Raw genomic sequence first — 55090 nt, forward strand, 5'->3', positions numbered from 1 at the left:
GGTACCGGAACGCCCAGACTTCCTCCGGCACCGCCCAGCGGGTGCGCACCTCGGCGCACGCCCGCCGCAAGACGTCCTCGTGGATACGCTGGAAGAAGTACTCTTCGCCACCCGTCATGCGTCAAGTGTGCGTCGCCGCACGCCAGTTGTGGAGGCGATTTCTAGAAATGTTCTCTAGTTATCGCTGCCAGGGGACTTCGGGGTCCCGGAAGTAGGCGATCTCCTGCGCGTCCAGCCGGGGGCCCTGCGCCGCCAGCCGCTCCCGGTACGCCTCCCAGCCGAGCGCCCCCGCCGGGGACCAGCCGAGCTCCGCCAAGCCCAGGACCCGCGGGAACGCCATCAGCTCCCAGTCGCCGCGGTTGGCGATCGTCTCCGTCCACAGCGGGGCCTCGACGCCCAGCACCGCGGACTCGGGCACGCCGGAAAGGTAGGCCCCCGGGTCCCAGGAGTAGGCGCGCCGCACCGGGACGTAGCCCGCCCAGGCCAGGCCCGGCTTCGTCGCCGTGTCGTATTTCATGTCCAGATACAGCCGGTCGGCCGGCGAGAGGATCACCGGGTGCCCGGCCTTCGCGGCCGCCGCGACGGCCGCCGTCTCCGCCGCCGCCGTCCTGTCGTGGCCCCAGTACTGGAGCACCGCCTCCGGCGCCGGCCGCGCCGACGCCAGCTGGTGCCAGGCGACCACCGTCTTCCCGTGCCGGCCCACCACCGCCTGCGCCCGGTCCATGAAGGCCGCGTAGTCCGCGGCCGGGGTGGAGTGCGCCTCGTCGCCGCCGATGTGCAGGTAGCGGCCGGGCGTCAGCTCCGCCAGCTCGCCGAGCACCTCGTCGATGAACTCGTACGTCCGCTCCTTGCCGACGCACAGCGAGCTGAAGCCGACCTTGATGCCGGTGTAGCGCGCGGGCGCCTTCCCGTCGCAGTTCAGCTCCGCGTAGGAGGCGAGGGCCGCGTTCGTGTGGCCGGGCATGTCGATCTCCGGGACCACGTCCACGTACCGGGCCGCCGCGTAGGCGACGAGCTCCCGGTACTGGTCCTTGGTCCAGTGGCCGCCCGGGCCGCCGCCGACCTCGCTGCCGCCGCCGTACTGGGCCAGTCGCGGCCAGGAGTCCACCGCGAGGCGCCAGCCCTGGTCGTCGGTCAGGTGCAGGTGCAGCGCGTTGACCTTGTACCGGGCGAGCTGGTCCACGTACCTCTCGACCTGCTCCACCGTGAAGAAGTGCCGCGCGATGTCGACCATCACCCCCCGGTACGCGAAGCGCGGCCGGTCGGTGACCATCCCGCCCGGGACCGTTCCCGGACCGGCCACCGGCAGCAGCTGCCGCAGGGTCTGGCCCGCGTGGAACAGCCCGGCCGGGGTCCGCGCGATGAGGGTGACGCCGGCCGGGCCGGACTCCAGCCGGTACCCCTCGTCCCCCGTGCCCTCGGCCTCCTCGTCGATCCGGAGCCGGATCCCGTCCCCGTCCGCCCCGTCGACCACCGGCAGCGGCAGGCCGCTCGGGCCGCGCAGCTGTTCCGCGAGGAGCTCGCCGACCCGCCGGACCTCCCCGTCGGGTCCCGGGCCGGTACGGATGACCGTGCCCGCCCCGAAGGCGTAGCCGGGGCCTTCGGCGCGTGCGGAGGCCGGCGCCGGCAGGAGCCGTTCGAAGGCGGCCGGGGCGGCGGGGGGCGCGTCGCCGGGTCTGGCGTCGTCGCCCCGGGCGGCGGTGCAGGAGACGACCGCACCCAGCACGAGGAGGGCGCCGAGCACCTGTCGCAGGACTCTCATCTCAATCTCCTTGCCTGGAACGGGCCGAGGCCAGTCAAGCGCCCCTCGACAGGCCGACCGGACCGCCTCGGCCGGTGCGAGAATCACCGAATGGCGGAAATCATCCAGAAGGACGGAACCTGGACGTTCGACGGCGACGCGGTACGCATCGTGCCCGGCCGCGACAAGGAGGTCGGTCTGCTGCGGCAGACCCTGGGCGAGGTGGTGGTGCCGCTGCACGCGCTCGCGGGGGTCTCCTACGAACCGGGCCGCAAGGCGGGCCGGCTGCGCCTGAGGCTGCGCGACGGCGCCGACCCGCTGCTCCAGGTGACCGGCGGCCGGCTGCCGGAGTCCTCCGACCCGTACCGGCTGAAGGTGGAGACGTCCCTGGCCGGGGTCGCCGAGTACTTCGTGGACGAGGTGCGCAACGCGCTGCTGCTGGACCAGGTGGACCCGGGCCCGTCGGACGCGTACCTCCTGCCGGGTCCGGCGGTCCCGATCTCGGTGGGCGCGGGCGACGGGACGGTGGCCTTCGACGGGGACCGGCTGGCCCTGGACTGGACCTGGACGGCGGAGGAGTCCAAGGCCTCCGGCGGGCCGCGCGAGTTCCGGCTCGCCGACCTGCGGGCGGTGGAGTGGTCCCCCTCGAAGGGCCTGGACAACGGCTGGCTGCGCTTCACCCTGGCGGGCGCCCCGCCGGCCCCGGCACCCAAGTACGACCCCTACGCCGTGGAGTTGTACGGCTTCAAGAAGGACCCGCTGATGGCGCTGGTCGCGGCGGCCGTGGCCGTACGGATGCCCCACCCGGCGGCACGGCGGGAGGCTCCGGCCGACGCGGCCGCACGGCCCGCGGAGCTCGCGCCCCCGGCCGCACCCGCCTCCGGCGCCCCGGGAGAGGACCACGACGTCCTGCTGCGGCGGCTGCGCGAGCTGGGTGAGCTGCACCAGGCGGGGGTCCTGACGGCCGAGGAGTTCGCGGCGGCCAAGCAGGTCGTTTTGTCCAGATTCTGACCGGATCCCACCATTCCGCTGGTACATACCAAGGTGATCCTGCCCGCATTCGGGCAGAATCTTTGCGTTCGACGCCGGGAACCGTCAGTATCTACGGGTGCTCGACCGCCGCCCGTCGCATGACGACCTCGTCGAACACCTGGTGCGCAGCACCTCGCTCCAGCGGGGCGAGGCGGCCCGGGTGGTGCTCGACGTGCTCGCGTACTTCGACGAGACGACCGAGGACTTCGTCCGCCGGCGCCACCGCGAACTGCAGTCCGCAGGCTCCGTGAACGCGGAGATCTTCGAGCGGATCGCGGCGGAACTGCCGCAACGCGCCGTGGCGCCGCCGGAGCTCTCGCTCCGGCAGCTGCGCCGCATCGTCTACGGCTGAGAGCCACCGGAACTTCAGGAGGGGTAACACTTTTATGTGCGGAATCGTCGGTTACATCGGTAAGCGTGACGTGGCACCGCTGCTGCTGGAGGGTCTGCAGCGACTCGAGTACCGCGGATACGACTCCGCGGGCATCGTCGTGAACAGCCCGAAGGCCGCCGCCCTCAAGGTGGTCAAGGCCAAGGGCCGCGTCCGCGACCTGGAGTCCCGCGTCCCCAAGCGCTTCGCCGGCACCACCGGCATCGCCCACACCCGCTGGGCCACGCACGGCGCCCCGAGCGACATCAACTCGCACCCGCACCTCGACGCCGAGAACAAGGTCGCGGTCGTCCACAACGGCATCGTCGACAACGCCTCCGAGCTGCGCGCCAAGCTCGAGGCCGACGGCGTGGTCTTCGTGTCCGAGACCGACACCGAGGTCATCGTCCACCTGATCGCCCGCTCCGAGGCCGACACCCTGGAGGGCAAGGTCCGCGAGGCGGTCCAGGTGATCGAGGGCACCTACGGCATCGCCGTCATGCACGCCGACTTCGCCGACCGCATCGTCGTCGCCCGCAACGGCTCCCCCGTCGTGCTCGGCATCGGCGAGAAGGAGATGTTCGTCGCCTCGGACGTCGCCGCGCTCGTCGCCCACACCCGCCAGGTCGTCACCCTCGACGACGGCGAGATGGCCACCCTCAAGGCCGACGACTTCCGCACCTACACGACCAGCGGCGCCACGACCACCGCCACCCCGGAGACCGTGGAGTGGGAGGCCGCCTCGTACGACATGGGCGGCCACGACACCTACATGCACAAGGAGATCTCCGAGCAGCCCGACGCGGTCGACCGCGTGCTGCGCGGCCGGATCGACGACCGCTTCAACACGGTCCACCTGGGCGGCCTGAACCTGGACCCGCGCGAGGCGCGCGGCATCCGCCGCGTGAAGATCCTGGGCTGCGGCACCTCGTACCACGCGGGCATGATCGGCGCCGGCCTCATCGAGGGCATGGCCCGCATCCCCGCCGACGCCGAGCCGGCCTCCGAGTTCCGCTACCGCAACCCGGTCGTGGACCCCGACACCCTCTACATCGCGGTCTCGCAGTCCGGTGAGACGTACGACGTGCTCGCGGCGGTGCAGGAGCTCAAGCGCAAGGGCGCCCGCGTCCTCGGCGTGGTCAACGTGGTCGGCTCCGCGATCGCCCGCGAGGCCGACGGCGGCGTGTACGTGCACGCCGGCCCCGAGGTCTGCGTCGTCTCCACCAAGTGCTTCACCAACACGGTCGTGGCCTTCGCGCTGCTGGCCGTGCACCTCGGCCGCATCCGCGACCTGTCGGTCACCGACGGGAAGCGGATCATCGAGGGCCTGCGCCGGCTGCCCGCCCAGATCGAGGAGATCCTCAAGGGCGAGGAGGACATCAAGAAGCTCGCGGCCGAGTACGCCGAGGCCAAGTCGATGATGTTCATCGGCCGCGTGCGGGGCTACCCGGTGGCGCTGGAGGCCTCCCTCAAGCTGAAGGAGATCTCCTACATCCACGCCGAGGCCTACCCGGCCTCCGAGCTCAAGCACGGTCCGCTCGCGCTCATCGAGCCCTCGCTGCCGACGGTCGCGATCGTCCCGGACGACGACCTGCTGGAGAAGAACCGCGCGGCGCTGGAGGAGATCAAGGCCCGCAGCGGCCGGATCCTCGCGGTCGCCCACCGCGAGCAGGAGAAGGCCGACCACACCATCGTGGTCCCGAAGAACGAGGACGAGCTGGACCCGATCCTGATGGGCATCCCGCTCCAGCTGTTCGCGTACCACACGGCCCTGGCCATGGGCCGGGACATCGACAAGCCGCGCAACCTGGCGAAGTCGGTCACCGTCGAGTAGTCACCGCCTGTACGAAGACCCCCGTGCGCGCCCTGCGCACGGGGGTCTTCGTGTGTGGTGCGGTACTCCGCCGCTCCGCTGCCGCGGTGCTCAGCCCGCGGCGACCGCGCCGCGGCGGGCCCTGCCGACCGCCATCGGCCAGTGCGCCAGGGCCGCGGTGGCCCCGTACCAGGCCAGCAGGCCGGCCACGGCGGCGACCCAGCCGCCGGCCTTGGCGAGAGCGCCGCTGCCCGCGAACGCGCCTATCGCCAGCAGGAGGAGGGACAGGGTCAGCAGGCCGTAGACGCCCTGGCTGAACAGACCGCTCGCCGCGGCGACCGTGAGGGTCAGCGCGAGCATCGCGAAGAGGACAAGAAACGTTCCGGCTGCTTCGTCGGAGACCGAAGCCCCCGCGCCCTTGGCCCACGTGAACCAGAAGATGCCGAGGCCCGCGAACGCGGTGCCGTTGAACCCGTTCCCGCCGCGGTACTCGAGGAGCCCGAGGAGGAACAGGGCCGCACCGCCGACGTACATGGCGAGCGATACGGAATTGGCGGCGGACACTCCGTCGATGACACCGGTGTGGCCGATACCGAATGCGAGAAGGGTGAGACCCAGGGCGATGTTCCCCAGGGTCGAAGTCGAGGCCGTGCTTCCCGCAGAGACACCATTGTCCACGGCGGGCTCCCTTCGATCTGCAGTTGTTTGCTGCGTCCCAGCAGCACTTATCTACCCTTTACACGGGTGCACAACCGCACAATCGCCTAACAAGCGGTCACGGAATGACAACAACCGGTCGCTGTGCGCGTTTGGCGAGCCGGCCGGCCACGGATCCGAAGATCCGGCCGACGATGCCGTGGGTGGATCCGACGACGATGGCGTCGGCCGAATACTCCCGGCCGACCTCCTCCAGCTCATGGCAGATGTCACCACCGCGCTCGACGAGGATCCACGGCACTTCGGCCAGATAGTCCGCGCAGGCGAGTTCCAGCCCGAGCACCTCGGTGCGGTGGTCCGGGACGTCCACGAAGACGGGCGGCTCGCAGCCGGCCCACACGGTGGTGGGCAGCCGGTTGGCGACATGGACGATGATCAGACCGGATCCGGAGCGACGGGCCATGCCGATCGCGTAGGCGAGCGCGCGCTCGCTGGACGTGGATCCGTCGAATCCCACAACGACCCCGTGCCGGAAGGCCGGATCGCAGGGCAGGCGTGTATGTTCCACCGCGCGCAGATCGGCGGCCGACGCGGGGTCGGCGAGGCGTTTGCGCTTGCGGTCCGCGGGTTCGGAGAATTCGTGACCGGCCATGGGTGTCTCGGCGAAGAGGTCCTTGGAGGAAGCAACAGGGGCGAAATCGGCGACGCTGGGTGACGGAGCTCTGTCCGGGAAGCATCTTCCCAAGCCCATACCCACCAGGGTACGGCGACACTCCTGTCCTGCACAGGGCTTGCCGCCCTTGGAGAGCGTCCCAGGGAGCATGCCGGAGCGAGCGCCCCTTGGCAATGGCCGCTGGCCCCTACAGCCAGTGACGATCGGCCCGGGCGCCACCCGTGCGCGCAGTGACCGAGCCCCGCCGCGCGGCGTTGGGCATGAGTCCGACCGTCCAGGAAGAGCCCGCAGGGAGCACGCCGTGCCCGGCCATCCGGTTCACCCCGTCCAGCCCGCTCAGCCGACGCAGTCCGTCCACTACGCCGACACCGTTCCGCACTTCGCCCCTTCCCCCCGAACTCCCCTTCACTCGTCCGTGCCATCCGCGAGACGCCACCAGGACGATCCCGCGGGTGACGTGATCCGGTGGGCCGCGTTCAGCTGCCTGCTCGTCCCCGTGGTCCTCGTCGTCTACGGGACCTCCTTCGGCGGGGCCGCCGTCGCGACCCTCGGCCTGCTCGCGGTCACGGCCGCGTGCCGGGTGCTGCTGCGCTACTCGGAGCGGACGGAGCGGGCTGCCGCGGCCCGGGTGCGGGCGGAGGCGCGGCTTCCGTCCGGCCACCGCGGCCGGCACTCCCGCGGCGGGCCCGGGAACCGGCGCGGCTGTGGGGGCTCCGACCCGATCTCCCCGCACGACTGACTTGTTCGCACACCCACACCCGCACGTTTTCAGCCAACTTCCCGGCAGGGTCCCCTCCTTGCCGGAATGTCCCCCCAACCCCCCTACCACCAGCGACGACAGAGCTCGGGGGGCGCCGCGACCCTATGGGTACTGGCCACAGGCGGACGGGACGCTTCCCACCCAGGTAGCGGAGTGGAACGCTTCCTGATCGAATGCTTTTCGCCAAGTTGAGAAGTCGACATAGCGCTGCGTGCTGAACTTGTCACGCCGACACCACGGGACGCAGTAGATTCGATCATGTTTTTACGGCGGGGGATCCACGTGCAAGGCCGAGGGGAAACGTGCAGGTGCGACCAGACCAAGGAGTCGCGACACCCAAGGGGGGCTTAGCGCCATGAGCCAGGATTCCACCGCCGCCGTCATTGCGGACGCCGGCCGGAAGCTCGCGGGGCGTCGCCGCAGGGAGATCGTCGCGGTGCTGCTCTTCAGCGGCGGACCGATCTTCGAGAGCTCCATTCCACTTTCCGTGTTCGGCATTGACCGGCAGGACGCGGGAGTTCCACGCTACCGACTACTCGTGTGCGCCGGAGAGGACGGTCCGCTCAGGACCACCGGCGGACTCGAACTGACCGCGCCGTACGGGTTGGAGGCGATCGCCCGGGCAGGGACGGTCGTCGTGCCCGCCTGGCGCTCCATCACATCACCGCCGCCTCCGGAGGCGCTCGACGCACTGCGTCTGGCGCACGAGGAGGGGGCCCGGATCGTCGGACTGTGCACGGGAGCCTTCGTGCTCGCCGCCGCCGGTCTGCTGGACGGCCGGCCCGCGACGACGCACTGGATGTACGCGCCGACGCTGGCCAAGCGGTACCCGTCCGTCCACGTCGATCCGCGCGAGCTGTTCGTCGACGACGGCGACGTGCTCACGTCCGCGGGCACCGCGGCCGGAATCGACCTGTGCCTGCACATCGTGCGCACCGACCACGGCAGCGAGGCGGCCGGGGCCCTGGCCCGCAGGCTCGTCGTGCCGCCGCGCCGCACCGGCGGCCAGGAACGCTATCTCGACCGGTCGCTGCCGGAGGAGATCGGCGCCGACCCACTGGCCGAGGTCGTCGCCTGGGCGCTGGAACACCTCCACGAGCAGTTCGACGTGGAGACCCTGGCGGCCCGTGCGTACATGAGCCGGCGCACCTTCGACCGGCGGTTCCGCTCGCTGACCGGCAGCGCGCCGCTGCAGTGGCTGATCACCCAGCGGGTGCTCCAGGCGCAGCGGCTGCTGGAGACCTCCGACTACTCGGTCGACGAGGTCGCCGGGCGCTGCGGGTTCCGCTCGCCGGTCGCCCTGCGCGGGCACTTCCGGCGGCAGCTGGGGTCCTCCCCGGCCGCCTACCGGTCCGCCTACCGGGCACGCCGTCCCCAGGGCGACGTGGCACAGGTCTCCGAGATCTCGGGGTCCCCGGTACCGCACCAGCGCACTCCGCAGCCCCAGCGGGCGGCGGCGGCCCTGGCCGCGGCCGGCCCGTCGGTGACCGAGCTGTACTCACCCGGGCGGGTGCTGCGGGAACACGCGTAACCCTCACAACGGGTACGACACGGAAGGTCCTCCATCGGTCACCATCGATGGGGGACCTTCCGCTTATGGGGTCCGCTCCCGGGGCTACCGCATAAGGTGGGACACATGAACGATCGCATGGTGTGGATCGACTGCGAGATGACCGGGCTCTCGTTGACGGACGACGCACTTATCGAGGTGGCCGCGCTGGTCACCGACTCGGAGCTCAACGTGCTCGGCGAAGGCGTGGACATCGTGATCCGCCCGCCGGACGCCGCCCTGGAGACCATGCCCGACGTGGTGCGCGAGATGCACACCTCCTCCGGCCTGCTCGACGAGCTGGCCGGCGGGACCACCCTCGCGGACGCCGAGGCCCAGGTCCTGGCGTACGTACGGGAACACGTGAAGGAGCCGCGCAAGGCCCCGCTCTGCGGGAACACGGTCGGCACCGACCGCGGCTTCCTGCTGCGCGACATGCCCGCGCTGGAGAGCCACCTGCACTACCGGATCGTGGACGTGTCCTCGATCAAGGAGCTGGCGCGCCGCTGGTACCCGCGGGCGTACTTCAACAGCCCGCCGAAGAACGGCAACCACCGGGCGCTCGCGGACATCAAGGAGTCCATCGCCGAGCTGCGCTACTACCGGGAGGCGGTCTTCGTTCCGCAGCCCGGCCCCGACTCGGACACGGCGCGGACCATCGCCGCCAAGCACGTGGTGCCCGCCGAGTAGCACCGCCGGAGAGGGGTCGGGGAAAAGGTGGGAGCGAGCACCCTCCCGGACCCTGTACCCTTTTCTTCGGCCGGTCGGTTTTCCGACCGGACATGGTGGGTGTAGCTCAGTTGGTAGAGCACCTGGTTGTGGTCCAGGTGGCCGCGGGTTCAAGTCCCGTCACTCACCCTGCGGGAAGCCCCCGGTACGCGAAAGCGGACCGGGGGCTTCTGCGTTTGCGCCCGCTGCGCTCCTACGAGGACTCGCGGACCACCAGCCGGTTCTGCAGGACGACGGTCTCCTCGCCCGGCTCCGCCCCGGCCCCCTGGCGGATCCGCTCCAGCAGCACCCGCGCCATGGTCCGGCCCATCTCCTCGATCGGCTGCCGGACGCTGGTCAGCGGCGGGTCCATGTGCCGGGCCACCACCGAGTCGTCGAAGCCGACCAGCGCCACGTCCTGCGGGATCCGACGGCCGGCGGCGCGCAGCTCCAGCCGGGCACCCGCCGCCATGACGTCCGAGGCGGCGAAGACCGCGTCGAGGGCGGGCCGGCGCTCCAGGAGCTCGCGCGCGGCCCGGCGGCCGCCCTCCTCGGTGAAGTCGCCGACCGCGATCAGCTGCTCGTCGACGGGGTGCCCGGCGGTGGCCAGGGCCTGCCGGTAGCCGTCGAGGCGGCACTGGGCTCCGTACACGTCCAGCGGTCCGGTGATGGTGGCGATCGCGCGGCGGCCCCGGCCGAGGAGGTGGCGTACGGCCTCGGCCGCGCCCGCCAGGTTGTCGGAGTCCACGCAGGGCAGGGTCTCCGCTGCGGAGCGGCGGCCGCTGATCACCGTCGGGATGCCCAGCTCGGCGAGCAGCTCGGGCAGCGGGTCCCCGGCGTGGACGGAGACGAGGAGCACCCCGTCGACGCGGTGCCCGGACAGGTACTGGGACAGGCGGCGGCGCTCGCGGTCGCTGCCCGCCAGGGTGAGGACGAGCTGGACGTCGGTCTCGGCGAGGGCGGCGCCGACCCCGCGCACCACGTCGGAGAAGTACGGCTCGGCGAAGAACCGGGCCTCGGGCTCGGGGATCACGAGGGCGATGGCGTCGGTGCGGTTGGCGGCCAGCGCCCGGGCCGCCCGGTTCGGTACGTACCCCAGCTCGGCGACGGCCGCCTCGACGGCGGCCCTGGTGTGCTCGCTGACCTTGGAGGACCCGTTGATCACCCGGGAGACCGTGCCGCGCCCGACTCCTGCGCGCGCCGCGACCTCTTCCAGGGTCGGCCGTCCCCCGCCGCGCCCTTGACCGTTCATGGCTTCCTCCCGGTTGCGAATCTACCTCTTGACGACGATGGGAGCGCTCCCACACTGTGGCACACGACACCCGGCACGTTCCGTCCTTCAGGGAGGACCCAGATGCGAGCCCGAAGAAGCCTTGTCACCACGGCCGGTCTGCTCGGCGCCACGGCCCTGCTGCTCGCGGGGTGCGCGGAGGATCCGGCCGGGTCCCCCGGGAAGGGCGCCCCCTCGGGCGGAAAGGCGCAGACCACGCTCACCGTCGGGGTCTTCGGGGCGTTCGGCCTCCAGGAGGCCGGGCTCTACGAGGAGTACACGGCGCAGAATCCCGGGATCCGGATCGAGCAGACCTCCATCGAGCGGAACGAGAACTACTACCCCCAGCTCCTCACCCACCTGGGCACCGGCAGCGGGCTGGCCGACATCCAGGCCGTCGAGGTCAACAACATCGCCGAGATCACCGCGACCCAGGCCGACAAGCTGGTCGACCTCGGCAAGGTGCCCGGGGTGGACAAGGCCGCGTACCTGCCGTGGAAGTGGGCCCAGGGCACGGCGAGCGCGGCGAAGGGCGGGGCCACGGTCGGCCTCGGCACCGACATCGGGCCGCAGGGGATCTGCTACCGCAAGGACCTCTTCGAGGCGGCCGGGCTGCCGACCGACCGGGCGGCGGTCGGGGCGCTGTGGGCGGGCGACTGGAACAAGTACCTGGAGGCGGGCAAGGCCTACAAGGCGAAGGCGGGCGGGGGGAAGGCCTTCGTGGACTCCGCGTCGGGCGTGATGGCGGCGGTGACCGGGAGCAGCGAGCAGCGGTTCTACGACGCGCAGGGCAAGGTCGTCTACAAGACCAACCCGGCGGTGCGCGGGGCCTTCGATCTGGCGGCCTCCTTCGCCACGGAGGGGATGAGCGCCAAGCTCCAGCAGTTCACCCCGGCTTGGGACCAGGGCTTCTCCAACGGCTCGTTCGCGACGGTCTCCTGCCCGGCCTGGATGCTCGGCTACATCCAGGACAAGGCGGGTCCGGCGGGCAAGGACAAGTGGGACGTGGCGCAGGCGCCGAAGCCGAGCAACTGGGGCGGCTCTTTCCTGGTGGTGCCGAAGGCGGGCAAGCACGCCGAGGAGGCCGCGAAGCTGGCCGCATGGCTGACGGCGCCGGCGCAGCAGGCGAAGCTCTTCGAGAAGCGGGGCAGTTTCCCGAGCGCGAGCGCCGCGTACGGGCTGCCGTCGGTCTCGGGCGCGAAGCACGACTACTTCGGCGGGGCCCCGATCGGGGAGATCTTCGCGCGGGCGGCGGAGGGCGTGCCGGTGGCGGCGGTCGGCCCGAAGGACCTGGTGATCGCGCAGAACCTGGCGGACATCGGAATGCTCCAGGTCGACCAGAAGGGCCGCTCGCCACAGGAGGGCTGGGAGGCGGCGGTGAAGGCCATCGACAACGCCCTGGACCGGTGAACCGGCCGATGCCGAACCCCGCCCCCGCCACCCGGCCAATCACCCGCCCCGGCCCGGCAAGCCGGATGGCGGCCCCACCCGGACCGGCCGGCCGGACGGTGGCCCCACCAGGACCGGTCGCCCCGACGATGGCCCGGCCCGGACCGGCCAGCCGGACGGTGGCCCGACCCGGACCCGCGAGCCGGATGGCGTCCCGGCCCGGACCCGCGAGCCGGATGGTGGCCCCACCCGGACCGGCCAGACGGACGGTGGCCCGACCCGGACTGGCCAGCCGGACAGTCGCCCGACCTCGCCCTGCCAGCCGGATGGCGGCCCGACCCGGAGCCGCGTGCCGGATGGCGGCCCGACCGGGACCCGCCAGCCGGACGGTGGCCCCACCCGGACCGGCCGGCCGGCCGGTGGCTCGGCCCGGAGCCGAGAGCCAGATCGTGGGCCGACCCGGACCGGACGGACGGACGGTGGCCCCACCCGGGCCCGCGAGCTGGACAAGGGCTCGACCTGCACCCGCGAGCTGGACGGCGGCTCGGACCGGACCGGCCAGCCGGACGGTGGCTCGGCCCGGAGCCGCGAGCCGGGCGGTGGCTCGGACCGGAGCGGTGAGTGGGGCGGCGGACCGGCGGGGGGCTGTGGGTGGGTCGTCGGCTCGGGCGGGCTCGGTGTGCCGTTCGGTCGGGGGGCCGAAGGCGGCACGGCCGGGGGGCGGTGCGCCGTGAGCGACGAGACCGTTCTGTTGTCCCCCTCCGGCTCCCGCCCCGCGGAGGGGGGCGGCCCGCGCCAGGTGTGGCGTTCGCGCCGCTACCGGTGGGACCTGCGCTGGAGCCCGTACGCCTTCGTGGCGCCCTTCTTCCTCTTCTTCGCCGCCTTCGGGCTGTTCCCGCTCCTTTACACGGGCTGGGCGGCGCTGCACCAGGTGGAACTGACCGATCCGGACAGCATGACGTGGGTGGGGCTGAAGAACTTCTCCCGGCTGTGGGGCGACGAGTTCTTCTGGAACGCGCTGCGCAACACCGTCACCATCGGGCTGCTGTCCACGGTGCCGCAGCTGGCGATCGCGCTGGGCCTGGCCCACCTGCTGAACTACAAGGTGCGCGGCTCCGCCTTCTTCCGGGTCGCGGTGCTCACCCCGTACGCGACCTCGGTGGCGGCCGCCACGCTCGTCTTCGTGCTGCTCTTCGGCCGGGACTACGGGATGGTCAACTGGGCCCTGTCGGCGGTCGGTTTCGACGCGGTGGACTGGCAGAACGGCACCTTCGCCTCCCAGCTGGCGGTCTCCACGATCGTGATCTGGCGGTGGACGGGCTACAACGCGCTGATCTACCTGGCGGCCATGCAGGCGGTGCCGGGCGAGCTGTACGAGTCGGCGGCGCTGGACGGGGCCTCCCGGTGGCAGCAGTTCCGGCACGTCACCGTGCCCTCGCTCCGGCCGACGATCTTCTTCACGTGCGTGGTGTCGACGATCGGGGCGACGCAGCTGTTCGGCGAGCCGCTGCTGTTCAACGGCGGGGCGGGCGCGACGGGCGGCTCGGAGCACCAGTTCCAGACGCTGGGGCTGTACCTGTACGAGCAGGGCTGGGTGAACCTGCACCTGGGGCGGGCCTCGGCGATCGCCTGGGCGATGTTCCTGATCCTGCTGGTCATCGCGGGCGCGGCGCGGCTGCTGCGCGGACGGGAGGCCTCCCGATGAGATCGCTGCGCGCGGGCCGGCTCACGTACGTGGTGCTCGCCCTGTTCACCGCGGGCTCGCTCTTCCCGCTGCTGTGGACGGCCGTCGCGGCCTCCCGGAGCAGTACCCGCCTGGCGCAGACGCCGCCGCCCTTCTGGTTCGGCGGGAACCTGGGGCGCAACCTCCGGGTGGCCTGGACCGACGCCAATATGGGGACGGCCCTGCTGAACACCGTGGTCGTGGCGGGCACGGTCGCGGCCGGGACGGTTCTCTTCTCCACCCTGGCGGGCTTCGCCTTCGCCAGACTCCGCTTCCGGGGCCGCCGGCTGCTGATGTCGCTGGTGATCGGCACGATGCTGATCCCGCCGCAGCTGAGCGTGGTCCCGCTGTACATGCTGATCGCGGAGCTGTCGTGGACCGACCGGCTCCAGGCGGTGATCCTGCCGACGCTGGTCTCCGCCTTCGGGGTGTTCTTCATGCGCCAGTACCTGGCGCAGTCCCTGCCGGTGGAGCTGGTGGAGGCGGCGCGCACGGACGGGGCGAGTTCGCTGCGGATCGTGTGGCACGTGGTGTTCCCGGCGGCCCGGCCGGCGATGGCGGTGCTGGCCATGCTGACCTTCGTCATGGCCTGGAACGACTTCTTCTGGCCGATCGTCGCGCTGACCCAGAACGGCAGCCCGACGGTGCAGGTGGCCCTGACCGGGCTGGGCCGGGGCTACATCCCCGACCAGTCGGTGATCATGGCGGGCGCGCTGCTGGGCACGCTCCCGCTGCTGCTGGTGTTCCTCGTCTTCGGCCGCCAGATCGTCGGCGGCATCATGCAGGGAGCGGTAAAGGGATGACGAACGCACCGACGAACGCACCGGCGGACGCGCGGGGACCGCGGTTCCCGGACGGGTTCCTGTGGGGCACGGCCACGGCGGCCTTCCAGATCGAGGGTGCGGCCGCGCTGCGCGAGCCCTCCATCTGGGACACCTTCTGCAGTACTCCGGGCAAGGTGTACGGCGGGCACACCGGCGAGGTCGCCGTGGACCACCACCGGCTGTGGCGGGACGACGTCCGGCTCATGGCCGAACTGGGGCTCGGTGCCTACCGGTTCTCGGTGTCCTGGCCCCGGGTGCTGGCCGGCGGGATCTGCTTCTACGACGCCCTCGTCGACGAGCTGCTCGCCCACGGGATCAAGCCCTGCGTGACCCTGTACCACTGGGACCTGCCGCAGGAGCTCGAAAGTGCGGGGGGCTGGCCGGAGCGGGAGACGGCCTACGCCTTCGCCCAGTACACCTCCCAGGTCTCGGCGGCCCTGGCCGACCGGGTGGAGCTGTGGACCACCCTCAACGAGCCTTGGTGCAGCGCCTTCCTCGGGTACGGCTCCGGGGTCCACGCCCCCGGCCGCACCTCCCCCTCCGACGCGCTGCGCGCCGCGCACCACCTGAACCTGGCGCACGGGCTGGCCGCCGCCGTGCTGCCCTCCTCGGCGAGGACCGGCATCGCGCTCAACCTCGGCGCGGTGCGCCCGCTGACCGGCTCGGCGGCCGACCTGGACGCCGGGCGCCGCATCGACGCGCTGGCCAATCGGATCTTCACCGGCCCGCTGCTGCACGGGGCCTACCCGCAGGACCTCCTCGCGGACACCGCCTCCGTGACGGACTGGTCGTTCGTCCGGCCCGGCGACGAGGCGCTGATCCACCAGCCGCTGGGCTTCCTCGGCGTCAACTACTACACGCCGACGGTGGTCTCGGCGGCCGCCGACGGCCCGCGCGACGACGGGCACGGCGGCGGGCAGCACTCCCCCTGGCCGGGGGCCGAGGACGTGGCCTTCCACCAACCCCCGGGCGAGCAGACCGACATGGGCTGGTCGGTCGACGCGACGGGCCTCTACGACCTACTGCAGCGCTGTGCCCGCGAGGCACCGGGCCTCCCGCTGCTGGTCACCGAGAACGGGGCGGCATACGCCCCGGACCTGCACGACCCTGCGCGCATCGGCTACCTGGAGGCCCATCTGACCGAGGTCCACCGCGCCCTGGTGGACGGCGCCCCGGTCGGGGGCTACTTCCTCTGGTCGCTGATGGACAACTTCGAATGGTCCTACGGCTACAGCAAGCGCTTCGGCATCGTCCATGTCGACTACGAGACCCAGGCCCGCACCCCTCGCTCCAGCGCGCGCTGGTACGCCCGACTGGCCCGGACGGGGGCGATGCCGACGCGCTAGGCGGGGTGCGGTCAGCGGAAGGCGGGCGTGGAGCGGGCCGCCCAGTCGGCGAAGGGCCGGGCGGGCCGGCCGAGTATCCGTTCCACGGCCGGGCTCGGCACGAGTTCGGCGGGCAGGGGTGCGCCGAGGATCGCGAGGGTGCCCTGGACGACCGGTTCGGGCATGAAGGCCGACATCTGGGCGGCGGCTTCCTCGCGGGTCTGCTCGACGAACCGCACGGGCTCGCCGAGAGCCGCGCCGATCGCCTCGGCCCGCTCCCGCGGGGTGGTCAGGGCCGGGCCGGTGAGCTCGTGGATCCGGCCGGCGTGGCCGCCCCCGCGCAGGACGGCGGCCGCGACCTCGGCGACGTCCGCCGGGTCGACGGTCGGCAGCCCGACCTCGCCGAAGGGCGCCTCGGCGGTGCGCCGCGTACGGATCGACTCGGCCCAGGCGAAGGAGTTGGAGTTCAGGCCGCCGGAACGCAGGACCGTCCATTCCAGCCCCGACCGGCTGACGGCCTCCTCGAATCCGGCGGCGTGCCGGTAGACCCCGGGACGGGTCGCGACGCCTTGGCTGGAGAGCAGGACGACCCGCCCGAACCCGCTCTCCCGGGCGCGGTCGACAATGCCCTGCGGGTCCTCGCCGGCGACGAGCAGGAACAGCGCGTCGGCGCCTTCGAGCGCGGGCCGCAGCTGCTCCGGCTCGGCAAGGTCGGCCTGTATGTGCCGGACCCCCTCGGGCACCTCCGCGGGCTTCCTGGACACGGCGGTCACCTGCTCCCCCGCCTCCGCCAGGATCCGTACGAGCTCACGTCCGACATTGCCCGTCGCACCGGTCACCACGATCACAGCTTCCCCCTACGAGTCGATTGCGCGAGTTAGTTAGTTGGCTGACTCACTTCTGACCATAGCCGCCCCCCACTCCCCCGTCTACAGTTAGTCAGGTGACTGACTCAAAGAAGGCCCGGCGGACGTCCGGCAAGCGGGAAAGACTGGCGGCCGCGGCGGCCCAGGTGCTCCACGAACAGGGCATCGCCCAGACCACGCTCGCGGACATCGCGCAGGCGGCCGACGTCCCGGTGGGCAACGTCTACTACTACTTCAAGACCAAGGACCAGCTCGTCGAGGCCGCGATCGACGCCCACGCCCAGAGCCTCCAGGGTCTGATCGGAACGCTCGACCAGCTCCCCTCCCCCCAGGACCGGCTGAAGGCACTCGTGGGCGGCTGGGCCGAGCAGCGTGACCTCACGGCCCGGTACGGCTGCCCCACCGGCACCCTCGCCTCGGAACTCGACAAGCGCGCCGACGGACTCGACCGGTCCATCGCCCAGGTCATGCTGGTCCTGCTCGACTGGACCGAGCAGCAGTTCCGCGCCATGGGCCGCACCGACGCACGCGAGCTCGCGGTCGCCCTGATCGCCGCCTACCAGGGCATCTCCCTGCTCACCAACACCTTCCGCGACCCGGACCTGATGACCGCCGAGGCCCGCCGCCTGGAGCGCTGGATCGACTCCCTCACCTAGCGGCGCCGAAAGCGTCGGCGTGGTCCGTCACCCAGGTCTCGAAGGTGCGGGCCGGGTGGCCGGTGAGGTGCTCGACCGCATCGGTGAGATCGACCGGAAAGCCGTCCGAGGAAGCCCAGTAGTCGAGCAGGGCGTCGGCATAGGGGCCGGGTATGTAGCCGTCGACCTCGGACTTCCACTGCCCGGCGGTGACGGCCTCGAAAGGTATGGGCCGGCCGAGGATCCGGCCCAGTATCGCGAGCTGGGCCGCGAAGGTGAGCGCCTGCGGCCCGGTCAGGGTGTAGGCGCGGCCGCCGAGGGCCGGGTCGGTGAGGACGGCGAAGGCGGCTTCCGCGAGATCGGCCTCGTGGACGGGGTCGCAGTAGGCGCCGGGGTAGGGCAGGTGGACCGGCCGGCCGGACTTCAGCGACCAGGCCCAGCCGAGGGCGTTGCTCGCGAAGGACCCGGGGCGCAGCAGGGTGGTGCGCAGCGGGGAGGCCGTCAGGGCCTGTTCGACGGCGAGATGGGACGCGGACAACGGGCTGTCGGCGGCTCCGGGGGCGAGCACCGAGGAGGAGGACAGGAGCACGACGTGCTCGACTCCGGCGGTGACGGCCTCCTTGACGAAGGCATCGATCCCGGCGGCCTCGGCATACAGGAAGACGGAGCGGACACCCTCGAGGGCGCCGGGAAAGGTCCCCGGGTCGGTCAGGTCGCAATGGACGGTATCGGCGCGGTCCGGCTCGCGGGAGGCGAGGCGGTGCGGGATGCCGCGGGAGGCGAGGAGGGCGGAGAGTCCGCGGGCGACCGCGCCGCGGCCGCCGGTGACGAGGATCGACATGGTGGATTCCTTCTCTCTGGTTTCGGCTCTCTGGTTTCGGCTCTCTGGTTCCGACCGACTTGGCGATACGATGAATCCGTGACACAGATTCTGCGTGACACATCCTCTGCGTCACACAGTTAAATTTGGAGCATGGAGAAGCCGATGTCAACCGATTCCCCTCGTACGGGTGATGAGTGGAGCCGCGCGGAGCTGCTCGCGCGCATCGTCACCGAAAGCCAGCGGCACTACGCCGACTACTCCCTCTTCAACCAGGCCATGGCCGACCACGTCGGCCTGCACCCCACCGACATGCAGTGCGTCGCCCTCCTCGACATGGAGCCCGGCCCCGTCAGCACCGGCGACATCGCCCGCCTCACCGGCCTGACCTCCGGCTCCGCCACCCGCCTCGTCGACCGCATGGTCAAGGCGGGCATCGTCGAGCGGCACGCAGACCCCCACGACCGCCGCCGCTCCCTCGTCTCCCTCTCACCCGAGGCCCGCAAGCGGATCGGCGCCGCCTGGGACACCCCGGGCCGGGCCTTCGGCGCCGTGCTGGAGAGCTACTCGGATTCCGAACTCGCCGTCATCGCCGACTACCTGCACCGCGCCGCCGAGGTCGGCCGGGCCCAGGCCAAGCGGCTGACCTCGGGCGAAACCGGCTGACGGGGGCTTCCGAAGGGGCCGTTCCGGCATTAGCGTCCCGGCCAAGGGCAACCCAGCGCGCCGGAGAAACGGGAGGGTCGGCGTGCCGATGGAGGTTGTCCGTGACCCAGCCCCTCTCCGCGCCCGCCGGCTTCCGCGGGGTCTTCGCACTCGGCGGCAGCGCCCTCCCCCTCTACGCGTTCCTCGCGCGCCTGCCCGCCGCGCTCTGCCCCATCGGAACGCTCCTGCTCATCAACGAACGCGACGGCATCGGTGACGCCGGCGCCGTCGCCGCCGCCCTCTGGCTCGGCCAGGCCCTCGGCGGCCCCGTCATCGGCCGCCTCGCCGACCGCCGCGGCCACCGCCCCGTACTGCTCGTCGCCTGCGCCGCGAACGCCGCCGTCCTCGCCGCCCTCGTCGCGGCCGTCCTCGGCGGCCTGCCGCTCGCGCCCCGCATGGCCCTCGCCGTCGCGGCCGGCCTCACCATCCCGCAGGTCGGGCCGCTGGCGAGGGCACGCTGGGCGCGGCTGGCCGGCGCGGACAAGCAGCTGCTGGGCTCGGCCCTGTCCTTCGACACCACCCTGGACGAAGTCGGGTTCATGGTCGGCCCCGCGCTGGCCGGGATCCTGGCCGTGACCGTCCACCCCGCCTCGGCGCTCGTGCTCGCGGCCGGGCTGATCCTGGTGTTCGGCTCGCTCTTCGCGGTGCATCCGACCGCTCCCGGCCCCGCCTCCCCGACCCCGGGCGCGCGTGCCGGCGTACGGCTGTGGTCGCCCGGGCTGGTGCTGCTCTTCGCGATGGCCGTGCTCCAGGGGGCCGCGTGGAGCGGGGCCAACACCGGCGTCAACGCGCTCGCGGAGTCGCTCGGCCGGCCGGGCGCGGCCGGGCTCGTGTGGGCGGCCATGGCCGTGACCAGCTCGATCGCCGGATTCGTGACGGTGGCCCGGCCCGGCTCGGCGGACCTGACCGTACGGCTGCGGTGGACGATCGCCGTCCAGGCGGTGCTCACGCTGCCGCTGCTCGCCGTGTCGGGGCTGACCGGCGCCGCCTTCGCCGTCGCCGGCACCGGACTGGCGGTGGCCCCGCACCTGATCGCGCTGTTCGGTCTGGTGGAACGGACCGGTCCGGCCGAGCGTATGGGCGAGGCCATGACCGTGGTCGGCAGCGGCCTGATCCTCGGTCAGGCGGTGGCGGCGGCCGTCGCCGGGCCCCTCGCCGCGGCGTACGGCTACCGGGCCGCCTTCATCGTGGCCTGCGCGGCCGCTGCCGCCTCCGCCGTCCTGGCGATGGCGGCCGCCGCCACTACGAGGACTTCAGCGCACCCAGCGCCTTCCCCATCTCCTCGGCCGTCATCACCGGACCGACCTCGATCTCGGCGTTGAAGTCCTGGAACAGGTCCCACGACAACGACGGCATCGTCGCGCTGTCCTGCAGGTCGAAGACGATCCAGCAGGACCGCACGCCCTCGTGCAGGCCGAAGTAGGCCGCCTCCGGCTTGACCTTCTCCAGGAGCTTCTTCACCGCCTGGGGCAGGGCCCCGCTCTTGATGCCCTCGTTCGAGGCGGCCGTGTCCAAGTGGGCCCTGAGCATGACTCTCATGCGCGGCTCCTTCCGTCAGGGCCACCCTGGGCGGGGCCGCCGGACCCGGCAACATCTCGGCCGCCGCCCGAGCGGCGGCCGTACGGGGCACCCCTCCCGTACGGGCTCCTACGCCCCCTGGACGTGGAAGTTGAACTCCGAGTGCCCCAGGGCGCCCATCAGCCGGAGCCACACGGGGAGCATCATCTCGGTACCCCGGGCGGTCTCGATGCCCCCGAGGTCGAGGATGCTCCCCTCCGGCCACCCGAAGGAGTGGAGCAGCTCCCGTACGGCCTTCTTCGCGTCCGCGTCCTCGCCCGACAGGAAGACGTGGTGCTCACCGGCGACCCGGCTCGGATCGACCATGATCTGGCAGTTCATCGTGTTCAGCGTCTTGACCACCCGCAGGCCCGGGAAGGTGCGCTGGATCAGCTCGCCCAGGCTGTCGGTGTCCACCGGGTCCAGGCTCGGCGGGAAGCCCCGCGAGAAGTCCAGGGGGTTCGCGATGTCGATCAGGACCTTGCCGTCCAGGTGGGCCGCCTCCGCCTCCGTCAGGGCGGCGATGCTGACCTGCCCGCCGGTCGCGTTGACCAGGGTGTCCCCGTCCCGCGCGGCCTCGGCGAAGGACGCGAGCCGCACCTGCGGCTGCCCCGCCTGCCAGTCGGCGTACTCGGCGCGTCCCGCGGTCGCCTCGGGATCACGGGTGCCGATGACCACCTCGTGCCCCAGGGAGGCGAGCCGGGCCGCCACCGTGCGGCCGACGATGCCGGTGCCGAGTATTGCGTAGCGCATGTCGTAAGTCCTTAACAGATGTGGGATCAGCCAAGAATCCCCACATCGTAGAAGAACTGATACCTCGTCGGGTCGTCCGGGAGGAACCAGTGGAAGCCCTCTTCGAAGAAGACGGCCACGACGTTGATCGCGATCACCAGCCCCAGGAACCACAGCACGAGCAGCCCCGCGGTCCGCAGCGGACCAGGCTGCTCGGCCGGTAGCGTGCGCGCCGCCGTCGAGTGGGCGAAGGCCAGGACGATGCCGACGGCGACCACCGAGGCCTGGAAGAGGACCCACGCCCACACGTACAGGTGCAGGCCGAAGACCTCGCTCCCGTAGCCCTTGTCGCCGGGCAGGACGTGCAGCATCGTCTGCCGCCAGGAGGCGAACGAGCCCGCGATCACGGCGACGAGCGACAGTCCCCAGCCCATCATGTAGTCGCGGCCGGTCACCACACCGTGCGACAGCGCCGTCCGGACGATGGACGCGGCGCCCATCGCCGCCAGCAGCATGAACATCCGCTGCACGATGCAGAGCGGGCACGGGTACTCCCAGAGCCCGAACTGGTAGAAGAGGCCGCCGCAGACCACGCCCGTCCAGCCGGCGGCGAAGAAGCAGGCGAACCAGTACTGGGCCCGTCCGAGCAGCCCGCCCGTCGGCGCCGCCTCCGGGAGGAGGTCGTGCATCGTGGCCACCGTCAGTAGCTCAGGTTCAGGGCGAGGCTGCTGGTGATGTGGTGGGCCATCAGCAGGATCACGGCGAGCAGCATGATCCACCACGCTCCGAGCACGACCATCCGGGACGACTCCCGGTACAGGGCGATGAGCGTGGCGAGGAGCCCGCCGAAGATGAGGGTGTCCATGCCGCGGACCGTACCGATCCACGGTCACGGGGCCCGCGAGGCGCGCCCCCGGCCCCGCCCCCGTTACGTCAGTTGCTGCGCCGCTTGCGCCGGGCGCGCCGGGTCCGGACCCCGCCCGAGCCGCCGCGGGTGCGGCCGTCCACGCCGATCCAGACCCGCACCTCGGTGCCGCCGAGCACCGAGCGCCCCAGCCGTACGTCGCCGCCGGTCGACTCCGCGACCCGGCGCACGATGTCCAGGCCGAGGCCCGTGGACCCGTCGCGGGCGCCGTCGTTGCCGCGGCGCAGGGCGGCGTCCGGGTCGGCGATGCCGGGGCCCGCGTCCGAGACGAGCACGATGACGGCGTCCGAGGCGTCGTGGACGTCCACCGCGAAGGGGGTGCCCTCGGGGGTGTGCCGGAAGACGTTGCCGAGCATGGCGTCGAGCGCGGCGGCCAGTTCGGGCCGCGCGACGGGGATCCGTACCGTGCGGTCCACCCCCGCGAGCCGTACCTCGCGGCCCTCGTCCTCCGCCAGCGCCGACCAGAAGGCCATCCGGTCGCGGATCACCTCGGAGGCATCGCACCCGGCGTTCACGCCCGGGCCGGACAGGCCGGTCGTGGGACGCTGTTCGCGGGCCGTACGGATGATCGTGTCGACCTCCCGTTCCAACTGCTCCACGGCCGCCCGGGTCTGCTCGGCGGCCGGGCCGTCGCCGAGCGAGGCCGTGTTGAGCCGCAGCACCGTCAGCGGCGTCCGCAGCCGGTGCGACAGGTCGGCGGCCAGCTCCCGCTCGTTGGCGAGGAGTTCCACGACCTGGTCCGCCATCGCGTTGAACGCGACGGCCGCCGAGCGGAGTTCCTTCGGCCCGGCCTCGGGGACCCGGGCCCCCAGCCGGCCCTCGCCCAGCTGGTGCGCGGCGTCCGCGAGCCGCTCGGCCGGCCGGACGAGCCGGGCGCCGAGCCGGTCGGCGACCGCCACCGAGCCCACGATCAGCGCCAGTCCGACGCCCGCGAGGATCAGCCAGGCGGTCGTGACGCCGTTGCTGACCTCGCTCTCCGGTACGTAGATCTCCACGACGGCGATGTCCCCGGAGCCGAGGGCGATCGGCTGGAGCAGTGCCGAGCCGCCCCCGGCGACCGAGGCGGTCGTTGCCCGTCCGATCCGCCGGGTCTCGGCGACGGCGCGCTCGCCCGCCCTGCCCTCGCCGATGTCCACCGGCGCGCTGCCGGCGATCGCGGGCACGTGGACGGCCATCCGCCGGGCCGCGCCCATCTGCGTGGACTCGACGGCCTTGCGCAGCTGCACCGGGTCGGTGGTGATCGACAGGGTCGGCCCGATGGTGGCGGCCTGCCGCTCGGCGTTGGAGAACGCCCGGTCGCTGGCCATCTCCTTGACGACGAGCCCGAGCGGCACCGCGAACGCCACGACCACCATGACGGTGACCGCCAGGCACACCTTGACCAGCGCCCACCTCATCTCCTGTGGCTCGCTTCTCCGCCCGCGCGGCGCACCACTGCGGCTATCGCCGTCGTCTGCGGCCCGGTGGCCGCGCGTGCGCCGCTCACTGGGGCGGCTCCAGCTTGACGCCCACACCCCGCAGCGTGTGCAGGTAGCGGGGCCGGGCGGCGGTCTCGCCGAGCTTGCGGCGCAGCCAGGACAGGTGGACGTCGATGGTCTGGTCGTCCCCGTACGACTGCTGCCACACCTCGGCGAGCAGCTCGCGCCGGGCCACGACCACCCCGGGCCGACCGGCGAGGAAGGCGAGCAGGTCGAACTCCCGGCGCGTGAGGTCCAGTACGGTCCCGTCCAGCTCGGCCTGGCGGCGCAGCGGGTCGATGGCCAGCCCGCCGACGCGCAGGACGCGCGAGGGCGGCTCGGCCGCGGCCGCCTGCGAGCGGCGCAGGACCGCGGCCATCCGGGCGGAGAGGTGCTCGACGGAGAAGGGTTTGGTCAGGTAGTCGTCGGCGCCGTCGTTGAGCAGCCGGACGATCTCCGCCTCGTCGTCGCGCGCGGTCGCGATGATCACGGGTACGTCGGTGATGCCGCGCAGCATCTTCAGCGCCTCCGACCCGTCGAGGTCGGGCAGCCCGAGGTCGAGGATGACCACGTCGAAGCGGTGGTGGGCGACCTCGCGCAGCGCCTCCAGGGCGGTGCCGACGCTGCGCACGGTGTGCGAGGCCTCGGTCAGGTGCCGGATGAGGGCGGAACGTACGAACTGGTCGTCCTCGACCACGAGCACACTTGCCATGGCCCGCACGGTAGCCCATTCGGGGGAGCCGGGGAGGGGCCGAGCGGCTCTTGTGGCAGGTGGTGCAGTATGTCCCTCGATGCTGCGAGGACTTGTACATGCCATGGCCTGGACGCTGGCGACCGGGGCGGCGGTGACGCTGTCCTGGTGGGGCGTGCACACCGTTATGTCGGGCACCGCCTACGATCCGCCGCTCGCGGTTCCGCTGGCGGGGCAGCCGTTGTCCTCCTCGACCCACCACGCCCAGCTCGCCGAGCCGCCGTCCCCCGCGCCGTCCGCCTCTCCGAGTCCTTCCGCCTCGCCGTCAGCGGGGCCCTCGTCCGCCAAGCCCTCGCCGAAGGCCTCGCCCGCGCCCCGCGCCGGCCAGAAGACGGACGCCGCGGACCAGGGAAACGTGAAGGCCTACCCCGTCTCCGGCGGGCGGGTCGTCTTCTCGCTCGGGGCGTCCTCGGCCGAGCTGGTCTCGGCGACCCCGGCGGCCGGCTGGCGGATGCAGGTGTGGAAGCAGGAGTACTGGATCCGGGTCACCTTCACCAAGGACGGCCGCGAGGTGTCGGCGTTCTGCACCTGGCACGACCACCCGCCGGCGGTGGAGATCGTCGACCCCTGAGCGGGGGTCCTCGCTAGGCGGGGACCGTGCCGACCAGCACGAACTCGTTGTACGGGAAGACCTTGCCCAGCGGGCGCGGGAAGGGGAAGGAGTAGGTGCGCCGCACCGTGACCCCGGCCTTGCCCGCGTGGCTGCGCAGCTCCTCGAAGCCGACCCACCGGACGTGGGTGGCGTCGGAGCGGTAGCCCAGCTCCTGGGGGGTGATCAGGACGAGGGAGCCGCCCGGCTTCACCAGCGGAAGGTACTGGTCCAGCAGCGAGGCCGCGGTCTCCTCGTCGACGTGCTCCAGCACGTGCGCGACCAGCATGCTGTCGAAGGACCCGGGCTGGCAGTCGGGGGCGGCGGCCAGCTCGTCGGGGGTGTAGGCGGTCAGCCCGCGCTCCCGGCAGGTCCGGACGGAGTGCGGGTTGTGGTCGACGCCGACGCTGTCCGGGCCGCAGTTCAGCAGGTTCCGCCCCAGGCCGCAGCCGATGTCGAGGACCCGGCCCAGCTTCAGCCGCTGCAGGTTCCACCGGTACGGCGCCTGCGTCGGCAGCAGCCGCTTGATCCCGGACTGCTCGAGGCGGGCGAGCCGCTTCGTGTAGTCGGAGGTGGCGGTGCTGGGCGTTTCGGGCGTGGCGGGGGAATCAGACATCGTCGGCCGTCTCTTGATGCGTTATGGAAGGCAGCCCTCCGGGGCAGTCACAGGCTACGCATGGCGGGCGCCCTCCGGGAGACCTCTCTCGGCCTTTATCCGATCCTCCTTCTCCGCAATCCGGAGAAGTCCCGCGACCCCGTTCGCCCGCGTCAGCGGAAGACCGAGGGCGGCGGCTGCGGCGAGGCCACCGCCGATGCGTCCGCGACCGGCGCCGCGCCGCCCGTGAAGTCCGCCAGGGCCCGGCCGTGCTCGACCCGGCCCGGGTGCGGGTCGCTCGCCACGCGCCGGGTGAACTCGGCCACCGGCAGCTCGCGGTCCGCGGCCACCAGCACCGCGTTGCCGAACCGTTTCCCCCGCCACACCACGGGATCCGCCGCCAGCGCCAGCTCCGCGAACCGGGACGCGGCCGTAGCGACCTGCCCCCGCAGGTGCGCGAGCGGCGGACCGTCCGCGAGGTTGGCCACGTACCACCCGGCGGGCGCGAGGGCTCGGCGTACGTCGTCCAGGAACTCGGTGCTCGTCAGGTGGGCGGGGGTGCGCGCCCCGCTGAACACGTCCGCGATCACCAGGTCCGCCCAGCCGTCCGGCACCTTGGCCAGGCCGGCCCGCGCGTCCACGGCCCGGACCCGGACCCGCGCCTGGGGGTCCAGCGGCAGGTGTTCCCGTACGAAGGCCACCAGCGCGGCGTCGATCTCCACGATCTGCTGGGTGGAGCGGGGGCGGGTGGCGGCCGTGTAGCGGGCGAGGGTGAAGGCCCCGCCGCCGAGGTGGACCACGTTCAGCGGCTGCCGGGCGGGGGCGACGAGGTCGATCAGGTGGCCGATCCGGCGCTGGTACGCGAAGTCCAGGTACCGGGGGTCGGCCAGGTCCACGTGCGACTGCGGGGCCCCGTCGATCAGGAGGGTCCAGGCGTCGGCGCGCTCCCGGTCGGGCTCCAGCTCGGCCCGGCCGCCCGCCACCTGCCCGACTACCGGCTCGGCGGCGCCGCGTCCGCGCTGCTGCTGCCTGCTGCCCTTGCCTCTGTCCTTGCCTGCCACGACCCCATGGTCGCAGGTCAGCGGCTGTCGCAGGTCAGCGGCAGTTGTCGGCGGCCTCGATCAGCCGGGCCGCCTCGCCGAGCGCCGCCCGCAGCACCTCGGGATCGGTGACGGGCCCGACCGCCTCGGGCGGGAGCAGCCAGCCCGTGGCGCCGGCGGCCGGCGAAACGGCGTCGCCGAACCGCATGCCGCGCCCGTTGGTCTGCGTACACGCGCTGCCCGGCAGGTCCCAGGCGTCGGCGGTGCCGGGCGGGACGAGGAAGCCGAGGGTGTCGCCGGAACCGTCGTGCAGGACCGGGCCGACCCCGCCGGCCTGGCTGGCGGCCCGGCGGATGATGTCCACCGCCTCCAGCCCCTGCCGCGCGGGCACGGTGACGAGGTCCAGATCCGGCTCGGGGACCAGGACCGGGGCCAGGGCCGCGCCCGGCGCGGGCGCGGTGTTCGTTCCAGTGCTCTCCATGCCGCCCTCCACCAAGGGAACCCCTCCTCGATCCGTATCCGCATGGGTTCAACGCACGGGAACGTCAACGGGTGCGGCGGCAAGACGCTGCAAAGGATGGCAGTTCATGGCGGATGGCGGGTGAGATATCCCTTTTGTAGCCAAACACCGCATGAACGACCCCTCGCTGGCGGTACGTTCATGCGCGCCGGGCCCACCGCACTTCACATGTCACAGCACCGGCACTGCGTTCCTTGCCAGAGAGGCCACGTCCATGGCGGCGTCCCCCCACTCACCCAACTCCACGTTCCGGCGGCTGCGCGGGCAGCACTCCCCGGCCGAGTTCGCGGCGCTGGTACGCCGGGCGGCGAAGGAGATCGGCGAAACGGTTTCCTGCGACGCCCGCTACATCGGCCGGGTCGAGTCCGGCGAGATCCGCTGCCCCAACTACGCCTACGAGCGGGTCTTCCTCCACATGTTCCCCGGCCGCACTCTGGCCGACCTGGGGTTCTCACCGCGCGAGGCCGTCCGCGGCCGCTCGGCCCAGCTCACCGGGCGTTCCGGTTCCGCTTCCGCTTCCAGCTGCAAGGAGAGCGACGTGCTGCGTCGCGCGTTCATGGCGGGCGGCTCCGCGACCGTGGCGGCCGCGACGCTCAGCCTCACCCTGCTCGGCGACACCCGCCGGCTGCCCTCCCGCGCCGGCGAGTCCGAGGCCGCGGCCGTCGAGGACGCCGTACGCCAGATCCGGCTGCTCGACGACCGGCACGGGGCCGACGCCCTCTACCGCAGGGCCGCCGAGCCCCTGCGCACCGCCTACGCGCTGCTCGACGCGGGGGCCACCCGGCAGTCCACCGAGGACCGGCTGCACGCGGGCGCCGGCGAACTGGCCGTCTCGGTCGGCTGGCTGGCCCACGACTCCGGGCGCTTCGACGACGCCCGCTCGCACTACGCGGAGGCCCTCGCCACGGCCCGGGTGTCCGGAAACGCGGGCCTGGAGGCGCACGCGTTCAGCAACATGGCGTTCCTGGCGCGGGACTGCGGCCGCTCGCGCGAGGCCGTACGGGCGGCCCAGGCGGGCCGCCTCGCCGCGCGCTCCCTGGGTTCCCCGCGGCTGCTCTCCCTCCTCGCACTCCGGGAGGCGGGGGGCTGGGCGGGCCTCGCCGACCGCAAGTCCTGCGAGGAGGCGCTGACGCGGGCCCACACGGAGTTCTCCCGGGGGGAGGCGGGGGCGGACCCGGAGTGGATGTCCTTCTTCGGCGAGGCCGAGCTGGAGTCCCTGGAGGCCAGGTGCTGGGCCGCCCTCGGCGAGCACGCGCGGGCGGCCCGGCACGCCCGTCGGGCCGCCGACCTGCAGGATCCGCACTTCGCCCGGAACGTGGCGCTGTACACCGCCGAGCTGGCCGGCGACCTGGCCCGGGCGGGGGCGCCCGACGAGGCCGCGTGGGCCGGGGGGCGCGTGCTGGAGCTGCTGACCGAGGTCCAGTCCACGCGGATCCGCTCCATGCTGTCGGACACGGCCCGCGCCCTCGTCCCCCACCAGCGGTCCCCCCGGGTGGCCACGTTCCTGACCCACCACGCCACGGCCTGACGCCGGGAGGGAGGCGCACCGCGCCGCGCGGCGGTTACGCGTCCAGGTGGCCCGTGTCGTTCCAGCGCTCCAGCGCGGGGGCCCCGTACGCCCAGCCCAGTACCGACAGGGAGGTCGGGTCCAGGCGGATCCGGGCCCCGAACGAGGCCTCGAAGCCGAGCCAGCGGGCGGCCAGCGTCCGCAGGATGTGCCCGTGGGCGAAGACCAGGACGTCCCGCTCCGCCGAGCGGGCCCACGCGACGACCTCGTCCGCGCGCGCGGACACGTCGGCGACGGACTCACCGCCCGGCACCCCGTCGCGCCAGATCAGCCAGCCGGGCCGGATCGCCTGGATCTCGGCCGGGGTCATGCCCTCGTAGTCGCCGTAGTCCCACTCCATCAGCGCGTGCCAGGGGTCCGCCTGCGCCCCGAAGCCGGCCAGGTCACAGCTCTCGCTCGCGCGCACCAGCGGGCTGGTGCGGACCTCCAGGCCGGGCAGGCCCTTCCACGGGTCGCGGGCCAGCCGCTCGCCGAGCAGCTTCGCACCCCGCTTGCCCTCCTCCAGCAGGGGCACGTCCGTGCGCCCGGTGTGCTTGCCGAGCTGGGACCACGCCGTCTGGCCGTGGCGGGCCAGCAGGATGCGGGGGGCCATGTAGTTTCTCCCGGTCCATCGATAATCGTGCGGTTTTGCGGTGGTTGAGTCGCCCGTCCATCATCCATCACGTGAACTCCGGGCCACCCCGCGACCGCTTTCCGGTGTAAGACCACGATTGTCAGTGGCGGATGGGACACTTCCGCCCGTGAGCTCCTACCCGCCCAGCAGCCCCGCGCCGCCGACGACACTGCGGCAGCGGCTCGCCGGCCTGCGCGGCCCCGCCGTGCCGCCCCGCCCGCTCGACGCCCGGGCGCTGGCGGCCCTCGCCGCCAACCCCGGCTGCGGCAGACGCGCCCTGCTCGACGGCGCCGGCGTGGACAAGACCGCCCTCGCCTCGGCCCTCGGCTCCCCCGCCTCCTTCGGGCAGTCGCAGTTCGCCATCGTCCGCGGGAACTCCTTCGAGGCCAAGGTCAAGGGCGACGGCGGAGCCGAGCTGCTGCGGCTGGTCCACCATCACCTCGGCGCCGCCGCCGAGCCCCCCGGCTCCGGCGCCCGGGTCCCCGACCTGGCCGCCGCCGGGCCCGAGGGCCGCGCCGCCCGCACCGCGCTCGCCCTGCGCGAGGCCACCTCCGCGGGGGCCTGGACACTGCTCGACCACCCGATGCTGGCCCTGGAGGTGGCCGGCTCGCCCGCCTACCTGGAGCCGGACGCCGTCGTCGTGCACCCCGACGGCCGCTGGACCGTCGTGGAGATCAAGTCGTTCCCGATGATCGACGGGGGCGCCGATGCCGCCAAGGTGGGCGCCGCCGCCCGCCAGGCCGCCGTGTACGTGCTGGCCCTGGAGAAGACCGCCGAGAAGCTGGCGGGCGCCCGGGTCGGGCAGACCGTGCTGCTGGTCTGCCCCAAGGACTTCTCCAACCTGCCCACCGCCTCGCCCGTCGACATCCGCCGCGAGCGCTCGGTGACCCGGCGTCAGCTGGACCGGCTGACCCGGGTCGAGGAGCTGGCCGCGGCGCTGCCGGAGGGCCTCAGCTTCGACCCGGCGCGGACCGCCGAGGAGCTGACCGAGGCGGTCGCCGCCGTGGAGGCCTCCTACGCCCCCGAGTGCCTGGCCGCCTGCGAGCTGGCCTTCCACTGCCGGGAGCGGGCCCGCGCCGCCGACGACGTGACGGCGCTGGGCCGTTCCGTACGGGGCGAACTGGGCGCGCTGACCACCGTCGAGGCGGCCCTCGCGGCGGCCGCCGGGGCCGGCTGCGCCGAGGACCCGACCGCCGCCGCACTGCACCGGGCGGCCCGGCTGCGCGCCGAAGCGCTGGAGATCGCCGCCGCCCGCCCGCCGCACCACGTCCCGGAGACCCCCGAATGCCCCTGCTGAGCACCCTGGCCCGGCTGGAGGCCGTCCGCACGGGCCGCGCCCAGCCGCTCGCGACCGTGCGGCACCGCCACCTGAGCGAGAACCCGATGGTCTTCGTGCCGCTGACAACGGCCGGTGAGGCGGGGGCTCCGCTGGGCGCGATGGTCGGGACGGACCCGAACGAGCCGCGGGTGTTCGTGATACCCCAGCCGCGCGACCGGGACCTGCGCTGGGCGTTCCTCGCGGACCTGGCGGTCCACGTACTGGCCCACATCGAGGCGTACGGGGACGTGGTGGAGCCGGCCGAGCGCAGCGAGACCGATCCGGAGACGGGCAAGAGGGTCAAGGTCGAGACCGAGCTGTGCGTGGACGCGCCACAGCTGATCGTGCCCAGCCGGGCGGGCATCGAGTACGTACGGCTGCTGGGCCGGTCGATGCGGTTCCGGCGGACGGCCGAGGAGGATCCGGAGAATCCGTATCCGGCGCCCTCGCGGGTTCCGATGCTCGGGCGCTGGTTCACCCACCTCGCCGAGCGCTCGCGGGTGCCCGGCTCCTCGATGCTGGTGTCGGCGACGGACCTGCTGTCCCGGCACTGGGCGACCGGTCAGAGCAACCTGGAGGACCAGCACCTCGGGGCGCTGCTGGGCTGGATCGACCCGCCGGAGGGCCGGTCGGGGGCCGAGGCGGCGCTCCGGGCCGAGCTGGGCCGCGACAAGGACGGCCAACTGCTGTGCCCGCCGGCCGGTCCGGCAACCGACCCGGCCTTCGACAACAAGCTGCTGGCCCCGGCGATCGCCCGGTACGACGCGGCGCGCGCGGCCCTGGCGGCCCGGCCCGAGGAGGACGACCGCGAGGTGCGGATGGCCGAACGGGCCGTGCGCCGACTGGTCGTGGAGCAGATGTCGGGCGCCTGGTGGGCGACGTGGGACGCGATCGAACTGCTCCGCGCCCTGCCGGCCGGCGAGCGGGCCGAGGAGCGCTGGACCCGCGACCGCTGGTCCTACACCGGCCACCGGGACCGCGTCCGGGCGGGCGAACCGCCGCAGCCCCGCGGGGACGACGCGGTGACGGCGGCGCAGAAGCTGGCCACGCGGGAGACCGAGCAGGTACGGCTCGACGCCCAGGAGGCCCTGGACGACCCCCTGGTGATGGCGGGCCGGCGGCTCGCGGGCGAGGCCTTCGCCGGCGAGGTCACCGAGGTGGTGATGGAATGGACGGACTCGAAGCGGCCGAGCCCGCGCCCGCTGGTGACGGTGGCCACGGAGGACCGGCCGCAGCTCGCGGAGGACGGCGGCGGGAAGGTGTACCGCTCGCTGGACGGGCGCCCGCAGAGCGCGCAGTTCGTGCGCTTCGAGGCGGACGGCGGGCTGGTGCTGCGCCTGCTGGACAAGATGGGCCGCGGCCGGGAGCCGGAGCCCGGCTCGGTGCCGGAGAAGGGCGACCGGGTGTGCTGGACGCTGTTCGAGCACGACGCGCGCGGCGGCCCGAAGCTCCCGGACCGTGAGCAGACCCCGTGGACGCACGGGGGCCCGCCCGGATCCGCCACCGCCGTACCGCTGCCCGACGCCGTGACCGACGAGGACATCCTGTGACCGCGCCCTTCGACCCGGGGGCCGCGGCCGCCGAGGCGACCGCCGCCATCCTGCACGACACGCTGCACGGCGCCGAGCGGGGCGTGGTCGTCGACTCCCCGCCCGGGGCCGGCAAGTCCACCCTCGTGGTGCGGGCGGCGCGCGAGCTGGCCGCGGCCGGGCGCCGGCTGATGGTGGTCGCGCAGACCAACGCGCAGGTCGACGACCTGGTGCTGCGGCTCGCCGACAAGGATCCGGAGCTGAAGGTCGGCCGGCTGCACAGCAGCGACGGCGACGCCTACGACCCGGCGCTGCGGGAGCTGCCCTCGGTCACCCTCTCGGCCAAGCCCGGCGACCTGGCCGAACTGCCCGTCACCATCGCCACGGCGGCGAAGTGGGCCTTCGTCAAGGACGTCGAGCCGTGGGAGCACGCGATCGTCGACGAGGCCTACCAGATGCGCTCGGACGCGCTGCTGGCCGTGGCCGGGCTGTTCGAACGGGCGCTGTTCGTCGGCGATCCGGGGCAACTGGACCCCTTCAGCGTGGTCGGCGCGGAGCAGTGGGCGGGCCTGTCCTACGACCCCTCCGCCTCGGCGGTGAGCACCCTGCTCGCCCACAACCCTCAGCTGCCGCAGCACCGGCTGCCCGTGTCCTGGCGGCTCCCGGCGACGGCGGCGCCGCTGGTCTCGCGCGCCTTCTACCCGTACACGCAGTTCCGCAGCGGCACGGGGCCGGGCGAGCGGCGGCTGTCGTACGGGGTCCCCTCGGACGGGTCGGGCCCCGACCGGGTCCTGGACGAGGCCGCCGCGTCGGGCTGGGGCCTGCTGGAGCTGCCCGCGCGGCACACCCCGCGCACCGACCCGGAGGCGGTGCACGCGGTGGCGCTGGTGGTCCGCCGCGCCCTGGACCGCGGGACGGTCACCCGTGACGAGCAGCCCCCGGAACCGGCCCCCCTCACGCCCGACCGCATCGCCGTCGGCACCGCCCACCGCGACCAGGCGGCGGCGGTCCGCGCGGCACTGGCCTCGCTCGGCGTCACGGGGGTCACGGTGGACACCGCGAACCGGCTCCAGGGCCGCGAGTACGACCTGACGGTGGTCCTCCACCCCCTGTCGGGCCGCCCGGACGCGACGGCCTTCCACCTGGAGACGGGCCGCCTGTGCGTACTGGCCTCCCGGCACCGGCACGCCTGCGTGGTGGTGGCCCGGGCCGGCATCGCGGAACTCCTGGACGACCACCCCTCGACGGAGCCGGTCCAGCTGGGCGTGACGGTGAAGTTCCCGGACGGCTGGGAGGCGAACCACGCCATGCTCGCCCACCTCGCCGAACACCGCGTGGCGTGGCGGGCCTGAGGGGCCGTCACTGCTTGCGGGTGATGCCCATGCGGATGCGGAGGAGCTCGCCCACCTCGGCCATGGTGCGGAGCTGTTCCGGGGTGAGGAGGTCGATCAGGTGGCGGCGTACGGACTCCACGTGGAGCGGGGCCGCCGCCGTGATCATCTCCACTCCGGCATCGGTGAGGACCACCTCCGCACCGCGGCCGTCCTCGGCGACGTCCTCGCGGCGGACGATGCCGCGCTGCTCCATGCGGGTGAGCTGGTGGGAGAGCCGGCTGCGTGACCACTGCATCAGGGCGGCCAGCGCGCTGATGCGCATGCGGTGGCCGTCCGTGGAGCCGAGGACGGACAGGACGTCGTAGTCGGCTTCCGAGAGGTTGCTGTCCTGGCTGAGGTCGCGCGCGATTCCCGCGTTGACCAGCGGAAACATCCGCCGCCAGGCGTACCAGGCGGCTTGTTCGGGCTCGGTGAGCCAGCGGGGCTCGGGTGCGGTCATGGGGGCACTTTAGTCGAGATTGATGACACATCACCTATGTAGTTGACATGTCACACAGGCTTCGGGTTCCATAGGTGACACGTCAACCAGTCGGATCCCGCCTCACCCTTGGAGCCTCTCCGCCATGACCCGCCTCCACGTCATCTCCGCCTCCGTCCGCCCCACCTCCCACGCCCGGCCGATCTCCGGATGGGTCGCCGACCAGGCCCGCGCACGCGGCGGCTTCGAGGTGACCCCGGTCGACCTCGGCGCACTCGCGCTCCCCTTCCTCGACGAGCCCGAATACGCCTCCAGCGGCAGCTACGCCCACCGGCACACCCGCGACTGGAGTGCCCTGGTCGACTCCGCGGACGCCTTCCTCTTCGTCCTGCCGATGTACAACGGCGGCTTCACGGCGCCCTTCAAGAACGCCATCGACTTCCTCCACCGCGAGTGGCAGCACAAGCCGGTCGGCCTCGTCAGCTACAGCGCGGGCCCCTCGGGCGGCGCCCCGGCCGCCGAGATGCTGCTGCCCGTCCTCACGGCGATCGGCATGCGCCCGGCCGCGCGGTCCGCCGCGATCCCGTTCGTCAACGGCCTGGTCGGGCCCGAGGGGTTCCGCGCCCCCGAGGGGCTGGCGGGCGAGCTGGCCGGCGTACTGGACGACGTGGCGGAGCTGGCGGCGGCACGGGCGGCGGAGGCGGAGGCCGTCACGGCGTGAGGGGCTCCCCGCCGCCCGGTGTGCGCTCTTGCGCGGCGTTGGACAATGGACGGTGGCCCGGAAGCATTTCGCACGCGCAGCAGGAGGACAGGCATGGCAGAGCCGAAGCGGACCGAGCGGAGGCTGCGGCCCGCACCGCTGCTCTTCGAGCCGTCGGAGGCCGCCACGGACCCGGAGCACTTCTTCGACCTGGAGTCGATAGAGGACCCGGGAGAACTGCTGGCTCGGGCGACCGAGCTGACGCTCGCCTTCCGGGCGGCGCAGGAGCGGGCGATGGAGTTCCAGGCGCTCGCGGCGGCGCAGCTGGCGGATCCCGGGCGGTTCGACCGACTGTCGCCGGGGGCGATCGCCGAGCGGGCGGAGTGGACCGAGGACTACGCCCGCAAGATGATCGAATTCGGCGAGTCCCTCCAGCGGGGCGCGGGCACCGAGTCCGACTAGGCCGAGCGTCGGCGGTCTGGCATATGCGGGGCGCAACATACCCCAGCAGCGCCCGCCCTGTCCCGGTTTCCGATAACTCCCGGAAACCGGAACGTTACGCCCGGTAGATCTGGAGGCATGACGACGACCTGCCCCGCCCTCGATGTGCGCACCGCGCCCGCCACCCACGTCACCCCGCAGGGTGCCGCCTGGCTCGCCTCCGCCTCCGCGCATCCGGACAGGACCCTGGCGCTGTGGCAGGCGCAGCCGGCCTCGCTCGCCGTGCTGCCCTGCGGGAGCGCCTTCGACGTCGTCAACGTTCCGCTCGTCCTCGGGCGGCGGCTGCTGGACCTGCTCTGGGCCGAAGGCCCCGGCTCCGGCCCGGTCGCCGTGCACCGCGGCCGGATGCTGCTCTTCGCCGCCACCGGCACCGCCCACCGGCTGCCCGCCCTGCTGGCGTGGGAGGAGTGGGGAGGTTCCCGTACCGCCCCGGCACCCCTGTGCCACGGGCTCGGCGACGCCGTCACCGTGCCGCCGCTGGCCGGTACCCCGGGGCCGTCGCGCTGGCTGGTGGCCCCCGACGCCCGCAGGCCGTGGCTGCCCGGGCCGGAGGCTCTCCTGTGGGCGTTCGTCCGCGCCGCCCGAGCTGCGGATATCGATTTTTCCTTCCGCCGTTCGGGATGCTAATGTCTACGACGTCAGCAAGCGCCGCTAGCTCAGTTGGTTAGAGCAGCTGACTCTTAATCAGCGGGTCCGGGGTTCGAGTCCCTGGCGGCGCACAGACGGAAGAAGGCCTCCACTCGTCAGAGTGGGGGCCTTCTTCGTGTGCCGGAGGAGGGGCCGGGGCACTCAGGTCGTGATCTTCACCGTGTACGCGCCCGACTGGGTCCGGTCCGCCACCTCGATGGTGATCCGCTCCCCCGGCACGGTGAACGTCTGCCCCACCTCCAGCGGCGCGTCCGCGAGCGGCGGGTACACCGAGCGGTCCCAGCAGGCCTCCGTCGACGGGTGGGCGTCCAGGACCTCGATGGGGCCGCCTCCCGAGGCCGCCTCGTTGCGCACCCGGTAGACCAGGACCCCCTCCGTGCAGGTGTCCCCGTCGTTGCCGGCGGAGCCCCGCGCCTCGACGGCGATCGCGCTGCCGGGGCCCGTACGGATCACGGCGAGCCGGGTGCCTCCCGTGCCGCCGGCCGGCGGGGTCTGCGCCAGCGGCTGGAGGGTGTGCAGCGAGGAGCCCGACTGCACACAGTCCACCTGGTTCGGGTCCAGCCAGCCCAGCTTCCACTTGTGCCAGGCGAAGAGGTCCGGGGCCATCCCGAACTGGCTGCCCATGACGTCCCAGTCCCCGACGTAGGTGTCCCAGTCGCCCTTCCCGTCCGTCGGCCGGTGGTAGAGGTCGGGCAGGTCGAAGACGTGCCCGGTCTCGTGGGCGAGCACGTTCCGGTCCGGCGGGTGGCGCTCGAAGACGGTGACGATCCGCCGCAGGTCGGTGCCGTCGGCGCGGATCGGGCGGTCGAAGTTGACGACCTTCGTGGCATCGGAGTCCACGCCGGGCGCGTCCGGATCGGCGACGAAGTAGACGACGTCGTACTGGCTGAAGTCCACCGCGGCGTCGGCGGTGGTGACCGCGTCCCGCAGGTACGCCGCCCGGTCCTCGGGGGCCCAGTCGCGCTGTATCCCGTACGCGGTGGACGGCCTGGGCATCCGGATCCACTGCTTCTGCGGGTGCGGGACCAGGCGGAACCGCCCGTAGGAGGCCCGCTCGAAGAAGTCGCTGGTGGCGGGGAAGTAGTCGCCCGCGATCTCCGCGGGCGGGAGGGCGGGGCGGTGGTCCGGGAAGGAGAGGAAGACCATGACCGCGTCGAGGGTGCGCTGGGGCCGCGGGTAGGCGCGGTTCCAGGTGTCGAGGCCCAGGGAGTGGTGGGCCTCGGTACGGGTCAGCGCGCACGGTCCCGCTCCGGAAACGGCCACCGCGGGTCCCGCGACGAGCGACATGGCGGCGAGCGCCGTCAGGGAAGTGAGCGCTGCCGCCGTACTTCGGATGCGAGAGCGTTCCACTCCCCCGGGTGTCTGCTGTCGCGGCACATCGACCTCCGGTGGTGGATTCGTACCTGTTCATCCACCTTGGGGCGATTGTCTTACTAATGCCCTGTTCCGCTGCCCCACACGAGTGAGCGATACGGCAAGCCGGTGACCCCCGGACTTCACGCGCATGCCTACAGAACGTCACGACCGATCACCCGAGATCAGCAGGGGTCCTCGCGTGCTCACAGCCGCGCAGAAACGATCACGCGATCTTGGTCCGCTGATGCGTCATCACGCCGAACTCCCGCGCCCCGCGCGGCGACGCCGCTGGATAGGGCCTCCCGGCAGCCTCTATGATCGGGCGACTTTCCTGCACGGACACTCACGAGCACTGCGGGAGCCAACGGTGAGCGGAACCTCAGAGGGAACCGGTTCGGCGGCCGACAGCATCCGATCGGCCATTACGGAGCGTCACACTGCAGTGTCGGCAGCGGCAGCACTGTCGCGCGCCGAATCCGATCTGCGCGACTACAAAGCCGCCTTCAACGCGGCCCACCTCGCCATGGCCGTCGTCGACCGCGACGGCTATGTCGTCGCCGCCAACCAGGCGTTCGCCGGACTGCTGGGCGCCGAGCCGCACGCACTGGTCCACCGGTGCGCCGCCGACCTGGTGGACCTGGCCGCGGAGGCCCGGACCTGGGCCGCGTACCAGGAAGTGCTGCGCGGACGCCAGGCCCGGCTGCGCTGCACCCGGCGCCTCAAACACCCCGACGGGCATTCGCTGTGGACGGAGGTGACGCTCGGGCCGGTGCCCGGAACCGGCGAAGTCCTGCTGTCCGTCGCCGACATCAGCGACCGGCGCGACCTCCAGGCGCGGCTGCGCCACCTCCAGATGCACGACCCGGTGACCCGGCTGCCCAACCGGGCGCTGTTCTTCGAGCGGCTCTCCGCCGCCCTGGAGGCGTCCTCGTACGAACACGGCGGAGGCACCGGCCGGATCGGGCTGTGCTACCTGGACCTCGACGGGTTCAAGGCGGTCAACGACACCCTCGGCCACCGGGTCGGCGACCGGCTGCTGGCCGCGGTCGCGGCCCGGCTGACCCACTGCGCCGACCAGTCCGGATACGGGCGCACGGGCGGGCACCTGGTGGCACGGCTCGGCGGCGACGAGTTCGCCCTGCTCGTCGAGGACTCCACCGGCACCGAGCAGCTCGCGGACCTGGCGCGGAGCGTCCTGGCCGCCGTACAGGAGCCGTTCGACCTGGCCGGGCAGCGGCTGTCGGTCTCCGCCTCGATCGGCGTGGTGGAGCGGGCCGTGGCGGGGACCTCCGCGACCTGCCTGATGCAGGCCGCCGACACGACCCTGTACTGGGCCAAGGCCGACGGCAAGGCGCGCTGGACCCTCTTCGACCCCGAGCGCAACGCCCACCGCATGACCCGGCAGGCGCTCTCCTCCTCGCTGCGGCCGGCCGTGGACCGCGGGGAGTTCGAGCTGGAGTACCAGCCGCTGGTGGACCTGGAGAGCGGCGCGGTGCGCGGGGTCGAGGCGCTGGTGCGCTGGAACCACCCGCAGTTCGGCACGTTGACGCCGAATCGGTTCATCGGGATCGCCGAAGAGGACGGCTCCATCGTCCAGTTGGGGCAGTGGGTGCTGCGCACGGCCTGCCGGCAGGCGCGGCGCTGGCAGATCGAGCAGCCCAGCGACTCCCCGGTCTTCGTGTCCGTCAACGTCGCGGTGCGGCAGGTGTGGGACTCGGACCTGGTGGGCGATGTCGCGGAGATCCTGGCCGAGACGGGGCTGGCGCCGCAGCTGCTCCAGCTGGAGCTGACCGAGTCGGCCGTGATGGGCTCGGCGGGCCGGCCGCTCCAGGCCCTCCAGGCACTGAGCGACATGGGCGTGCGGATCGCGATCGACGACTTCGGCACCGGGTACTCGAACCTCGCCTACCTCAGCCGGCTGCCGGTCTCGGTGCTGAAGCTCGACGGCTCCTTCGTCCGCGGCTTCCGCTACGAGGAGGGCACGCACCCGAATCCGGCGGACGAGACCATCGTCGAGGCGCTGGTCCAGCTCGCGCACCGGCTGGGGCTGACGGTGACGGCGGAGTGCGTGGAGACCGCCGGCCAGGCGGCCCGGCTGCGCCGCGTCGGCTGTGACACGGGCCAGGGCTGGCTGTACTCCCGCGCGGTGGCCCCGGACGCGATCGCCCGCATGATCGCCCGCCAGATCACGGCGGCCGAGGCCGCCGCCGCCGGACAGGACGGCCCCGCCCCACACCCCCTCGTCTGACACGGCCGCCCCCGGCCTCTGAGGAGAGGTCCGGGGGCGGCCGGCGCTCGGCGCGGGGTGGGGGGAGATCAGCAGGCGCCGAGGTCCTTCCAGACACCCCATTCACCGGTGGTCCCCGGCGTCTCGTTCTGCGTCCACCACTGGGCCTTCCACTTGTGCCCGTTGTGGGAGACCTCGTTGCCGGCCGTGTAGACCGTGCCCGCGACGTACGCCGGGGTCGAACCGCAGCCGGTGGGCGGCTGGGTCGTCGGCGGCGTGGTGGTCGGGGGCGTCGTGGTCGGCGGAGTGGTCGTCGGAGGCGTGGTGACCGGCGGCTGCGTGGCCCCGCCGAGGGCGTCCGAGATCTGGTTGAGCAGCGTGGTGTTGGCGTCCAGGCCGAGCAGGGAGTACATCATCGCGCCGGCCAGGCCGCGCTGCTTGCCGTAGTCGACGCGGGCCTGGACGGACTTCTGGTTCAGGCCGGTGAAGAACTCGCCGTCCTTGTAGAAGTACGAGGCCTTGGCCTGGTCGTCCCAGAAGGTCGTCGCCGGGTTGTCGACGATCCCGCCGAGCTCCTTGTACATCGCGATGCCGGCCTGCTGGCTGGTGGGCCGGGCGTTCGAGGCGCCGGTGGCGGTCTGGGCGAGTCCGCCCGCGGTGCCCGCCGGAACGCCCTTCCAGCCGCGGTAGTAGAACTCGTAGCCCAGGGTCAGCTTGTTGGCGGGGAACTTGCCGGCGATCCCGTAGGCCGCGTTGCCGTCGATCCAGGAGTCGATCGCGTTCTTGATGCTGTACTTCTCGGTGCCCGGCGCTATCGGGTCGGTCGGGTCGGCCGCCGAGGGCTGGAGCGGGGACTGGTGGTACGTCGGCCCGTCGCCGTCCCAGGCGCCGTGCATGTCGTACGTCATGATGTTCGCGTAGTCGAGGTACGCGCCGATCTTGTCCGTCTCGATGTACTTGATCTTGTCCTGGCCGGCCGGGAGCGCCGAGGTCAGCAGGTACTTCTTGCCGCCGTTGGCCTGGCCGTAGGCGTCGAGCTGCTCGCGGAACTCCTTGAGCAGGAGCGTGAAGTTCTGCTTGTCCTCGGGGGCGTAGTGGTTGCCGAGGTGGCCGCCGGCCGAGCCCGGGTACTCCCAGTCGATGTCGATGCCGTCGAAGATGCCGGCCGCGCTGCCCGCGCCGCCGTATCCGCCCTCGACCGGCAGGTTGCCCTTGATGTACTGGTCGATGCAGGAGGACACGAGCTTCTTGCGGGAGGCGTCGGTCTTCGCCGCGTCGCTGAAGTACTTCGAGTAGGTCCAGCCGCCCAGCGAGATGTTGATCTTCAGGTGCGGGTACTTGGCCTTGAGCTGCTTGAACTGGTTGAAGACGCCGACGATCGGCTGGTCCCACTTGTCGGCGACCCCGCTGACGCTGTCGGCCGCGCTGAACGACTTCTGGTAGTCGGCGTACGAGTCGCCCGCGCCGTCACCGGCGTTGGGGTTGTTGTCGTCGCCCGCCGCCTTGTTCGCCTCGAAACAGGTGAGGTTGGTGGGGTGGATGTTGCCGAACGAGTAATTGATGACGTCGAGCTTGCCCGCTATGCCGCGCGTGTCGAGGTGCTTGGGATAGAAGGCGTTTCCGTACACGCTCCACTGGTCGTAGTAGGCGATGCGGACGCCGCCGGCCGCGGCGGTCGCCGAGGCGTCCGCGGCCTGGGCGGTGCCGAGCCCCGCGACGGAGGCGAGCGCCCCGACTGCAAGCGCGGCGGTGGCGGCCGCCGCGATGAGGGGTTTACGGATGTGCATGAACTGCCTCCGGTGGGGTGGGAGGGGAGAGCAAGAAGTCCGGGTGGGAGAAGTGATAGCGATCACCGTGGCCCCCAGTCAATGGTTTGGACCAAAGAAGGACTAGACCACTCTCGGCACAAACACCCTCGTCAGAGACCTGAGCGCACATCAAAAACCGCCCGCCACCCCGGGTGACGAGCGGTTTAAGGGTGTCCTAAGCCATCCCGCGGCAAGGTTTCGGCAACAAACCAGCCGAACCCCGTTCGCGTACGGTCAACCGGCCGCGGGGGCCTCTACCGGCAGGCCGTACGCATCTGCGACGAGAGCGTAGGAGTGCAACCGGGCCGCGCCGCTGTGGGCGTTGGCGGTCAGCATCAGCTCGTCCGCGCCCGTCCGCTTGGCGAGGTCGTCGAGGCCCGTGCGCACCTCGTCGGCGGTGCCGTGGACGATGTTCGCGAGCCAGCTGTCGACGAACTCCCGCTCCAGCGGGGAGAAGGCGTACGCCGCCGCCTCCTCCGGGGTCGGGACCAGCCCGGGGCGGCCGCTGCGCAGCCGCAGCATCGAGAGCGCGCCGGTGAGCACCTGGGCGCGGGCCTGCACGTCGGTGTCCGCGGCGAGCGCCGAGACCCCGATGAGGGCGTACGGGGCGTCCAGGACGGCCGAGGGGCGGAAGCTCTGCCGGTAGAGGTCGAGCGCGGGCAGGGTGCCGGCCGCCGAGAAGTGGTGGGCGTAGGCGAAGGGCAGGCCGAGCTCGCCGGCGAGGCGGGCGCTGAAGCCGGAGGAGCCGAGCAGCCACAGCGGCGGCCGCCCGGCGGGCCCCTGGACCGGACCGGGTACGGCGTGCACGCGCGCGTACGGGTGCCCGTCGGGGAAGTCGTCGTCGAGGAAGCGGGTCAGCTCCGCGAGCTGGCGGGGGAACGCATCCGCGGCCTCGTCCAGCCGCCCGGGCCCGCGCAGCGCGGCCGCCGTGCGCCCGTCGGTGCCGGGGGCCCGGCCGAGCCCGAGGTCGATCCGCCCCGGGGCGAGCGCCTCCAGGGTGCCGAACTGCTCGGCGATGGCGAGCGGGGCGTGGTTGGGCAGCATGACCCCGCCCGAGCCCAGCCGGATGCGGGAGGTGTGCGCGGCGAGGTGCGCGAGGATCACGGCCGGGGAGGAGCTGGCGACCCCGGGCATGGAGTGGTGCTCGGCGACCCAGTGCCGGTGGTAGCCGCGGGACTCGGCGAGCCGGGCTATGTCCACGCTGGTGCGCAGGGAGGCGTGGGCCGTGCTGCCGGCGCCCACGGTGACGAGGTCCAGGACCGAGAGCGGCACGGGTGCCCGGCCCCTCGCGGTGCCGCGGATCCCGTCTGCGCTCTCCTGCCGATGCCCGTCCCCGGTGTCACTCATCGTCGCTCCCGTCTCGGTTCCCGTCCGTACGAAGACTTCGAACCGTGGGCGGGGCCCGGGCATTCCCGGCACTCCGGGACAGCGCGCGTGACCTTGGCATATGCCAGCGGAGTAGGTCCAGGCAGAGTGACGTGATTGAGCCATCAATCTCCTCAACAGGCGCTCCACATGGGCCTCTTGATGGCTATCGTGGTAGGGCAAGCGGTAACAACCTGCTAGGGTCTGTTGCGAAAGTGGATCTTGTTCGTTGATGATCACGTCTCGTGGGACGTGGAGATCTGACGAACGGCCAGTGGGCCCGGCTTGAGCCGCTGCTGCCGCGGGGCATCAAGCCGGGCCGGCCGCAGGTGTGGACGCGACGCCAGCTGATAGACGGCATACGGTGGCGGACCCGGACCGGTGCTCCGTGGCGTGACGTGCCCGAGCGCTACGGGCCGTGGGACCGGGTCTACGACCTGTTCCGGCGCTGGCAGCGGGACGGAACCTGGGCCCGGATCCTCACCCGGCTCCAGGCCGAGGCCGACGCCCAGGGCCTGATCACCTGGGAGGTCAACGTCGACTCCACCGTCTGCCGTGCCCACCAGCACGCCGCCGGGGCGGCGAAAAGGGGGATCTCCAAAAGGAGCCGCCCGGCGGCGTCTTCGTCGAGCCGGTCGACCACGGCCTCGGACGGTCACGAGGCGGCCTGACCAGCAAAATCCACCTCGCCGTCGAGCAAGGGCAGAAGCCCTTGTCGGTGGTGATCACCGCCGGGCAGCGGGGCGACTCTCCGCAGTTCGAGCCGGTCCTGGAGGCGATTCGAGTGCCCCGGCTCGGGCTTGGCAGGCCGCGCAAGCGGCCGGACCGGGTGCGGGCCGACAAGGCCTACGACTCCCGCGCCAACCGCTCCTACCTGCGCAGACGCGGAATCAAGGCCACGATCCCAGTCCCGGCGGACCGGGTCCGCAACCGGCTGGGGCGTGGTTCGCGCGGTGGCCGTCCGCCGAAGTTCGACCGGGACGACTACAAGCAGCGGCACGCGGTCGAGTGCGGGATCAACCGCCTCAAGCGCCACCGTGCCGTCGCCACCAGGTACGACAAACTCGCCGTCCGCTACGAAGCGACCGTGCTGGTCGCAGCCATCAACGAATGGCTGTGACCAGCATTTTCACAACAGGCCCTAGGGGGAAACCGTGGCGCTGAAGCCCGAGCCGACCGCGCCGTTCCACTCGGTGCAGTACGCACTACGCGTACTCGAAACGATCGCACGGCACACCGGTGGTGTGACCGACGTGCAGATCGCGCGTGAGACCGGCCTGCCCGCAGTCCATCTCGCCCCGATGCTGCTCATGCTGCGCCGGGAGGGATATGTCCTGCAGGTGTCCGACGGCGCCTACGCCATAGGGGATTCCCTCGTCCTGCTCGGCTCCGGCGTCGACCGGCAGCAAGCCCTGACCGACAAGCTCCAGGAGACCCTGGACCGGCTGCGGGACACCGTGGGCGCGGCCGTCTACATCAGCCGGTACGTGGACGGGGAGGTCCGGATCACGCAGTTCGCGGACAGCCCGCGCACACCCAAGGTGCACGAGTGGGTGGACTTCCGCTCCGCGGCGCACGCGAGCGCGGTCGGCAAGTGCCTGCTGACCCAGCTCGACCAGAACGGGCGGCGTGACCACCTGTCCCGTCACAAGATCGCGCGCCTCACGTCGAAGACGATCGTGAACGAGCGGATCCTGTTCTCCAAGCTGGACGCCCAGCCGGCCACCGTGCCCGTGCTGGACCTCCAGGAGTACGCCGTGGGCACGGTGTGCGCGGCCGTCCCGATCACGGCCGGGGCCTCGGTGGGGTGCCTGGCCCTGTCGATGCCGGTCGAGCACGCGCACCGGCTGCGGGCCGCGGCCGACACGCTGAACCGGAAGGCCGCGCCGCTGCTGCTGTCGCTCACGCTCTAGGGGCGGCGGCGTGCGGCCCGCGCGGCCCGTATGGCCCGTGTGGCCCGGAAAACACTTCGGGCGGTTCCCGGTGAACCGGAAACCGCCCGAAGGACAGGTGCGCCGCCAGGGACTCGAACCCCGGACCCGCTGATTAAGAGTCAGCTGCTCTAACCAACTGAGCTAGCGGCGCCTGCTGACAGAGAAAATACTACCTGGTCCTCGGGGGTGCTCAAAACCATTACCCCCGGGGGCGGGGCAAGAGGTCCGACCGGCCGTGGGACCCGTAGGCGGCGAGCAGCTCCGACAGGGCGGCCGCGTCCAGGCGGCGGTAGGCGCCGGACGGGGTGCGGTGCCAGATCGGGTCCTCGCAGAGGAAGGCCTCGCGGCGCAGGGCCACGCGGTGGACCTTGTTCGTCGCCGTGGTCGGCATCGCCGGGACGATGCGGACGTAGCGCGGGGGCATCTTCGTGCCCAGGTCGGGCTGGGAGGCCAGGAACGTCTCGAAGGCCGTCGCGGAGAAGACCGCCCCCTCTCGGAGGGCCACCGCCGCCATCACCTGGTCGCCCGACACCTCGTCCGGGACCGCGTAGACGGCGACGGCGGCCGCCTCCGGCCAGCGGGCCAGGATGTTCTCGATCACCGCGGCGGCGAGGTTCTCGCTGTCGACCCGGAGCCGGTCGTCCGTGCGGCCCGCGAAGTAGAGGAAGCCCGCCGCGTCGCGGAAGAAGAGGTCGCCGGTCCAGTACCAGCCGTCCCTGGTGCGGGCGGCCTCCGCGTCGGGGTTGCGCCAGTAGCCCTCGAAGAGGCTGCGGCCCCGGTTGACGAGTTCGCCGATGGCCTCGGAGCCGTTCAGCAGCCGGCCGTCCGCGTCGAGCACCGCGGCCGGGCATTCCGCGCCCGTCTCCGGGTCGATCACCGCCAGGTCGTCCCCCGCGCCCGCCCGGCCCAGGGCGCCCGGCGGGGTGTCCGGGGTGCGCTGGACCGAGGCGCCGCCCTCGGTGGCCCCGTAGCCCTCCACCAGCCGGACCCCGAACCGCTCGGTGAAGCGGGCCGCGTCCACCGCCCCGGCCTCGGTGCCGAAGCCGAGCCGGAGGGTGTGCTCGCGGTCGTCCGGGCGCGGCGGCGTGGCCAGGAGGTACTGGACGGCCCGCCCGACGTACGTGAAGTACGTCGCCCCGTACGCCCGTACGTCGCCCAGGAACCCGGAGGCCGAAAATCGCCTCCGCAGCGCCACCGCGGCTCCGCCGGCCAGGGCCGGGAGCCAGTCCGCGATGACGGCGTTGCCGTGGAAGAGCGGCATGCAGACGTAGTGGACGTCCTCCGGGGAGACGGAGAACCGGCGCGCCAGCGCGGAGCCGGCCGCCGCCAGCCGGCCCTGGGTGCAGACGGCGGCCTTGGGGGCGCCGGTGGAGCCGGAGGTGAAGTAGAGGAGGAGACGGGAGGCCGGGAGGGGGGCGGCCAGCGCCGCCTCGCCCGGCTTGGCGGCGGCGTAGGGGGCGAGGAGGGCCTCGTACTCCTCGGTGCCGGTCACCAGGATCCGTACACCCGGCAGGTCGAGGCCGCGCAGCAGCGGCAGGTGGGCGCGCTCGGTGATCAGCAGACGGCAGTCGGTGTGCAGGATGTCGCGCGCCAGCTCCGGGCCGCGCCGGGTGGGGTTGATCCCGGCCACGGCGGCCCCCGCGAGGGCCGCCGCGCCGAGCCAGAAGGGGAACTCGGGAGTGTTGTCCAGGAGCACCCCGAGGTGGGGTTCGGCCCCCGGCGGCATGAGGTCGACGAGGAGCGCGGCGCGCGCGGCGGCCTCCTGGGCGGTCCGGTGGTGGGTGAGGACGTGCCGTTCGGCGTCGTCCCCGTACATCAGCCCGGGCCGGTGGTCGCCCCATTGGCGCGCTATGAGCTGCGCGACGGTTTCGGGTGCAGTCGTCCTCCGCATGCCGCCGGAGGGTATCTGACGTTGCGTCAGAATTGAACGTCGGAGCAGGCGTAGAAGGCGTTGCCCGTGTCGTTGATCGTCCAGACGGCCAGGATCATGTGACGGCCGAACTTCCCGCTCGGCATGGCGCCCTGGTGGACAGTGGTCATGGCGGGGCGGGCGCCGTTGTAGGCGACGGTGAGGAAGGGCTGGGGGTCGAGGTCGGCCCGCGTGAGGGCCTTGGTGCCGGTCCAGCCGTTCTTCGTGACGTAGTACTTGAAGTCGGTGGTGGAGTGGTTGGCGGTGAACTGCCACCGGAAGCTGTAGCTCTGGCCGCTGGTCACCTTGGTGGTGGGCCAGGCGCCGCCGCGCGGGTCGTCGAGCTCTGCGAACTGCGGCAGCCCGGCGGAACAGATCCTGCCGTCGGCGGGGCCGGCCGCCGGGAAGCCCTTGAGGCCCTCCACGCTCTGCGGCTCCCACTGGATGGCGCCGCAGTTGGCGACGGTCTTGTTGGCGCAGAGCTTCTGGCGGCTGATGGGGGTGTCGGTGTATCCGTGGCCGCTCGCGGTGGGGGCGCTGAGGACGGATATGCCGGCGATCAGGCCGAGACCGAGCAGGGCGGCGCCGGCTCGTCCGGGCATGCGGAGGCTACGCATGATGCTCCTTGAACGTGGGGGGAGTTCGGGGAGAGTGCGCGCACTGTCATTCAGGTCTAGACCAAGTCCCAGATTATTGACGGGAGTTGTCCGTGTCCATACCAAAGGGGGAACGGGTGGTCCGGTGCGTTCCGGCCACCCGTTCCCCTGCTGCTGCCGCGTCCGACCGCCCCGCGCCGTCCGGCGCTACTCGGCCCGTCCCGTGTAGAAGGCGACCGTGAGGTCCTTCACGAGGGCCTTGCGCTCGTAGTCGTCGAGCTCGACGAGCCCGCGCGAGGTCAGCCGGTGGACGGTGTCGTCGACGGCGTCGACGACCGAGCTCAGCACGGTGTCCCGGTGCTTGGCGTCGATCGCCGCGACCCGGCGGCGGCGCATGGCCTCGGCGACCTCGGCCGCGTACTCGATCCGGGTCGGCTGGGCCGAGAACACCTCGATCCCGACGGCCTCCGTCTCCGCCGCAACCATCCGGGTCAGCGCGTCGCCGACGGCCTCGGCGTCGCGCAGGGTCGGGGCGTCCTCGTGGAAGGCGTCGGCGGGGAGCTGGGACAGGACGCGGGCCATGGCCGATTCGACCTGTTCGGCGAGGTAGTCCACGTGGTCCGCGACGGCGAGGGTGGCCCGGGCGGTGTCCTTGACCTGCCAGACGACCTGGACCACGACCTGGAGGGCCAGACCGCCGGAGTCCACGGCGGGCATGGGTTCGCTGCGCCAGTGCCGCAGGCGTACGTCGACCCTGCGGCGCAGCAGGAGGGGGCTGACCCAGGTCAGGCCGGTACGGCGGACCGTGCCGCGGTAGCGGCCGAAGAGGGTGAGCACCCAGGCGTGGCCGGAACGGGCGCGGCCGAGGCCGCCGAGTGCGAGCAGGGCCACGATGCCGAGGAAGGCGAGCGGGGGCCAGTGGGTGGCGCGCAGGCCGTGGTAGGCGCGGGGGGTCCCGCCGAAGGCGGCCACGATCGTGGCCGGGACGGCGCCGGCCCGCCAGAGGACGGCCGCGCAGCCGGCGAGGGCGAGGCCGCCGATGCCGACGCCGATCCAGCCGGGCAGGACCGGTCCGCGGTGCTCCCGGAGCCGCTCGTCGCCCGGGGGGACGCGGCGGCCGGGGGCCGGGCGGGGGCCGGCCGGCGCGGTGCGGGCCGCCGGCTCGGCGGGGGCGGGGGACGCGGGGGGCTTCGCCGCGCCGCGGAAGGGCAGGTGCACCGGGACCTCGGTGACGGCGGTGCCGCGGTGGGGGCCGCGCGGGACGTCCGGGGCATCGGCCGCCGTCCCTTGCCGTGGCTCCAGCCCGCGGGCCACGGCCCGGGCGACGAGCTCGGCCACGCCGGGGCCGGGCACGCCGGGGTGCGGGGCTTCGGGGTCGGGGAGGGCGAGGTCGGGTTCGAGGTCGAGGTCGGGCTCGGGATCCGGCTCTCGGTCGAGTTCCAGGTCCGGCCAGGGCTCGGGGGCGGGCGCCGGCCCGGCGGGCTCGGGGTCCTGCGGGTGCGGGATCGCGGACTCCTCGTCGGCGGTCCGCAGGCGCAGGGTGTCCACGGGGGCGGGGACCGCCTGCTCCTCCCCCTGCGGGTGCGGGATCTCCGCGTACGGCTGCACGGGCTCGGACTCGGCCCGTGCCCGGGCCGGGGGCACCTCCAGGAGGGCGGTCGGCGCGGTGGCCCAGCCGGTCGAGGTCTCGTCCGCCGCGCCGGAAGTGCCCGGCTCGCGGGGCGCACCCACCCCGCGGAAACGGCCCGGCCCGGCAGGCGTCCGGGGATCCACCGGGTGCGCATGCGCGGACCCGGAGCCGGCCCCCGCCGGAGCGGAAGCCGCCTGCGCCCGCGGCGACGCGAACCCCGTCACGGCCGGGCCCGGGGCGCCGAGCGACTCCGCCGCCCGGTCCGGGGCCGGGACGGGCGGCCGGGGCTCGACCCCCGCCTGGGCGGGAGCCCAGGGGGCGCGCGGCGGCGCGAAGGGCACCGGGGCGGGGGCAACGGGCGGCTCCGCCGCCTGGTCCGAAGCCGGAGCGGGGGCCGCGGCGGCCGGTGCCGGGCCCCCAGGCGGCTCCGCCGCACGGTCCGGAGCCAGCACGGGGGGCCACGGGTCGCGCCGGGGGCCGAAGGCCGCCGAGGCGGGAGCCGGCGCGGCGCGCAGCGGCTCGGATACCGGGGCCGGAGCCGCGTGGGTGGGCGGCGGCACGGGAGCCTGGGCGGCGCGCAGCGGCCCGGGGGCCGGGGCCGGAGCCGAGTCGGCGGGAGCCGGCACGGGGCCCGGGGCGGCGCGCAGCGGCCCGAACCCGGACGCCGGAGCCGGGTCGGCGGGAGCCGGCGCGGGGCCCGGGGCGGCGCGCAGTGGCCCGAACCCGGACGCCGGAGCCGGGTGGGTGGGCAGTGGCGCGGGAGCCTGGGCGGCGCGTAGTGGCTCGGGTGCCGGGGTCGGAGACGGGTGGGTGGGGGGTGGGACGGATGGCGGCGGCGTGGGGGTCGCTCCGGCGGGCGGCGGCGGGAAGGCCGGTGTGGCGGGTGGTACCCGGAGGGTGCCCGTGGTCGAGGTGGTGTAGGTGGGGTGCATCGTTACCTCCGTCATGCGAAGAGCCGTCGCCACGTTTCCGGGCCCGGGTAGCCGTCGGCCGCGGCCCCGCGCCAGCCCTGTGCGCGCTGGAAGGCCTCGACGTTGCGGCGGTCGGACTCGCCCCAGCGGGGGCCCGGACCGGACGTGTAGTACTTGCCGAAGCCCTTCTTCACCAGCTGGCGCCCCAGCGCGGCGATGGCCTCGTGCGACCGGCCCGGGCGGAACACCCCGGCCCCGGGGTAGGCCCGTACGCCGGCCGGACCCGGCGCGCCCTCCACCGTCGGCGGGATGTCGTTGCCCTGCCGTTCCACCAGCAGCCGCCAGGTGTGCGCGCCCGGGACGCCGTCGGCGTCCGCGCCCGTCCAGCCCTGCGCGGCCTGGAAGGCCTGGGTGGCCAGCCGGTCGTGCTCGCTCCACGTCCGGTCGGCCACCCCCTTCGGGTAGAACCGGTACGCGCCGCGCTCGATCAGCATCCGGCCCAGCTGCGCGACGGAGTCGTTGGTCTGCCCCGGGGCGAACTTCGCGGCGCCCGGGAACGCGGCCGGCGCCGTCGGCTCCCCCGGCTTCGGGCCCCCCGGCGCCGGGTCCTCGGGCACGATCCCGCCCGTGACCCCGTTGAAGCGGTACGGGACGTACTTGGTCCCGTTGCTCCAGTAGCCGAAGGGCGTGGCCAGCTTCCGCGTCGTGGGCCGCGTCTGCTCGTAGGCGATGTAGTGCGTCTGCGTCTCGTCGACCCAGCCGCCGAAGAGGACGACGTGCGAGCCGTTGTTCGGATCCGCCGGGTTGTGGAAGAGCAGCATGTCCCCCGGCAGCAGCTCCGCCTTGGTGATCTTGGTGGCGAACTTGTCCAGGCTGCCGGTCCACTCGTTCGTCCCGAGGTTCCAGGCCATGGAGACGTAGCCCGAGCAGTCCTGCCGGTAGCCGTCCGTCCAGTACTCGGACATGCTGTACGGGACCTTCGCGTCCAGCCACAGCTTTGCCCGGTTGATGATCGTCGTCCGGTCGATCCGCTTCACGCCGGCCGGCGCCCCCGGCTTGCCGACCGGGCCCTTCGTCGGCCCGTGCAGCGGGCCGCGGCCGCCCTGCGGGGAGCCGGGGTCGTCCAGGGCCGCCGGGCCGCCGCCCGGCACCGGGGCCGCCCCGCCGGGGACCGGGGCCGTCATCGCCGCCGCGGTGCCGCCGCCACCGCCCAGGACCACCCCGGCGGCGGTGGCCAGCACCAGCGCCCGGCGGGCCCCGCGCGCGGCGGGGTGGCCGCCGTCCCGGAGCGGTATGGCCCGCGCGCGGGCGAGGGAGCGGCGGCGCTGGGCGCACCCGCGGCACACGCAGTCGCCCGCGGGCTCGTACTCCTCGAAAACGGGCATCGGCATCTGCACGTGCGTCGGCGGCTGCATCGTCATGCGGTTCCGTCCACTCCCCTGCTCGTCCACTGGTCGGCCACGACCACACCTGGCGGGGCGTCAGATGTTGCGCGGCCAGACATATCGTGCACGATAAACCCCTCAAACATGGGTTAATCGGACAAGGCGGGCGTGGCTGGTCACGAGCACCCGCGGAGGTGGGGTAGAGTTTTCCCTGTCAGCAAGCGCCGCTAGCTCAGTTGGTTAGAGCAGCTGACTCTTAATCAGCGGGTCCGGGGTTCGAGTCCCTGGCGGCGCACAGACGGAGGAAGCCCCTCGCAGCGAAAGCTGCGAGGGGCTTCCTCGTTGTCGCCGGACTTCCTCCGAACGGCGGGCTACACCGATGTCCCCCGGCGGACTCCCGTGCCCGTCAGATAGGCGGAGACCACCACGTTCGCCGTGTACTCCTTCGCAGCCTTGTCGTAGGAGCCCCCGCAGGTCACCAGCCTCAGTTCGGCCCGCCCCCTGACCCGCTGGCCGTACGCCTTGTGCGGGTCGAAGCCCGCGCGCTCGTAGACCCGTACGTCCTCGATGGTGAACTCGGCGACCGAGCCGTCCGCGCCCACCACCCGCACCTTGTCACCCGGACGCGCCGAGCTCAGCCCGTAGAACACCGCCGGCTTCGACTTGGTGTCCACGTGCCCGACCATCAGCGCGGCCCCGGCGGCGCCGGGCCGGGTGCCGGCGCCCCACCAGCCCACGGTGCCCGGGCTGTCGTACGGGGGCGGTTCGATCGCCCCGTCGGCGTCCAGGCCCCGGGGGATCACCGGGGCCTGGATGCCTATGGAGGGCACGTCGACGCGCTGGGGCAGGGCCGCGGCGAGGGGCGCGTGCGCGGCGGGCAGGCCCGGGACCACCGCCGCCCCGCCGCCCTGCCCGGTGAGCGGGGCCGGTACCCCGGTGAGCTGGCGGCCCCAGAGCCACAGGCCGAGCACCAGCACCGACCAGGCGGCGAAGGTCAGCAGCCGGCCGCTGCCGGAGGTCTTGCCCTCACTCACCGTTGCGGCGGCGGCGCAGGGTCAGGGCCCGGCCCGCGACGGCGAGGGTGGCGGCGGCGGCCAGCACGGCGCCGATCACGGTGTGCGGCAGGCCCGGGCCGTCGCCCCCGTGGTTCTTCTTGGCCGCCGCGGCCAGCCGGGAGGTCTCCTCGACCTCGGCGGACATGCCGCCGCCGCCCGCGTGGACCGGCCAGACCGGCGAGGCGTGGTGGGTCGGGCGGTACTGGCCGATCTCGATGCTGCCGCTGACCTTGTCGTGCCCGTCGCAGGTCACCCGGATGGAGTGCCGGCCCGGCTGGGCGTGCGAGCTGATCGTCGCGTCGCCGTACAGCGGGCTGCGGCCGCCGTCGCGGCCGTACAGGTCGACTTCCGTCACGAAGACGGAGGACTTGGCCGCACCCCGCGTGCCGTCACAGCCCTGGACGCGCAGCTTGACCTGCGCCCCCGGGTGGGCCGGGTCCGGATCGACCGAGATGCTGCCGTGATCGCCTCCGCTCCCCCATCGGTCGTCCTCGCCCGCGAGCGCGGCGGGCGCGGTCACGGCGGTCAGCGCCGTCAGGGCGACGGCCACCCCGGTGACACGGAGTGCGATCAGAACGCTGCGCATGGTGAACCTCCTCAACAAGGAGATTCACGCGCGCCGTGCCGCCCCGCATCCGGAGCGGCGCCGTACGTGTCAGCCGTACGCGTTACACGAGGTCGACCAGGTCGGCGATCGAGTCGACGGTCCTGGTGGGCCGGTACGGGAACTTCTCGGTGTCCGCGACCGAGGTCAGACCGGTGAGGACGAGGAAGGTCTGCATGCCCGCCTCCAGGCCCGCGAGCACGTCGGTGTCCATCCGGTCGCCGATCATCGCGCTGGTCTCGGAGTGCGCGCCGATCGCGTTCAGGCCGGTCCGCATCATCAGCGGGTTGGGCTTGCCGGCGAAGTACGGCTTCTTGCCGGTCGCCTTCGTGATCAGCGCGGCGACCGCGCCGGTGGCCGGGAGCGGGCCCTCGGTGGAGGGGCCGGTCTCGTCGGGGTTGGTGCAGATGAAGCGGGCGCCCGCGTTGATCAGGCGGACCGCCTTGGTCATGGCCTCGAAGCTGTAGGTGCGGGTCTCGCCGAGGACCACGTAGTCGGGCTCGTGGTCGGTCAGGACGTAGCCGATGTCGTGCAGGGCGGTGGTCAGGCCGGCCTCGCCGATGACGTACGCGGTGCCGCCGGGGCGCTGGTCGTCGAGGAACTTGGCGGTGGCGAGCGCGGAGGTCCAGATGTTCTCGACGGGGACGTCGAGGCCCATGCGGCTGAGGCGGGCCTGGAGGTCGCGGGGGGTGTAGATGGAGTTGTTGGTCAGCACCAGGAAGGGCTTGCCTGATTCGCGCAGCCGCTTGATGAAGGTATCGGCGCCGGGGATCGGGGTGCCCTCGTGGATCAGGACCCCGTCCATGTCGGTGAGCCAGGATTCGATCGGCTTGCGCTCTGCCACGGACTTCTCTCCAGTCTGGGGGCCTCTGACCTGCGATCTGTGGTCTGTACCACCACCCTAGCGGGAGCGGGCCGTGGACGGCGTGGGCGTCCACGGCCCGGACGTGCTAGCCCAGCTGGACGTCGTCGACGGTCCAGTACCAGTTGTTGCTGCCGGTGTAGCGGAAGCGGATCTGGACGTCGGTGGCGCCCGCCGGGATCTGCAGCGGGAGGGACTCGGCCTTGGCGACGGCGTCCGCGGTGTAGGACTTCACCACGGTCGGCGTGCCGCCGTTGTAGGAGACCAGGACCTGGGCGGTCTGCGGAGCCTCCTGGCGGTAGTGCGTCCGGTAGGTCAGGGTGCGCGTGGTACCGCCGGTGACCGCCCACTTGGGGGTGATCAGGATGGAGTCGAACGTGCCGGTGTGGCTCTTGTCGTCCCACTCGTCGGAGTCGGCGACGGCGAAGACGTCACGGGAGCGGACGTTCAGCTCGCGCCACTGGTCGCGCTGCGTCTGGCTCCAGAACTCGTCGGTGGCGAAGGCCCATCCGGCCCACTCGGCGACGCCGCCCGTGCCCATCCTGGAGTTGTCCACGGACCAGCCGGCGGGTGGGGTGTGCGTGAAGCCCTTCACCCCGGCCGGGATGCCCGTCTCGTCCACGCGGGCCTGGAGGTTCGGGCGCAGGGTGTCGAAGGGGTCGCTGTCGGGGGCGTTCAGCGGGACGCCGTCCAGCCCGGTCGTGGGGACCCCGACCTGCTGGAGCGCGGTCGCCGCCACGTCGACCAGGCGTACGTCGTCCCGTACGGAACCGGCGGGAATGCCCGCGCCCTTGGCGATGACGAAGGTGCCGCGCTCCTGGATGGTGGAGCCGCCGTGGCCGCCGGCGTCGGTGTGGCCGTGGTCGGTGGTGACCAGGATCCTCCAGTTCTCCTGGGCGTAGGTCGGGCGGCTCTGCACGGCCGTGAGGAGCTGGCCGACCATGGTGTCGACGCGGCCGATGGCGTCGAGGTACTGCCGGCTCGCGGCGCCGTAGGAGTGTCCGGCGGAGTCGACCTGGCCGAGGTAGACGAAGGCCGCGTCGGGGTTCTGGTCGCGGAGTTCGGCGGAGGCCGCGGCGGCGATCTTCGGGTCCTCGTTGCCGTAGCCGTCGCGGTCGCCCTTGAGGGAGAGGCGCTTGTCGACCTTGGCGGAGAAGATCGGGCCGTTCTGGTCGGTGGAGGTGATGGGCTCCCAGTCGGCGGCCGCGTAGGTGTTGAGCGCCGGCTTGGCGTTCTCGATGCGGGTGAGGAAGTCCGGGTAGGCGGCGTAGTTCTTGCCGGTGAAGGAGTTGTCCTTCACGCCGTGCTTGTCGGGCCAGACGCCGGTGGCGATGGTGGACCAGCCGGGGCCCGAGGAGGTGGCGGCCATCGGGTTCGCGTAGAGGGTGCTGCGGGCGGTGAGCCCCTGGGCCATGAGGCCCTGCAGGTTCGGCGCGTCGGCGGCCTTGACGCGGTCGAGGACGGTGCCGTCGATGCCGATGACGAGGACCTTGTCGGTCGGGGCGGCGGCCTCTTCGGCGGTGGCGGTGTGCGCGCCGAGGGCGGTGGCGAGCAGGGCGGTGGCGGCGGTGGCCACGGCGAGGGTGCGTCCGGTGGGGACAGCAGTGGGCACGAACTCCTCCGGGAGTCACGTCGGGATGGCGCTGAGGACATGCGCCGGGTCCGGACCGAGGGTGCGGCTTTCGGTCCAGACCCGTTATGCAAGCGTCACTCTCCCGGTCGTGGGTGACCAGG

General features: G+C 72.8%; 52 protein-coding genes, 4 tRNA genes and 1 pseudogene (1 of these 57 only partly in view). 27 read left to right on the forward strand and 30 right to left on the reverse strand.

Going from position 1 to position 55090, the window contains the following annotated elements; genetic code table 11:
* On the reverse strand, nt 1-118 hold the 5' end (the start) of the coding sequence (locus tag ACFTXQ_RS17690; RefSeq protein ID WP_382641693.1) for a hypothetical protein. It extends 377 nt beyond the left edge of the window; only the first 118 of its 495 coding nucleotides appear in the window; the start codon lies at nt 116-118; its stop codon lies beyond the left edge, outside the window.
* Between the two features lie 60 nt (nt 119-178).
* The gene (locus ACFTXQ_RS17695) at nt 179-1762 is read right to left on the reverse strand and encodes a beta-N-acetylhexosaminidase (protein WP_382641695.1); all 1584 of its coding nucleotides are present in this window, start codon (nt 1760-1762) and stop codon (nt 179-181) included.
* Between the two features lie 90 nt (nt 1763-1852).
* Here ACFTXQ_RS17695 and ACFTXQ_RS17700 point away from each other — a divergent pair, with 90 nt between their 5' ends.
* The 3 genes from ACFTXQ_RS17700 to glmS all read left to right on the forward strand — a co-directional run bounded on the left by ACFTXQ_RS17700 (nt 1853) and on the right by glmS (nt 4977).
* Nucleotides 1853-2752 (forward strand): DUF4429 domain-containing protein, encoded by a 900-nt coding sequence (locus tag ACFTXQ_RS17700; protein ID WP_382641697.1) that lies wholly within the window; start codon nt 1853-1855, stop codon nt 2750-2752.
* A 97-nt stretch (nt 2753-2849) separates the two neighbouring features.
* Complete coding sequence (locus ACFTXQ_RS17705; protein WP_382641699.1) at nt 2850-3125, forward strand: hypothetical protein; 276 nt, start codon at nt 2850-2852, stop codon at nt 3123-3125.
* Nucleotides 3126-3159: 34 nt separating this feature from the next.
* On the forward strand, nt 3160-4977 hold the full coding sequence (gene glmS / locus ACFTXQ_RS17710; RefSeq protein ID WP_382641701.1) for a glutamine--fructose-6-phosphate transaminase (isomerizing): 1818 nt from the start codon (nt 3160-3162) through the stop codon (nt 4975-4977).
* A 90-nt stretch (nt 4978-5067) separates the two neighbouring features.
* Here glmS and ACFTXQ_RS17715 read toward each other — a convergent pair whose 3' ends face one another.
* Both ACFTXQ_RS17715 and ACFTXQ_RS17720 read right to left on the reverse strand, forming a co-directional pair.
* Nucleotides 5068-5634 (reverse strand): acetate uptake transporter, encoded by a 567-nt coding sequence (locus ACFTXQ_RS17715; protein WP_382641703.1) that lies wholly within the window; start codon nt 5632-5634, stop codon nt 5068-5070.
* A 97-nt stretch (nt 5635-5731) separates the two neighbouring features.
* The gene (locus ACFTXQ_RS17720) at nt 5732-6265 is read right to left on the reverse strand and encodes a universal stress protein (protein WP_382641802.1); all 534 of its coding nucleotides are present in this window, start codon (nt 6263-6265) and stop codon (nt 5732-5734) included.
* Between the two features lie 436 nt (nt 6266-6701).
* Between ACFTXQ_RS17720 and ACFTXQ_RS17725 the strand changes: the two genes are divergently transcribed.
* From ACFTXQ_RS17725 to ACFTXQ_RS17740, 4 genes are all read left to right on the forward strand, one after another.
* Nucleotides 6702-7025 (forward strand): hypothetical protein, encoded by a 324-nt coding sequence (locus ACFTXQ_RS17725; RefSeq protein ID WP_382641705.1) that lies wholly within the window; start codon nt 6702-6704, stop codon nt 7023-7025.
* 376 nt (nt 7026-7401) lie between these two features.
* Nucleotides 7402-8577, forward strand: coding sequence for a helix-turn-helix domain-containing protein (locus tag ACFTXQ_RS17730; protein WP_382641707.1), 1176 nt, complete (start codon nt 7402-7404; stop codon nt 8575-8577).
* 105 nt (nt 8578-8682) lie between these two features.
* Nucleotides 8683-9285, forward strand: coding sequence for an oligoribonuclease (gene orn, locus ACFTXQ_RS17735; protein WP_382641709.1), 603 nt, complete (start codon nt 8683-8685; stop codon nt 9283-9285).
* A gap of 95 nt (nt 9286-9380) precedes the next feature.
* Nucleotides 9381-9453: transfer RNA gene (locus ACFTXQ_RS17740), tRNA-His, on the forward strand.
* Between the two features lie 64 nt (nt 9454-9517).
* Here the strand turns inward: ACFTXQ_RS17740 and ACFTXQ_RS17745 are convergent.
* Nucleotides 9518-10555 (reverse strand): LacI family DNA-binding transcriptional regulator, encoded by a 1038-nt coding sequence (locus tag ACFTXQ_RS17745; protein ID WP_382641711.1) that lies wholly within the window; start codon nt 10553-10555, stop codon nt 9518-9520.
* 102 nt (nt 10556-10657) lie between these two features.
* Between ACFTXQ_RS17745 and ACFTXQ_RS17750 the strand changes: the two genes are divergently transcribed.
* The 4 genes from ACFTXQ_RS17750 (at nt 10658) to ACFTXQ_RS17765 (ending at nt 15855) form a co-directional block, all read left to right on the forward strand.
* A complete protein-coding gene (locus tag ACFTXQ_RS17750) occupies nt 10658-11983 on the forward strand; it encodes an extracellular solute-binding protein (protein ID WP_382641713.1) in 1326 nt (441 codons plus the stop codon).
* 727 nt (nt 11984-12710) lie between these two features.
* Nucleotides 12711-13667 carry a carbohydrate ABC transporter permease gene (locus ACFTXQ_RS17755; RefSeq protein WP_382641804.1) on the forward strand — a complete coding sequence of 319 codons (957 nt, stop codon included), beginning with the start codon at nt 12711-12713 and terminating at the stop codon, nt 13665-13667.
* Nucleotides 13664-14488 (forward strand): carbohydrate ABC transporter permease, encoded by an 825-nt coding sequence (locus ACFTXQ_RS17760; protein ID WP_382641714.1) that lies wholly within the window; start codon nt 13664-13666, stop codon nt 14486-14488. Before ACFTXQ_RS17755 ends, ACFTXQ_RS17760 begins: the two co-directional genes overlap by 4 nt.
* Nucleotides 14485-15855, forward strand: a complete 1371-nt coding sequence (locus ACFTXQ_RS17765; RefSeq protein WP_382641716.1) for a GH1 family beta-glucosidase — start codon at nt 14485-14487, stop codon at nt 15853-15855. The genes ACFTXQ_RS17760 and ACFTXQ_RS17765 overlap by 4 nt, the downstream gene beginning before the upstream one ends.
* 11 nt (nt 15856-15866) lie before the next feature.
* Here the strand turns inward: ACFTXQ_RS17765 and ACFTXQ_RS17770 are convergent, their stop codons facing one another.
* Entirely contained in the window at nt 15867-16682 is an 816-nt protein-coding gene (locus tag ACFTXQ_RS17770; RefSeq protein WP_382641718.1) for an SDR family oxidoreductase, read from the reverse strand.
* Between the two features lie 95 nt (nt 16683-16777).
* Between ACFTXQ_RS17770 and ACFTXQ_RS17775 the strand changes: the two genes are divergently transcribed.
* Nucleotides 16778-17356 (forward strand): TetR/AcrR family transcriptional regulator, encoded by a 579-nt coding sequence (locus tag ACFTXQ_RS17775; RefSeq protein ID WP_382641720.1) that lies wholly within the window; start codon nt 16778-16780, stop codon nt 17354-17356.
* Here ACFTXQ_RS17775 and ACFTXQ_RS17780 read toward each other — a convergent pair.
* Nucleotides 17349-18176 carry an NAD(P)H-binding protein gene (locus ACFTXQ_RS17780; RefSeq protein ID WP_382641722.1) on the reverse strand — a complete coding sequence of 276 codons (828 nt, stop codon included), beginning with the start codon at nt 18174-18176 and terminating at the stop codon, nt 17349-17351. The genes ACFTXQ_RS17775 and ACFTXQ_RS17780 overlap by 8 nt on opposite strands.
* 144 nt (nt 18177-18320) lie before the next feature.
* Between ACFTXQ_RS17780 and ACFTXQ_RS17785 the strand changes: the two genes are divergently transcribed.
* Together ACFTXQ_RS17785 and ACFTXQ_RS17790 are read left to right on the forward strand one after the other, a co-directional pair.
* The gene (locus tag ACFTXQ_RS17785) at nt 18321-18821 is read left to right on the forward strand and encodes a MarR family winged helix-turn-helix transcriptional regulator (protein WP_382641724.1); all 501 of its coding nucleotides are present in this window, start codon (nt 18321-18323) and stop codon (nt 18819-18821) included.
* A 101-nt stretch (nt 18822-18922) separates the two neighbouring features.
* The gene (locus ACFTXQ_RS17790; RefSeq protein ID WP_382641726.1) at nt 18923-20182 is read left to right on the forward strand and encodes an MFS transporter; all 1260 of its coding nucleotides are present in this window, start codon (nt 18923-18925) and stop codon (nt 20180-20182) included.
* On the opposite strand, the gene ACFTXQ_RS17795 is transcribed toward ACFTXQ_RS17790, so the two are convergent.
* The 6 genes from ACFTXQ_RS17795 to ACFTXQ_RS17820 all read right to left on the reverse strand — a co-directional run bounded on the left by ACFTXQ_RS17795 (nt 20103) and on the right by ACFTXQ_RS17820 (nt 24243).
* Nucleotides 20103-20399: a DUF3303 family protein gene (locus ACFTXQ_RS17795; protein ID WP_382641728.1), complete on the reverse strand. Its 297-nt coding sequence runs from the start codon at nt 20397-20399 to the stop codon at nt 20103-20105. The two genes, ACFTXQ_RS17790 and ACFTXQ_RS17795, sit on opposite strands and share 80 nt — an antisense overlap.
* A gap of 108 nt (nt 20400-20507) precedes the next feature.
* Entirely contained in the window at nt 20508-21170 is a 663-nt protein-coding gene (locus tag ACFTXQ_RS17800; protein ID WP_382641730.1) for an NADPH-dependent F420 reductase, read from the reverse strand.
* A 26-nt stretch (nt 21171-21196) separates the two neighbouring features.
* Nucleotides 21197-21838: a disulfide bond formation protein B gene (locus ACFTXQ_RS17805; RefSeq protein WP_382641732.1), complete on the reverse strand. Its 642-nt coding sequence runs from the start codon at nt 21836-21838 to the stop codon at nt 21197-21199.
* A gap of 11 nt (nt 21839-21849) precedes the next feature.
* Nucleotides 21850-22014, reverse strand: a complete 165-nt coding sequence (locus tag ACFTXQ_RS17810; RefSeq protein ID WP_382641734.1) for a DUF5993 family protein — start codon at nt 22012-22014, stop codon at nt 21850-21852.
* Between the two features lie 68 nt (nt 22015-22082).
* Nucleotides 22083-23471, reverse strand: coding sequence for a sensor histidine kinase (locus tag ACFTXQ_RS17815; protein WP_382641736.1), 1389 nt, complete (start codon nt 23469-23471; stop codon nt 22083-22085).
* Nucleotides 23472-23556: 85 nt separating this feature from the next.
* The gene (locus ACFTXQ_RS17820; RefSeq protein WP_215019570.1) at nt 23557-24243 is read right to left on the reverse strand and encodes a response regulator transcription factor; all 687 of its coding nucleotides are present in this window, start codon (nt 24241-24243) and stop codon (nt 23557-23559) included.
* Between the two features lie 79 nt (nt 24244-24322).
* On the opposite strand from ACFTXQ_RS17820, the gene ACFTXQ_RS17825 reads away from it, so the two are divergent.
* Nucleotides 24323-24853, forward strand: coding sequence for a hypothetical protein (locus ACFTXQ_RS17825; RefSeq protein ID WP_382641738.1), 531 nt, complete (start codon nt 24323-24325; stop codon nt 24851-24853).
* A 13-nt stretch (nt 24854-24866) separates the two neighbouring features.
* On the opposite strand, the gene ACFTXQ_RS17830 is transcribed toward ACFTXQ_RS17825, so the two are convergent.
* The 3 genes from ACFTXQ_RS17830 to ACFTXQ_RS17840 form a co-directional block, all read right to left on the reverse strand.
* The gene (locus tag ACFTXQ_RS17830; protein ID WP_382641740.1) at nt 24867-25487 is read right to left on the reverse strand and encodes a class I SAM-dependent methyltransferase; all 621 of its coding nucleotides are present in this window, start codon (nt 25485-25487) and stop codon (nt 24867-24869) included.
* Nucleotides 25488-25639: 152 nt separating this feature from the next.
* Nucleotides 25640-26527, reverse strand: a complete 888-nt coding sequence (locus ACFTXQ_RS17835; protein WP_382641741.1) for a spermidine synthase — start codon at nt 26525-26527, stop codon at nt 25640-25642.
* Between the two features lie 34 nt (nt 26528-26561).
* On the reverse strand, nt 26562-26987 hold the full coding sequence (locus ACFTXQ_RS17840) for a hypothetical protein (protein ID WP_382641743.1): 426 nt from the start codon (nt 26985-26987) through the stop codon (nt 26562-26564).
* A gap of 253 nt (nt 26988-27240) precedes the next feature.
* On the opposite strand from ACFTXQ_RS17840, the gene ACFTXQ_RS17845 reads away from it, so the two are divergent.
* The gene (locus ACFTXQ_RS17845) at nt 27241-28554 is read left to right on the forward strand and encodes a tetratricopeptide repeat protein (RefSeq protein WP_382641745.1); all 1314 of its coding nucleotides are present in this window, start codon (nt 27241-27243) and stop codon (nt 28552-28554) included.
* A 34-nt stretch (nt 28555-28588) separates the two neighbouring features.
* Here ACFTXQ_RS17845 and ACFTXQ_RS17850 read toward each other — a convergent pair whose 3' ends face one another.
* Nucleotides 28589-29185 (reverse strand): histidine phosphatase family protein, encoded by a 597-nt coding sequence (locus tag ACFTXQ_RS17850; RefSeq protein ID WP_382641747.1) that lies wholly within the window; start codon nt 29183-29185, stop codon nt 28589-28591.
* A gap of 148 nt (nt 29186-29333) precedes the next feature.
* Between ACFTXQ_RS17850 and ACFTXQ_RS17855 the strand changes: the two genes are divergently transcribed.
* From ACFTXQ_RS17855 to ACFTXQ_RS17865, 3 genes are read left to right on the forward strand one after another with little or no spacing between them, the layout of a single operon-like run.
* Complete coding sequence (locus tag ACFTXQ_RS17855; protein WP_382641749.1) at nt 29334-30503, forward strand: hypothetical protein; 1170 nt, start codon at nt 29334-29336, stop codon at nt 30501-30503.
* Nucleotides 30491-32074 carry a hypothetical protein gene (locus tag ACFTXQ_RS17860; protein WP_382641751.1) on the forward strand — a complete coding sequence of 528 codons (1584 nt, stop codon included), beginning with the start codon at nt 30491-30493 and terminating at the stop codon, nt 32072-32074. Before ACFTXQ_RS17855 ends, ACFTXQ_RS17860 begins: the two co-directional genes overlap by 13 nt.
* Nucleotides 32071-33405, forward strand: coding sequence for an AAA domain-containing protein (locus tag ACFTXQ_RS17865; protein ID WP_382641753.1), 1335 nt, complete (start codon nt 32071-32073; stop codon nt 33403-33405). The genes ACFTXQ_RS17860 and ACFTXQ_RS17865 overlap by 4 nt, the downstream gene beginning before the upstream one ends.
* Before the next feature lie 7 nt (nt 33406-33412).
* On the opposite strand, the gene ACFTXQ_RS17870 is transcribed toward ACFTXQ_RS17865, so the two are convergent.
* The gene (locus ACFTXQ_RS17870) at nt 33413-33886 is read right to left on the reverse strand and encodes a MarR family winged helix-turn-helix transcriptional regulator (RefSeq protein ID WP_382641755.1); all 474 of its coding nucleotides are present in this window, start codon (nt 33884-33886) and stop codon (nt 33413-33415) included.
* Between the two features lie 124 nt (nt 33887-34010).
* Here ACFTXQ_RS17870 and ACFTXQ_RS17875 point away from each other — a divergent pair, with 124 nt between their 5' ends.
* The 4 genes and pseudogenes from ACFTXQ_RS17875 (at nt 34011) to ACFTXQ_RS17890 (ending at nt 35785) form a co-directional block, all read left to right on the forward strand.
* Nucleotides 34011-34586, forward strand: a complete 576-nt coding sequence (locus ACFTXQ_RS17875) for an NADPH-dependent FMN reductase (protein ID WP_382641757.1) — start codon at nt 34011-34013, stop codon at nt 34584-34586.
* Nucleotides 34587-34679: 93 nt separating this feature from the next.
* Nucleotides 34680-35027: a hypothetical protein gene (locus ACFTXQ_RS17880; RefSeq protein WP_382641759.1), complete on the forward strand. Its 348-nt coding sequence runs from the start codon at nt 34680-34682 to the stop codon at nt 35025-35027.
* A gap of 117 nt (nt 35028-35144) precedes the next feature.
* Nucleotides 35145-35721: pseudogene (locus ACFTXQ_RS17885) on the forward strand (bifunctional DNA primase/polymerase).
* A tRNA-Lys gene (locus tag ACFTXQ_RS17890) sits at nt 35712-35785 on the forward strand. The pseudogene ACFTXQ_RS17885 and the gene ACFTXQ_RS17890 overlap by 10 nt, the downstream one beginning before the upstream one ends.
* A 70-nt stretch (nt 35786-35855) precedes the next feature.
* Here the strand turns inward: ACFTXQ_RS17890 and ACFTXQ_RS17895 are convergent.
* Nucleotides 35856-37091 (reverse strand): M6 family metalloprotease domain-containing protein, encoded by a 1236-nt coding sequence (locus ACFTXQ_RS17895; RefSeq protein ID WP_382641761.1) that lies wholly within the window; start codon nt 37089-37091, stop codon nt 35856-35858.
* Between the two features lie 346 nt (nt 37092-37437).
* Between ACFTXQ_RS17895 and ACFTXQ_RS17900 the strand changes: the two genes are divergently transcribed.
* Nucleotides 37438-39318 (forward strand): putative bifunctional diguanylate cyclase/phosphodiesterase, encoded by a 1881-nt coding sequence (locus ACFTXQ_RS17900; RefSeq protein WP_382641763.1) that lies wholly within the window; start codon nt 37438-37440, stop codon nt 39316-39318.
* Between the two features lie 68 nt (nt 39319-39386).
* Here ACFTXQ_RS17900 and ACFTXQ_RS17905 read toward each other — a convergent pair whose 3' ends face one another.
* A complete protein-coding gene (locus ACFTXQ_RS17905; protein WP_382641765.1) occupies nt 39387-41084 on the reverse strand; it encodes a glycosyl hydrolase family 18 protein in 1698 nt (565 codons plus the stop codon).
* Nucleotides 41085-41339: 255 nt separating this feature from the next.
* On the reverse strand, nt 41340-42452 hold the full coding sequence (locus ACFTXQ_RS17910) for an LLM class flavin-dependent oxidoreductase (protein ID WP_382641767.1): 1113 nt from the start codon (nt 42450-42452) through the stop codon (nt 41340-41342).
* Nucleotides 42453-42715: 263 nt separating this feature from the next.
* On the opposite strand from ACFTXQ_RS17910, the gene ACFTXQ_RS17915 reads away from it, so the two are divergent.
* Nucleotides 42716-43590, forward strand: a protein-coding gene (locus ACFTXQ_RS17915) for an IS5 family transposase (RefSeq protein ID WP_382641769.1) whose coding sequence is annotated in 2 segments (ribosomal slippage) — nt 42716-43106 and nt 43106-43590 — 876 coding nt in all. Because the reading frame shifts where the segments join, the coding sequence is not laid out codon by codon here.
* Between the two features lie 34 nt (nt 43591-43624).
* The gene (locus tag ACFTXQ_RS17920) at nt 43625-44383 is read left to right on the forward strand and encodes an IclR family transcriptional regulator (protein ID WP_382641770.1); all 759 of its coding nucleotides are present in this window, start codon (nt 43625-43627) and stop codon (nt 44381-44383) included.
* Nucleotides 44384-44481: 98 nt separating this feature from the next.
* On the opposite strand, the gene ACFTXQ_RS17925 is transcribed toward ACFTXQ_RS17920, so the two are convergent.
* From ACFTXQ_RS17925 to ACFTXQ_RS17945, 5 genes are all read right to left on the reverse strand, one after another.
* A tRNA-Lys gene (locus tag ACFTXQ_RS17925) sits at nt 44482-44555 on the reverse strand.
* A gap of 48 nt (nt 44556-44603) precedes the next feature.
* A complete protein-coding gene (locus tag ACFTXQ_RS17930) occupies nt 44604-46295 on the reverse strand; it encodes an AMP-binding protein (protein WP_382641772.1) in 1692 nt (563 codons plus the stop codon).
* 26 nt (nt 46296-46321) lie between these two features.
* Nucleotides 46322-46915, reverse strand: a complete 594-nt coding sequence (locus ACFTXQ_RS17935) for a lytic polysaccharide monooxygenase (protein WP_382641806.1) — start codon at nt 46913-46915, stop codon at nt 46322-46324.
* Between the two features lie 201 nt (nt 46916-47116).
* Nucleotides 47117-49486: an SPFH domain-containing protein gene (locus ACFTXQ_RS17940; RefSeq protein WP_382641774.1), complete on the reverse strand. Its 2370-nt coding sequence runs from the start codon at nt 49484-49486 to the stop codon at nt 47117-47119.
* Nucleotides 49483-50841 carry a peptidoglycan-binding protein gene (locus ACFTXQ_RS17945; protein ID WP_382641808.1) on the reverse strand — a complete coding sequence of 453 codons (1359 nt, stop codon included), beginning with the start codon at nt 50839-50841 and terminating at the stop codon, nt 49483-49485. Before ACFTXQ_RS17945 ends, ACFTXQ_RS17940 begins: the two co-directional genes overlap by 4 nt.
* A 215-nt stretch (nt 50842-51056) precedes the next feature.
* On the opposite strand from ACFTXQ_RS17945, the gene ACFTXQ_RS17950 reads away from it, so the two are divergent.
* Nucleotides 51057-51130: transfer RNA gene (locus ACFTXQ_RS17950), tRNA-Lys, on the forward strand.
* A 76-nt stretch (nt 51131-51206) separates the two neighbouring features.
* On the opposite strand, the gene ACFTXQ_RS17955 is transcribed toward ACFTXQ_RS17950, so the two are convergent.
* The 4 genes from ACFTXQ_RS17955 to ACFTXQ_RS17970 all read right to left on the reverse strand — a co-directional run bounded on the left by ACFTXQ_RS17955 (nt 51207) and on the right by ACFTXQ_RS17970 (nt 54968).
* Nucleotides 51207-51869: a class F sortase gene (locus tag ACFTXQ_RS17955; RefSeq protein ID WP_382641776.1), complete on the reverse strand. Its 663-nt coding sequence runs from the start codon at nt 51867-51869 to the stop codon at nt 51207-51209.
* Nucleotides 51862-52476 carry a hypothetical protein gene (locus tag ACFTXQ_RS17960; protein ID WP_382641778.1) on the reverse strand — a complete coding sequence of 205 codons (615 nt, stop codon included), beginning with the start codon at nt 52474-52476 and terminating at the stop codon, nt 51862-51864. The genes ACFTXQ_RS17955 and ACFTXQ_RS17960 overlap by 8 nt, the downstream gene beginning before the upstream one ends.
* Before the next feature lie 82 nt (nt 52477-52558).
* Entirely contained in the window at nt 52559-53338 is a 780-nt protein-coding gene (locus ACFTXQ_RS17965) for an HAD-IIA family hydrolase (protein WP_382641780.1), read from the reverse strand.
* 106 nt (nt 53339-53444) lie between these two features.
* Nucleotides 53445-54968: an alkaline phosphatase family protein gene (locus tag ACFTXQ_RS17970; RefSeq protein WP_382641782.1), complete on the reverse strand. Its 1524-nt coding sequence runs from the start codon at nt 54966-54968 to the stop codon at nt 53445-53447.
* Between the last annotated feature and the right edge of the window lie 122 nt (nt 54969-55090).

The sequence above is a fragment of the Streptomyces sp. NPDC057010 genome (genome assembly GCF_042673805.1).
In the GTDB taxonomy this organism is placed as follows: Bacteria; Actinomycetota; Actinomycetes; order Streptomycetales; family Streptomycetaceae; genus Streptomyces.

Coding starts and splice junctions, on each gene's coding strand:
- ACFTXQ_RS17695 (WP_382641695.1), bottom strand. CDS start 1,762: ATGAGAGTCCTGCGACAGGTGCTCGGCGCCCTCCTCGTGCTGGGTGCG.
- ACFTXQ_RS17700 (WP_382641697.1), top strand. CDS start 1,853: ATGGCGGAAATCATCCAGAAGGACGGAACCTGGACGTTCGACGGCGAC.
- glmS (WP_382641701.1), top strand. CDS start 3,160: ATGTGCGGAATCGTCGGTTACATCGGTAAGCGTGACGTGGCACCGCTG.
- ACFTXQ_RS17720 (WP_382641802.1), bottom strand. CDS start 6,265: ATGGCCGGTCACGAATTCTCCGAACCCGCGGACCGCAAGCGCAAACGC.
- ACFTXQ_RS17730 (WP_382641707.1), top strand. CDS start 7,402: ATGAGCCAGGATTCCACCGCCGCCGTCATTGCGGACGCCGGCCGGAAG.
- orn (WP_382641709.1), top strand. CDS start 8,683: ATGAACGATCGCATGGTGTGGATCGACTGCGAGATGACCGGGCTCTCG.
- ACFTXQ_RS17745 (WP_382641711.1), bottom strand. CDS start 10,555: ATGAACGGTCAAGGGCGCGGCGGGGGACGGCCGACCCTGGAAGAGGTC.
- ACFTXQ_RS17750 (WP_382641713.1), top strand. CDS start 10,658: ATGCGAGCCCGAAGAAGCCTTGTCACCACGGCCGGTCTGCTCGGCGCC.
- ACFTXQ_RS17760 (WP_382641714.1), top strand. CDS start 13,664: ATGAGATCGCTGCGCGCGGGCCGGCTCACGTACGTGGTGCTCGCCCTG.
- ACFTXQ_RS17765 (WP_382641716.1), top strand. CDS start 14,485: ATGACGAACGCACCGACGAACGCACCGGCGGACGCGCGGGGACCGCGG.
- ACFTXQ_RS17780 (WP_382641722.1), bottom strand. CDS start 18,176: ATGTCGATCCTCGTCACCGGCGGCCGCGGCGCGGTCGCCCGCGGACTC.
- ACFTXQ_RS17785 (WP_382641724.1), top strand. CDS start 18,321: ATGTCAACCGATTCCCCTCGTACGGGTGATGAGTGGAGCCGCGCGGAG.
- ACFTXQ_RS17795 (WP_382641728.1), bottom strand. CDS start 20,399: ATGAGAGTCATGCTCAGGGCCCACTTGGACACGGCCGCCTCGAACGAG.
- ACFTXQ_RS17800 (WP_382641730.1), bottom strand. CDS start 21,170: ATGCGCTACGCAATACTCGGCACCGGCATCGTCGGCCGCACGGTGGCG.
- ACFTXQ_RS17805 (WP_382641732.1), bottom strand. CDS start 21,838: ATGCACGACCTCCTCCCGGAGGCGGCGCCGACGGGCGGGCTGCTCGGA.
- ACFTXQ_RS17810 (WP_382641734.1), bottom strand. CDS start 22,014: ATGGACACCCTCATCTTCGGCGGGCTCCTCGCCACGCTCATCGCCCTG.
- ACFTXQ_RS17815 (WP_382641736.1), bottom strand. CDS start 23,471: ATGAGGTGGGCGCTGGTCAAGGTGTGCCTGGCGGTCACCGTCATGGTG.
- ACFTXQ_RS17820 (WP_215019570.1), bottom strand. CDS start 24,243: ATGGCAAGTGTGCTCGTGGTCGAGGACGACCAGTTCGTACGTTCCGCC.
- ACFTXQ_RS17825 (WP_382641738.1), top strand. CDS start 24,323: ATGCTGCGAGGACTTGTACATGCCATGGCCTGGACGCTGGCGACCGGG.
- ACFTXQ_RS17830 (WP_382641740.1), bottom strand. CDS start 25,487: ATGTCTGATTCCCCCGCCACGCCCGAAACGCCCAGCACCGCCACCTCC.
- ACFTXQ_RS17840 (WP_382641743.1), bottom strand. CDS start 26,987: ATGGAGAGCACTGGAACGAACACCGCGCCCGCGCCGGGCGCGGCCCTG.
- ACFTXQ_RS17845 (WP_382641745.1), top strand. CDS start 27,241: ATGGCGGCGTCCCCCCACTCACCCAACTCCACGTTCCGGCGGCTGCGC.
- ACFTXQ_RS17850 (WP_382641747.1), bottom strand. CDS start 29,185: ATGGCCCCCCGCATCCTGCTGGCCCGCCACGGCCAGACGGCGTGGTCC.
- ACFTXQ_RS17860 (WP_382641751.1), top strand. CDS start 30,491: ATGCCCCTGCTGAGCACCCTGGCCCGGCTGGAGGCCGTCCGCACGGGC.
- ACFTXQ_RS17870 (WP_382641755.1), bottom strand. CDS start 33,886: ATGACCGCACCCGAGCCCCGCTGGCTCACCGAGCCCGAACAAGCCGCC.
- ACFTXQ_RS17875 (WP_382641757.1), top strand. CDS start 34,011: ATGACCCGCCTCCACGTCATCTCCGCCTCCGTCCGCCCCACCTCCCAC.
- ACFTXQ_RS17880 (WP_382641759.1), top strand. CDS start 34,680: ATGGCAGAGCCGAAGCGGACCGAGCGGAGGCTGCGGCCCGCACCGCTG.
- ACFTXQ_RS17905 (WP_382641765.1), bottom strand. CDS start 41,084: ATGCACATCCGTAAACCCCTCATCGCGGCGGCCGCCACCGCCGCGCTT.
- ACFTXQ_RS17910 (WP_382641767.1), bottom strand. CDS start 42,452: ATGAGTGACACCGGGGACGGGCATCGGCAGGAGAGCGCAGACGGGATC.
- ACFTXQ_RS17930 (WP_382641772.1), bottom strand. CDS start 46,295: ATGCGGAGGACGACTGCACCCGAAACCGTCGCGCAGCTCATAGCGCGC.
- ACFTXQ_RS17935 (WP_382641806.1), bottom strand. CDS start 46,915: ATGCCCGGACGAGCCGGCGCCGCCCTGCTCGGTCTCGGCCTGATCGCC.
- ACFTXQ_RS17940 (WP_382641774.1), bottom strand. CDS start 49,486: ATGACGGAGGTAACGATGCACCCCACCTACACCACCTCGACCACGGGC.
- ACFTXQ_RS17945 (WP_382641808.1), bottom strand. CDS start 50,841: ATGCCGATGCCCGTTTTCGAGGAGTACGAGCCCGCGGGCGACTGCGTG.
- ACFTXQ_RS17960 (WP_382641778.1), bottom strand. CDS start 52,476: ATGCGCAGCGTTCTGATCGCACTCCGTGTCACCGGGGTGGCCGTCGCC.